This window comes from Bradyrhizobium sp. DN3 (assembly GCF_041357655.1).
GTDB lineage: Bacteria > Pseudomonadota > Alphaproteobacteria > Rhizobiales > Xanthobacteraceae > Bradyrhizobium.
This window is the reverse complement of the sequence record NZ_JAULLN010000005.1, coordinates 228687-285313: the sequence shown is the minus strand read 5'-3', so window position 1 is coordinate 285313 and position 56627 is coordinate 228687. Positions and strand designations below refer to the sequence as shown.

The following is a 56627-nucleotide window of genomic DNA, read 5'->3' as shown; positions in this document are numbered from 1 at the left end:
CGCGACGGGCCTGCCGCTGCTGCGCGAAGAGCTCAATCGCGCCGGCGATGCGCGCTTCCTGCCGCGATTTCTTCCCTTGCTCGGCGAACTCGCGGCGGCCTTCCTGGAGACCGACCAGATCGACCGCGGCCTCGACGTGATCGATGACGTCCTGACCCGTTGCAACGACCGGCAGGAGCTCTGGTATCTGCCAGAACTGACCCGCATCAAGGCAGAATTGATGCTCAGGAGCGCGCGTCACTCGGCGGATGCCGAAGCACGCTTGCGCGGGGCCATGGACATGGCCGTTGCGCAAGGCGCTCGCTTCTGGACGCTGCGCTGCGCGATCAGCCTCGCGCGATTCATGTTCGGGGCTGGCCGGAGCGCAGAAGCACTGGCGGTTCTCGACCCTGTCTGCGGGAGGTTCGCCGAGGGCGCAGACATCGCCGATATGCGCAGTGCCCGCGATCTGATCGCGCAATTGCGCGCCTGACCGCGCGCGCTGACGCCGCGACGGCCGGCCTAGCCTCCGGCAGCAGCCGCACGCTGTGGCAGCTTCCAGCCCGGCCGGATGAAGTGGCAGGTGTAGCCGTCCGGATAGCGTTCGAGATAATCCTGATGCTCGGGCTCGGCTTCCCAGAACTCGCCGGCCGGCGCGATCTCCGTCACCACCTTGCCGGGCCACAGGCCCGACGCCTCGACGTCCGCGATCGTATCCTCGGCAATGCGCTTCTGCGCCTCGCTGGTATAGAAGATCGCGGAGCGATAGCTCGTGCCCCGATCATTGCCCTGGCGATTGAGCGTGGTGGGATCGTGGATCTGGAAGAAGAACTCCAGCATGGTCCGGAAGCTGGTCTTTGCGGGATCGAACATGATCTCGATCGCTTCGGCGTGGCCCTCGTGATTGCGGTAGGTGGCATTCTTCACCTGGCCGCCGGTGTAGCCGACGCGTGTGGAGACCACGCCGGGCTGCTTGCGGATCAGATCCTGCATGCCCCAGAAGCAGCCTCCGGCCAAAACTGCGCGCTCTGTCGTCATCTGTCCGCTCCCAATTGATCGCTCTGTCCGTTCTGCGCCTGTCGTATCATATGCTTTCGGCTGCCTGGCCGAAAGGCAGGTATTTGTCCACCCGGTCCTCTCATGGGCCCAAAGCTTCGACCGCTTCAGTTTCCCAACCAGAACCGGATGGACGCGAATTGAAAGCTCGCCGCTAGCCCAGCTTGGCGTCGAGCGTGATCGCGGCGTTGAGCACCTTGGACACCGGACAGTTCTTCTCGGCCTCGCCCGCGAGGCGCGCGAAACCTGCTTCATCGAGGTTCGGCACCTTCGCGCGCAAGGTGAGCGCTGACTTGCTGATCTTGAAACCTTTGCCTTCGGGTTCGAGCGTCACGGCTGCCTCGGTCGAGAGCTCCTCCGGCGTGAAGCCTGCCATTTGAAGGCCGAAGGCCAACGCCATCGTAAAGCAGCCGGCATGGGCCGCCGCGATCAACTCCTCGGGATTGGTGCCCTTCTCGTTCTCGAAGCGGGTCTTGAACGAATAGGGCGTCTCAGCGAGCACACCGGATTCGCTTGAGAGATGGCCCGTGCCATCACGACCAGTGCCCTTCCATACTGCTTTTGCCTTGCGGATCATCCTGGTTCTCCTTGTTTGTGTGCAGATCGTTCAGCCCGATCCCGGCACTCCGTGCCGGCGTCGAGGTTCCGTCAATTGCCGATTTGTCCAATGACTGGCGCAAGATGGAAGACTGCCTTCAACTCAGGACGGCAGCGGTAGACCGGCTTGCTCGCGCACGATGTAATCGGCGTACCAGTCGGCCCAATTCTCGTCGTGTCCGCCGATCCGCGTCTCGTGCTCACCATGCGCAACCGACGCACGGCGCAACGCCGCCGCCAGATCGCTCTGCGAGGCGAACGTCGTGCCGTCTGCCGTGATGCGTCCGGGCAATCGTGTCGTGACTTCCTGGAACAGCCAGCCATTGCCGTCGGGATCGCTGAACGAGGCAAACGAGCTGTAGCTGCCGCGCTTCGGGTCAGCGCCGCTGACCCGGGCGCTGCCAAACAGATACGGCTCGTCCGGACCGGCGTGAACATCGCCGGCACCGTGGAAGGGTTCGCTGACGGCGATGCCGCGGTCGAGCAGATCTTGTCGTGCAGCCTCCAGATCGGAGACGATCAGGTAGAGGCCGCGCGCCGAACCAGGCGCGGCCGCCGTGACGTTCCTGCCGAAAATCACCGAACAGGCCGAGCCCGGCGGCGTGAACTGGATCACGCGCCACTCGCTGCCCGACGCGAAGTCGGCATCCAGTCGCCAGCCGAGGCGCGTGTAGAACGCCTTGGCGCGGTCGACATCGGAGACGGGGATGACGACGACTTCGAGCTTGAGGTCAAGGTTACGCGAAGTCGAAGGCTTGGTCGCGACGTCACGGACGATTTCGATAGTGGCCATGATAACCTCCCCGTTGGAGTAGGATTTAACTCGAAGGCCATACTGGACGCGTCGCTCGGGTTTTGCCCGTTAGACGTTGCAAGATTCTGTTATGATCGGCGGCATCGCAATCTGGTGGCGGACACTGCGACCTCGACGGTCAAGCATGCTGACGAATTGTCGCAGTCACCGTCGTAAATCGCTCGCCTTTAAGCAAAATTTGTGACGGCTATTCCCCGTGCGTTCGGTGATCGCCACGCGATTTCGCCACTTTCGGCCAGTTTACTGGACGTCTCGTTCTGATAGATCAACGTGCAGACATCAGCCTTTTTCAGCGGACCATTGCTCGTGCCGGACACTAACGACCAGGATTCGGCCATTGCTTTCGGGCCGTTCCGGCTGTTTCCCAAGTCGCGGCTGATTGAGAAGGACGGCGCGGCGCTTCACCTCGGTGGCCGCGCGCTCGACATCCTCATCTTTCTCGCCGAGCGCGCCGGCGAGGTCGTGGACAAACGGGAGCTGATGCGGCGCGTCTGGGCCGACGTGAATGTCGACGAAGGCAGCCTGCGCTTCCACATCACGAATCTGCGCAAAGCCTTGGGCGATGCCGGCGAAGGCTCCCGCTACGTCGTCAACGTCCCCGGACGTGGCTATTGCTTCGCGGCCCCGCTGCTCCGGACAGCACCATTCGAGGACCGCACCAGCCTGCCTGCCGCTTCGCCCCACGCGCTTCCCTCGCCGCTTGCGAGGATGATAGGGCGCGACGATGAGGTCGAGAGGATCTCCGCAGAGCTGACTCAGCACCGCTTCGTCACCATCGTCGGCCCCGGCGGGATCGGCAAGACCTCGGTTGCGCTCGCCGTCGCGCACCGCGAGCTCGGGGCCTTCGACGGTCGGGTGAGCTTCGTCGATTTCGGTGCGCTGACGGATGCCCGCCTCGTGCCCGGGACGATTGCGGCTGCACTCGGCCTGACCGTCAACTCCGACGATCCCATGCCGGGCCTGCTGACGTTCCTGCGCAGCCAGCGGATGCTGCTGGTGTTCGACAGTTGCGAGCATATTCTCGATGAGCTCGCCCCCCTGGCCGAACGCATCGTCCAGGAGGCGCCAGAGCTGCATATTCTCGCCACCAGCCGCGAGTCCTTTCGCACCGAAGGCGAGCGCGTCCACCGGCTGTTTCCACTGGATTGCCCGCCGCAGCGCGACGGGCTCAGCATCGCCGACATCCTTGCCTATCCCGCAAGCCAACTCTTCGTGGAACGCATTGCCGAGAGCCTGAGCGAGTTCGAGCTCAGCGAGGAGGATGCCCCGCTCGTCGCCGAGATCTGCCGGCGTCTCGACGGCATTGCGCTTGCCATCGAGCTCGCGGCCGGACGTGTGAACGCGTATGGCGTTGCCGGGACCGCCTCGCTGCTGGATAGCCGCTTCTCGCTGTTGTGGCGAGGACGACGCACTGCGATTCCGCGACACCAGACCCTGAGCGCGGCACTCGCCTGGAGCTACGACCTGCTGCCGCCGGCCGAAAGCGCGACGCTGCGCGCACTGTCGGTGTTCGTCGGCCCGTTCACGCTGGAAGCCGCAATTGCTGTCGCGTCCAGCCAGGGCATCAGCGAATCCGAAGCGGTCGAGACGATCTCGAACCTGCTCTCCAAATCTCTGGTCGCAACGTCGCCCGCGGAGCGGCGGCTGCGCTATCGCCTACTCGACACGACACGCGCCTTCGTCGCGCACAAGCTCGTCGAGAACGGAGAAGCGGCCCGCGCTGCGCGCGCCCATGCCGAATATTTCCGCGATGTCCTGCGCGACATCGCTGTCAAATCAGCGGGCATGCAGAGCGCCGGCGGCTTCCTTCCTTATGCCGACTACCTGCCCAATGTCAGGGCCGCGCTGACCTGGAGCTTTTCGGACGGCGGCGACCGGACAATCGCGGTGGATCTGGCGGCCTCGGCAGCCCAGTTCTTCCTCGAGCTGACATTGCTGACGGAATGCTACCGTTGGACCCGGCAGGCGCTGGCCTCGCTCGACACGGATTCGATCGACAGCCGCCAGGAGATGACGTTGCAGGCGGCGCTCGGCGTCTCCGTGATGTTCACGCAGGGCAATACGGAAGCGGTCCGGGCGGCGTTCACGCGCAGCCTGCAGCTTGCGCGGGGGCTGGAGGATTTGCACTGGCAGCTCTGGCTGTTGCGCGGATTGCACATCTATCTCACCAGGGTTGGAGATTTTCACGGCGCGCTCGGCACGAGCGAACAGGGCGAAAGCGTTGCGCGCAGGCTGAACGATCCCGCCGCCGCGCTGAACGTGGAATGGATGCTGGGCGTTGCGCATCATCTGATCGGCAATCAGGACAAGGCCGTGCAGTTCTGCCAGAGCGCGATGGCGCACAATCCCGGCTCGCAGCGGCTGAACATCGGGCATCTCGGTTATGACGACCGCATCGTGGCGCTGGTGGCACTGGCGCGCGGGCTTTGGCTCACCGGCCGGCCCGATCGTGCAATTGAGGCGGCCAGGTACACCGTTCGCGAGGCCGAGTTGCTGGAGCAGCCGCTGACCCTCGGTATTTCCTTGATCTGGACGATCTATGTGTTCCTCTGGGTCGGCGACTGGGCCAATGCGGAAATCCTGATCGAGCGGCTGATCGAACATTCCGCGCGCCACTTCCTCGGCCCCTATCATGCGGTCGGCATCGGCCAGAAAGGCGAGCTGCTGCTGCGCCGCGGCGACGTCGCCGCCGGCATGGAGCATCTTCGCCGCAGCCAGGCCACGCTGTACGCCACGCGGCACCGGATCATGACGACGGTGTTTGCGACGGCGCTCGCGGAGGGGCTCTTGGCCCAGAACCAGCCCGACGAGGCCCTGCGGACCATCGATGAGGCCATCGCGCAGATTCCTGATCATGGCGAGTCCTTCGACATGCCGGAGATGCTCAGGGTCAAGGGCGACATCCTCGTACGGGCGGGCCATACCGCGGAGGCCGAGAGCGTCTTGCGCAGATCGCTCGATCTGTCGCGGCGCCAATGCGCGGTCGGCTGGGAACTCCGCGGCGCGATCAGCCTCGGCCGCATCTGGGAGCGCACCGGCAAGGCCGCGGACGCGCGCGACCTGCTCACCCCGCTCGTCGCGCAGTATCAGGAGGGCCTCCAGACCCGCGATCTGGTTGCCGCAAGAGGCTTCCTTGCCGCCCTGAATTGAGAGCATCTTCAACGAGATACCGCCATCCCGCGCGCTCGCAAGTCCTAACAACTTCTAACACGCCAAGCCGCACACGCCCCGCCATGGTGGAGGCACTTCACGGTGGATATGGCGGGACATGGCGCTTCTTGACGACGTAATCGATGCCAACGGCGGCATGGCCCGTTGGAACAGCTTGAAGGGGTTCACGCTCCACCTCTCCGTCGGCGGGACGCTGTTCTCCAGCGCCGGGCACGCCCGGGAATTCAAGGACGTGACCGCAGAAGGCTCGACCCGGACGCAATCGATCCGCTTCACCGGCATCACCGGGGGCGAACATTCCGGGTCGTTTCAACCGGACGCGATCACGATCGAGAGCCTGGATGGTGAGGTCCTGCGGACCTGGCGCAACCCGAGCTTCGCGTCTGCCGAGGCTGGCTCTGCTGCGCTCGCGGACGAACTGCACCTCGTCTTCTTCTGCGGCGTGGCGATCTGGAATTATCTGACGACTCCATTCCTGCTCGCCGACCCCGATGTCGTGGTGGAAGAGCTGACGCCGTGGCGCGAGAGCACCCAGACCTGGCGGCGGCTGCGGGCGCAATTCCCCCCGCGCCTGGTCACGCTCGCTTCCGAGCAGATCTTCTATTTCGACGAGAGCGCTCTGCAACGGCGGACGGATCACGATCTCTTCGGGATGAAGATCGCACATTCCTCCTGGGCCCATGATAGTTTCGGCGGCATCGTGGTGCCGACGCTTCGACGGGCGCAGACGCTGCGGCCCGACGGAACCGTGATCGCCAAGCCCGTGCTGATAGATGTCGAGATCTTCGACGCCGTCTTCGAGTAGCGGCGCATGCGCGCGCAAACGACGTCACGTGCTCGAACCTGCGCCGACGACGTCAACCGATGCGACGAATTGGGACGTTAATAGAGTCTCCTGCGGCGAGCTGTCACAGCGCTCGCACTCACACAACAACTAACAACTCCTAATCACCACTAACGGGCGTCCTGGCGCGCACACGCGTACTCTCGGACCATAGCGAACTTGCGCATTCGCAAGCCGCCGCTGAGACGAGAGGACGAACGATGTTCACCGACATGCAGGCGCACGCCTGGGCCGATCTTCGAGCCGTCAACCGGAATCGCGAAGCCATTCGAGCGACACAGGCATTCGCCCGGGAAAGCCGATGGCGTCAGATCGACCGCGGCGCGGAGACGTCCAGCGAGGACATCACGATCTCGCGATGGGAAGACTCCCGTGACGCTTCGTCGCACGAAGCGACGACCCCCGAGGATCGCTATTTCGTGGGCATCGCCTTGAAGACCACGCGCGCAAGACTGACCCGGGACCGTCAGATCGTTTTCGACGGCACCATGCCTGCAGGCACGCTCTATGTCACCGCACCGTCGAAGCCTCTCCGCGCGCAATTCCAGTCGCCATGCGCTTTCCTCCACTTTCACATCTCCACGGATCATTTTCCGGCGCAATTCCCCACGACCCAAGGACTGAATGACCTCGTCCTGTTGCGCGACCCGCTCGCTGCGGAGCTTGCCAAGGCGCTGATCGAACGTGGTCACGCCGCGGACCACCAGTTCATGCGCTGCCTCGGCCAGACCCTTGCGATGCATCTCGCCCGGTTGGAGCCGCCGCGCGTCAGGGTCAATGCCTTGCCGAAATGGCGGCTGCGGCGGGTCGAACACTATATCGCCGATCATTTCGACCGCTGCATCAGCCTGGCCGAGCTCGCCCATGTCGCCGGCTTGTCCAGAATGCACTTTGCGGCCCAATTCCGCGCCGCGACCGGTTACCGTCCCCGCGAATATCTACTCAATCACCGGATCGAACGTGCGAAGGCGCTACTCGCGACCACCGAGCGGCCCTTGGCGGAGATCGCGCTTGCCGTCGGCTTCAGCACGCAGGCGCATTTTTCCACCGTCTTCAAGCGCATCAGCGGCCAGTCTCCGGCACGCTGGCGCCTCGCCAGCAAGGGTGAGCGAACTGAGGCAGAAGCGCCTCCGCAGCGGCGTGCTGCTCGGGAGAGGGACTGGATCGCCAGCGTGGCCGCGTAGCGACGCGCACGCGGTCTCTACTTCATCATTGCGAGAGCCGTAGCCCGGATGGAGCGAAAGCGTAATCCGGGAAGGTGCCGATGAAGAGAGCGGTCCCGGATTGCGCTACGCTCCATCCGGGCTACGATAAAAGCCCTACACCGGATCGAATGCCCGGATCGGGGGCAGATTGCCCGTGAACTTCTCTACCTCGACTGTCGTCAGCTGCCCCGTGCAGCCTTGCGCCAGGGATGAGGTGCCGACGTCGCGGGTGAGCACGTTCGGATTGCCGTGAACGCAGAGCGGCGCGTCGTCCTCGGGATCCATCGGGTCATACCACGCTCCGGTCGGAAGCTGCACGACGCCGGGCGCGATGCCGTCGGTGACGTGGACCGCAGCGAGGCAGGCGCCGCGGTCGTTGAACAGGCGGATGATGTCGCCATCCTTGATGCCGCGCGCGGCCGCATCGCGCGGGTTCATGCGCGCGACCTCGCGGCCGCGATGTTTTGCGGCAAGCGAATGGCCGCCGAAATCGAGCTGGCTGTGCAGCCGCGTCACCGGCTGGTTGGCGACGAGGAAGCACGGTGCGCCAGGCCTCGGCATATCGGTCTTGTCGAGCCAGACCGGATGGCCCGGGCAATCTGCATCGCCATGGCCGGCGATCTTCGCCGAGAAAATCTCGATGCGGCCGCTCGGCGTCGGCAGGGCGTGACCTGCGGGATCCTCACGGAAGCGGCGCAGCCGGCCGCCGTCATCGGGCTGCTGCGGCACGACCAGGCTGCCGCGCTGCCAGAATTCGTCGAAGCTGGGCGCTTCCAGGCCACGCTTGGCGAGCGAGGCGCGGGTCGGCTCATACAGATGTTCAAGCCACTCCCGTGAGGTGCGACCTTCCGTAAAGGGTTCGCGTGCGCCGACACGCTCGGCGAGATCGGCGAAGATATCATAGTCGTCGCGCGCGAGCCCGAACGGCTCGGCGATCCGGTGCATCGCGACCATCAGGGGATCGTTGGTGGAATAGCCGATGTCCTCGCGCTCCAGCGTCATGGTCGCGGGCAGCACGATATCGGCGTGCCGGGCCGTCGCGGTCCAGCCGAGCTCGTGCACGACCAGCGTGTCGACTTTCGCGAATGCCTTGCGCAGGCGGTTGATGTCCTGGTGATGATGGAAGGGATTGCCGCCGGCCCAGTAGACGAGGCGAATGTCCGGATAGGTGCGCCTCTCGCCATTATAGCGATAGGTGCTGCCAGGGTTGAGCAGCATGTCGGCGATGCGTGCCACCGGAATGAAATCGGCAACGCCGTTGCGGCCCTGCCCCAGCGTCGGCCCCGGCACGTCATTGACGCGGCGGCCGTAATAGCCGATCGCACCCAGCGAATAAGCGTAACCGCCGCCGGGAAGACCGATCTGGCCGAGCGCTGCCGCCAATACCAGGCCCATCCACACCGGCTGCTCACCATGCTCGGCGCGCTGGAGCGAATGCGAGACGGTGATCAGCGCGCGTTTTCCGGCGAGGCGACGCGCCAGCGCGCGGATCGTGTCCGCTTCGACGCCTGAGATCGCGGCGGCCCATCCGGCATGCTTTGCTTGCCCATCGCTCTCGCCGGTGAGATAGCGCAGGAAGACGGGCCAGCCTTCCGTGTAGCGATCGAGGAAGGCCTGGTCGTGCAGACCTTCGCTCACCAGCGTGTGGACGATGCCGAGCATCAGCGCGGTGTCGGTGCCGGGCATGCAGCTCATCCATTCGGCACCGGCCTCGACCGGCAGATCGTCGCGCAGCGGGCTGACCAGGACGAACTCGCAGCCGCGCCGGCGCGCCGCCGCCATGGCACCGCGCTCGACATGCTTGCTGATAGAGCCGCCAGCGACCATGGAGTTCTTCAGCGCCATGCCGCCGAACGCCAGCACGATCTCGGTGTTATCAGCGATCTGCTCCCAGGTGACGTTGCGCTTGGTGATGTCCTCGTATCCCGCCAGGATCTGCGGCAGCAGCACCGAGGACGCGCCGGAAGAATAGGTGTTGACCGAACGCACATAGCCGCCCATCGCGATGTTGAGGAAGCGATGCACCTGGCTCTGGGCGTGGTGAAATCGGCCCGCGCTCGACCAGCCATAGGAACCGCCGAACACAGCGCCGGGGCCGCGCGTGTCGCGGATGCGCGCCAGTTCGTCCCCGAGGAGATCAAGCGCCTTCTCCCAGCTCACGGAGACGAATTCGTCGCGGCCGCGGCGATCGTCCGGGCCGGGACCGCGCTCGAGCCAGCCGCGGCGGATCGCCGGCTGGGCGATGCGGGCCTGATGGCGCAGCGCCCCGGGGAAATTATCGATGATGCCGTTCGGATCGGGATCCCCTGCATACGCCCTGACCTCGAGCCCGGTCGCACCTTGGCGCGCCGAGAACACGCCCCAATGCGAGGTGTGCGGCTTGAAGCCGTCGGACAGGTCGAGGCCAGGGTCGGGAAAGCCAATCGTATCGTCCATCGCCTGATCCTTGTTCCAGCACGTGGTGGCAGTATACCGATCCACACTGCGATGTCATCGAGATCAGGGCTGACGTCTACGCTGGGCTCCCGTGCACTCTGTAGCACCCGACGCCGCCGAATAGCGAGGTCAAGACTCAAGCCGATGTCGACGGTGCCACTCGGTACGTCACAGGGCCTCGTATTGATGGTGCAGATGTGCGATACGCATCCCTCCCCTCATCAGCAACATCGGTCTCATCATGATCAAGCGCGTCTTGCCCTACGAAGGTCTGCTCCACGAAGTGGTCGAGCATAATGGCGTGCTTTACATCGGTGGGATCGTCCCTGAAGACATGAGCCTCGATATGTCGGGCCAGGCCAACGATGTCCTCCGGCAGCTGGCGCAGCTGCTGAAGACCCTCGGATCCGATTTGGCCAACGTCTTGCAGGTGACCATCTACATGACCAACCTGCAGGAGAAGGCCGCGTTCAACACGGCCTGGAAGGCGCAGTTTGCGGAAGCTCATCTGCCGGCGCGCGCCGCAATCGGCGTCGCCGATCTCGGTCCGGGCGTCAAGCTCGAGATGACCGCCATCGCTGCGCGACACTAGTGGTCGCCACGGCACCCTTGTACCGGTCTTAACTTTTTGCGCCGACATCAATGTTAACGAGCGACTTTCGTTGCGCGAAGGGAATGCCCTGATACGCTCTGCGCATATCAAACGCAGCGTGTTCAAGATGATCAGATACTCATCCTACGGCACGACGAATTCTTCAAAGCAATCGCCGACGCTCGATTCTGACGATCCGCTTCGTGCCGCATATCGCGAATTGTTAGAGCTGCGTCGGCGCGTCAGGGCCGCTGAAGCAGCCATGATGACGCGAGCTAGCGATCGCAGACGCAAGCCGACCGCGAGCCGAGCCCAGAACTGGCTGAAGCAGTCTGGATGACCCTGCTCAATGACGGGTCTGCGGCAGCTTCCAGCCCAGAACCTTGCTCGCGACGAGCGTGCGCAGCACCTGCGCCGTGCCACCGCCGATCGTGAACATGCGCACGTCGCGCGCCATGCGCTCGAGCGGGAAGTCGCGCGAATAGCCGCGGGCCCCGAACATCTGAAGTGCATCGTTGACGATCTTGATCGCCGCCTCGGACGCGAAGATCTTCGCCTGCGCCGCGAGGGTCGGATCGGGAAATGCGCTGCCGCCCGGGCCTCGCGACGCGGCGGCTGCATGCAGCATCAGGCGGGATGCGGTGAGCTGCGTTTGCATGTCGGCGAGCATCCATTGCAGCCCCTGGAATTCGCCGATCGGGCGCCCGAACTGCTCGCGCGTCTTGACCCATTCGACGGCGTGCTCCAGCGCACCTGCTGCGATCCCCATCGCGACAGTGCCTGCGCCGACACGCTGGCTGTTATAGGCATTGATGAGGTCGGCAAAGCCGCGCTTGAAGCCCGACGGAGGCAGCAGCACCATGTCCGGCGTGATCTCCAGATCCTCGAACACGAGCTCGCCCTCGGGCATGCCGCACAGTCCCATCGTCGTTTCGCGCTTGCCGATGCGCAGCCCTTTGGCCTCGCCGCGCACGGCCAGGAAGCCGCCGACGCCGAGCTCCTCACCGCTCTCATCGAAGACCCGCGCGAAGATCAGGTGCAGGCGCGACACGCCGGCGCCGGTGATCCAATGCTTGCTGCCGTTGAGCACGAAGCGATTGCCGCGCTTGTCGGCCCGGGTCTTCATGCCGCTCGCGTCGCTGCCCGCCTCGGGCTCCGTGATGCAGATGGCCGGCTTGTCGCCTGCCAGGACGAGATCGGCAGCGCGCCTGCGCTGTGCATCGGTGCCGTAGGCCATGACGGTGGAGATCGCGCCCATATTGGCCTCGACGACGATACGCGCCGAGACCGTGCACGCGCGCGCCATCTCCTCGATCACCAGCACCGTGTCGAGGAAGCTCTGGCCCTGCCCGCCATATTCCTTCGGAATGGTCATGCCAATGAAGCGCTCGGCTTTCAGCGCCTCGACAACGTCGAAGGGATACTCGCGCGATTGATCGATCTCGGCGCCGCGCTTGCGCAGCAGCCCGTTCGAGAAGGCGGCGGCTCTTTCCTTCAAAGCCAATTGACGGGATGACAGCTCCATGGCGCCGCTCCTTCTCAGCGGCCCATGGCATAGAATTCGGCATTCGGACGCATGCTCGTCACGTTCGCGAGCCGGTTCGACAGGCCGAAAAAGGCCGAGATCGCCGCGATGTCCCAGATGTCCTCTTCGGTGAATCCGTGCGCCTTCAGCTTGGCGAAGTCGCTTTCAGACGTCTTGTGCGCCTCGGTCGAGACCCGAACAGCGAAATCCAGCATCGCCTTCTGACGATCGGTGATGTCGGCCTTGCGGTAGTTGACGGCGACCTGATCGGCAATCAGCGGGTCCTTGGCGCGGATGCGCAAGATCGCGCCATGCGCCACCACGCAGTACTGGCACTGATTGAGGTTGCTGGTCGCAACGACGATCATCTCGCGCTCGGCCTTGGTCAGATTGCCGGGCTTGTCCATCAGCGCGTCGTGATAGGCAAAGAACGCGCGAAACTCCTCCGGCCGGTGGGCGAGCACGAGAAAGACATTCGGAATGAAGCCGGACTTCTCCTGCACGGCCAGGATGCGGCTGCGGATATCGTCCGGCATATCGGCGAGATCGGGGACAGGGAAGCGGCTGACGGCGCGTGTTTCGGTCATGAGCTTGGCTCCTCGTTGAAGATTGGCATGACAGTCATCGCCCCTCACCTTTCGCCCGGATCATCGCAAGAAAGCGTTCGGCGAAGACGTCGAGCGCATCCGGTCGCCGTTCGAGCTTGGCGCGCAACACCGCGCCCTCCCAGCCGATCCAGAAGAACTGCGCGAGATCCTCGCAGTCGAGCTCGCTGGACATCTCGCCCGCCTCTTGCGCCGACCGCAGGCAACGGGACGTCCGCGCTTCCCAATCCCGGAACACAGCAGCGAGGCGCTTCCGGAACGGCTCCGGGAGAACACCCATCTCTTGCCCGAGATTGCCGACGAGGCAGCCGCGCCGGTATCGATATCTCGCCATGCCCGAGCGAGCGTCCGCGATGAAATCACGCAGACGGTCGAGCGGAGCACGCTCGGTGTCGTCGAACCATCGGTCCAGCTTGCGCGCGAAATAGTCCGCATAGGCATCGATCAGTGCGAGACCAAAGGCCTCCTTGCTGTCGAAGTAATGGTAAAATGAGCCTTTTGGCACCTCCGCGGTGTCAAGGATCTCCTCGACGCCCACGGCACTGAAGCCCTTCTCGGTCAGGATCGCTACGCCGGTGCGCAGCAGCCGTGCGCGCGGCGCGTCTGGCCGTGTCTGGTCCTTAGGCGGACGGCCACGGCGACGTGGTTCGGCTGACGGCGAAATCGCTTTCATGGCGATTTATTAGACCGATCGTCTTGCAAAATCAATCCCGCGTCGTCATCGAGGCCCGGCGTCTGTCGATCGGACCTTCCAGGACGTGCGGATCACCTCGCGCTCACGGCATCTGACAGACGTCCGGATGCAGCAGAGGAGCGTCCTTCAGCCAGACGTTCGCGCCGTCCGCACCGCAGACGGCGCGCAGGGGCTGTCCGGCGGGCAAGCGGACCCAGCCTTGCGGGAGCAGCGTCTGATCACCAATCGACAGGCTCCCGGCGAGAACGAGCATTTCGAGCCCGCGTGCATTCTCGACCGCGACGGAACTGCCAGGCATCCAGCTCTCGAAACGCACGTTCTCAAATCCATCGTCGAACAGTTCGAGCGCGCTCGCCGCCCCGGATCGCGGCTCGCGCTGACGACCTTCCGCGGGCCGTCGTACGATCTGGTCGCGATCGCCATCCCGGAACTGCCAAAGGCGCACGAAGATCGTGCAGCCAGCCTCCGATGCGGGAACGTGCGAGGTCCCGGGCGGATTGCGGAAGTAGCTGCCCGCTGGGTAATCGCCATGCTCGTCCTGAAAGACGCCATCGAGAACGACGATCTCTTCGCCGCCGCCATGCGTATGGCGCGGAAACGCGCTGTGCGGCGCGTACCGCACGATCGAGGTGGCGCGCGCGACCTCGTCGCCGATGCGGAACAGCATGCGCCGGTCGACACCGGCCGCCGGGCTTTGGGTCCACGGCAGCTGCCCGGCCTGGACGATCACCGGAACCGTCAAGTTATCATTGATGCGCATGGCTCTTCTCCCTCATGGTCAACCACCATTCTGAAATTAGCCTGGCCGGACCGCATCCGTGCGACGGCCTCCGCGGCGCGCTCGAGCATATCACGACGCCGCATCGCCGCGGCGCGATCGTGGTGATGCCAGCGCCAGCGCGGCGACGGCCAAGAACAGAGGCGGAAACGAGACCCACAGGACCGTATTCCAACCGTAGGCGGAGAGCAGTCCACCCGACAGGAACGAGCCGAAGGTCATCGTGCCGAACACGATGAAGTCGTTCAGCGACTGGACGCGCGCCTTCTCCTCCGCGCGATGACACTCCAGGACCATCGCGGAAGCTCCGACGAAGCCAAAATTCCAGCCGACGCCGAGCAGGATCAGCGTCGCCCAGAAGTGCCCGACCTGAATGCCGAACAGACCGACTGCCGAAGAGGCGGCGGTGAGCAGCAGCCCTGTCGCGACCACCCTCGATGCGCCGAACCGGGTGATCAACCCGCCGGTCCAGAAGCTCGGGCCGTACATGGCGATCACATGCCATTGCAGACCAAGATTGGCAGACTCCTGCGACAGATTGCAGAACTTCATCGCGAGCGGCGCCGCCGTCATCAGGAAGTTCATCAGCAGATAGGAGACGACACCGCAGACCACCGCGGCAATGAAACGCGGCTGGCGCGCGATCACGGAAAGAGGACGGCCTCTGCCCCTGTCGGCCGCGATCGGCATCGGCAGACGTACTCCGGCGAGAACCGATAAGGAGATCGCGGCGACCGCGCCTTGTGCCAGATAGGTGGCCGCGAACAGATGGGGTGGCCACAGACCCATCGTATACGTGACGAGTTGCGGCCCGATCACGCCGGCAAAGACACCGCCTGCCATCACCGCCGATAGCGCGCGCGGCCGCCGCTCCGGCGCCGCACAATCGGCGGCAGCGAAGCGAAAGGACAGCACCACCGCGGCGTAGACACCGCCGAGAAAAGTTGCCGCACAGAACAAGCCGAACGAGGCGTATAGAATCGCGAGCGATCCGATCAGGCCGGAGAGGACACCGCAGCCGGTGCCGATCATGAAGGTCGCGCGTCGCCCGTAACGTTGCGCGACCGCTCCGGCGGGCAAGGTGCAGGCCGCCATCCCGACCACGAAGATCGAGATTGGAAGAGTTGCCAGCGCCTTGGTGGGCGCCAGCATGTCGCCGATCACGGCGCCGGTGGCGTAGACGATCGCCGAATTCGCGCCGGCTAGTGCCTGCGCGACGGCGAGCCTTGCGATATTGTTGCGCTCGAAACGGAACGCGGGCGGAGCCTCCATCCGCCCTTGCACGGCAACTTCTGACATTCAGACCTCGATTTGGCCGCGCCAGCGCGCATCGCGATGCGACGGACGGCGGTGAAGGCGGCGATCGAGCAGATCGCGTGCCTTGGCGGAATCGCCGCTTCGCATGAAAGCGAGCAACAACATGTCTTCGATGATTTCCCTCTGGGCGCCGCTGCCGCCGACCCGGGCGACGTCTGCGGCCACGGGCTCGAGAATCCGCATGCATTCGGCGTAGTCGGCGTTCGCGAACGCGAGCGCCGCCCGCCCGATGGCCGGCACGACGGGACCAGCCGGCAGCGCGCCGTCCGCGACACGTTGCGCATTCGCCTTGATGCGGTCGACGGCCGTGGCGTGTTTTCCGGTCGCGGCGGCCAACAAGGCCATGTGCACTTCGACGAATGCCAGACCGGGACTCGGATAGCGGGATCCGGCGTAGCTCTCGACCTCGCCCCACATGCCGGACGGCACCTCATGGCCATACGCCTGAAGCCTCCACAACAAGGAAACCGTGTCGCTCACGACGTTGATCGGCAGACCGAGCGAGGCCGAAGGTCGAACGTATTTGGAGTAGATCGCCAGGGCGTGTTGCGGATCGTCGCGCTCCAGCGCCGAGAGCGCCGCGTGCCAGGCCAGATGACCGTGAAGCATCCCTGCCCGATCATAATCAGGCAACCAGCCTTCGAGCAGCGTTTCGGCTTCGTCCTTGGCGCCCTGCTCGAACATCGCATGCGCGACCGCATGCGCGGCGTTCGCGTTGGCGCGGCGCCGTTCGAGACCACGTTGCGCGAGGTCGCGACCTCTCGAGACCGATCTGTTCTCGGCATGTGACCAGCCGCGATAGGTCAGGAACCACCAGTCATCCGCGTCGTAGCGGCCCGCGACGCGTTCGCAGAGATCCACGCGCGCCTGGTCGTGCCCGATCATCCCCGAGAACGCGAACAGGCCGAACGCACCGAGCGGCAGAGAGAGGATCAGGACGTCGCGCGGCCACGCGTCCAGATGCGCGAGCGCGCTCTCCAACGCCTTGGCGGACTGACCGGTCACCGCGAGCGCGAGGACCGCCACATGGCTGATCTCACGCGGCGAGCCGTTTCGCGCGACGATTTCCTGCGCAATCGCGATCCTTGCGCGCGCCTCCGCGGGCTCGGCCTTGATCGCGTGCAGACGTGCGAGGGCGGCGTGCGCCAGCGCGAAATGCGGATCGTGCTCCACGGCCTGCCGCAGCGCCTCATCTGCGCCCGGCCACGCCGACAGAAGCAGATCGATGCCGGCCCGATATTGACCGGCGGCTTGCGGCGAATCTGTCGAAATCGGCAGGCCCCGGCTGTCGCACTCGGCCATGCTCCGCTCCTGATACGAGGGACGAGACGGGTCCGGCCAACGAAGTCCGTGGTATGGCCGGCCTTGAACTGGAGCGCTAGCAGAGCGAAAAGCGGCTGTCTTTCGACGTTTTGCCAATTTATATAGAGTATCGGCCAATCGGAAACGACATGACCTGGACCCCACTATCGGCTCCGCCAGATGCCTTGCCGCCGCGCCCGATCACCATGCGCGCCCAGTCGATCCCGGCGCGGCACGAATTTCCGGAGCACGCGCACGACTGGCATCAGGTGGTCTACGCCATCGACGGCGTGCTCATGGTGACCGCGGAGAACCGTTCCTTCGTCATCTCGCCCGAACAGGCCGTCTGGCTGCCGCGCGGCGTCCGCCATCGGGTGGGCTCACTTCTCGGCGCCGAGTTTCGTAGCCTGTGGATTGCCGTCGACGCCGGGAGCAATCTGCCATCGGCTCCGACAGTGCTCGCCGTCTCCCCCTTGCTGAAGGCGTTGATCGTGGAGGCCGCCGCCATCGAAGGAAGTCAGGATGCCGACGGCTACCCCGATCGTGTCGCGACACTCATTCTCGATCAGCTCGGCAGGGCTCGCGCGCTGACGGCGGGGTTGCCGTGGCCGCGTGGCGAACGCCTGCTGCGTCTTTGCGAAGCGCTCTACGTCGATCCAGCCGATTCCCGAACTTCGGATGACTGGGCCAAGGCGCTCGGCATGTCGTCGCGCACGCTGACGCGCCAGTTCGAAGCGGAAATGGGTTCAAGCCTGCGATCATGGCGGCGGCGGGTGCGGCTGCTGCGCGCTATCGAGCTGTTGAGCAGCGGCACGGGAGTCACGGAGACCGCGATGCAACTGGGCTACGGATCCGCATCCGCGTTTGTCTACGCATTCCGGACGGAAATGGGATCCAGTCCGCACGCCTACATGCGAAGAACAACCGGCGAGCGGCGTGCCGCCGACATTCGCTGATGAGGAGGATCTGAAGCGGAGAGTTACGGCGAAGCAGCATTCGGGCTTCCTCGGAACCATCGAAGCCGAGCCCAGTTGGGGCCAGATTGGATTGGGTGGCATTCTTCGATGGCGGCACGACCGGCAGCACAGCGCGGACACCCTGAATGGAGTGACGAATGGCTACGGCGAGACTCAACGCTAAAGCGCGATGAGATTGGGATGAATCGTCATCGCGCTTTAGGTTATTGTTTTAGCATGATCTTTTCGGAAAACCGCTGCACACTTTTCCGGATCATGCTCTAGCCGGCGCTGACCCTGCCTCTACTTCGCCGTTCCGCTCTTGCTTCCGGTCGCGTCGGATCGTCGATCCGCGGCAAGGCCAAGCACCATGTCCGAGAACCGCTCACCCTGGACCAGAACATGATCGTGAAGTCGCGTTGCCGCGAGTTGCTCATCGCCGGCGCGGATCGCTTCGAGAATCCCCGCGTGCTCCTGGAGCGATTGCAGCAGGCGGTTGCGCGCACGTAGCTGGATACGGCGATAGGCGCTCAGCCGCTTGTGCAGAGCAAAGGCTTGATCGGCGAGAAAACTGTTGCGGCTCGCGCGGTAGATCGCTTCGTGAAAATTGCGGTTGTCGGCGTAGTACTGCTCGCTGTCACCTTCGCGCGCGGCAATTTCGCAGGCGCGATGAGCAGTCTCCATTGCCGCATCGTTCTCCGGGGTCAGCCGACGCGCCGCCAGGCGTCCGCAGGCGCTTTCGATCTCCGCCATCGTTTCGAACATCTCGAACAGCCTGGTCGGTGACGGGACGCTGACGATCGCGCCGCGGCGCGGGCGAATATCGATGAAGCCCTCGGCGCCGAGCTGGAGCAGCGCCTCGCGGATGGGGGTGCGCGACACTCCGAATCGCTCCGCCAGCGAGGCCTCGTCCAGGCGATCACCCGGCAGGAATTCTCCTGCAATCACAGCGTCTTCGATCGACTGCTTCAGTCTGAAGGCCTGGCTCATTGCATACACCTGATCCCACAATTCCATACCATATACTTGACAAAACGAACAGCATGCAGTTCACATATTAATTGTATGCAATATTAGAAATAAAAAATGCAATCTAGCAACGGGAGGTATGGAATGAGGATTTCAAGACGCCGTGCCCTGGCCTTGGGAATCGCAGCCCCGGCGCTGCTCCGGTTCGGGGAAGCGCGCGCGGCCACGGCCCTCAAGATCTCGCACCAGTTCCCGGGAGGCACGGCGACCGAGGGCGATTTCCGCGACCGGCTCTGCCGGCGTTTCGCGGCCCTGATCCAGGAGCGCAGCAAGGGCGCGATGACCGCCGAGATCTATCCCGGCTCGTCGCTGATGAAGACCAACGCGCAGGTCTCGGCGATGCGCAAAGGCGCGCTCGACATGAGCCTCATTCCGATCTCCTACGCCGGCGGAGATCTGCCCGAACTGAACATCGGCCTGATGCCGGGCCTCGTCACCGGTTACGACGAAGGCCTCGGCTGGAAGAACAAGCCGATCGGTCAGGAGTTCGGCAAGTTTCTCGCCGCCAAAGGCATCGTCATTGTCACCTGGATCTGGCAGGCCGGCGGCGTCGCCAGCCGTGCGCGACCGCTGGTCGAGGTCGCGGATGCCAAAGGCATGAAGATCCGCGGCGGCTCGCGCGAGATGGATCTCGTGCTCCAGGCCGCCGGCGCCTCGGTGCTGTCGCTCCCCTCCAACGAACTGTATGCGGCGATGCAGACCGGCGCGTGCGACGCCGCCCTCACCTCCTCCACCAGCCTGACCTCGTTCCGACTGGAAGAGCTCGCCAAGCATCTGACGACCGGCCGGGCCAAGAGCTACTGGTTCATGCTCGAGCCGCTCGTGATGTCGAAGGCGGTGTTCGATCGGCTATCGAGCGAGGAGCGCGACATCATCGTCTCGGTCGGCGCCGAGCTGGAAGCGTTCGGCCGCACCGCAGCGATGGAAGACGACGTCCGCGTGGCCAAGGTCTACCAGGCCGCCGGCGCAACCGTGCATGATCTCGACGACAAGACGGTTCAGGCGTGGCGGGAGCTTGCGCGCGACACGGCCTGGAAGGATTACGCCAACAAGAACGAGAACTGCGCCCGCCTGATCAAGCTCGCGATGGAGGCCGGATCATGAGCGCGCACGGCGTCGATCTCGGCCACTCCGTCGTCATGACGGCAGCGCGACCCGGCTCCACGGTGGGACGGATCAATCGCGCGATGATCCTGCTCAACAGGACGATCGTCGTCCTCTGCTCGGTCGCACTTATCGTCGCGAGCACGATCCTGAGCTATAGCGTGGCCGCGCGCTACTTCTTCAACGCGGCAACCTATTGGCAGGACGAGGCCGCGGTGTTCCTGCTGGTCGGCGCCACGTTCCTGTCGACCGCGTTCGTGCAAGCCGGACGCGGCCACATCGGCATCGAGGCTCTCACCGGCTATCTGTCGAAGCGCGGCAATGCGATCCGCATGCTCGTGGTCGACACCGTGAGCCTGCTGTTCTGCTGCTTCTTCGCCTGGAAATCCTGGACGCTGTTCCACGAGGCATGGGTCGACGGACAGGTGTCCGGATCGACCTGGGCCCCGCCGCTATGGATTCCCTACAGCATGATGTCGCTCGGGATGACGCTGATGACGGTGCAGATCGCGCTTCAGCTCGCCTCGCGCGTCGACGGATGGAGGAGCAAATGAGCACGTTTGCCGTCGGACTGATGTATGGCGGGGCCACGCTCGCCGTCATGGCCTCGGGCATGCCGATCGCGCTGGCGCTCGGTGCCGTCGCCGTCATCTTCATGTATTTCTTCATGCCCGCCGCATCGCTCGATACGGTGACGCAGAACGTGTACGAGGAGATGGCCTCGATCACGCTGCTGGCGATCCCGCTCTTCATCCTGAAGGGCGCCGCCATCGGCAAGTCGAAGGCGGGACAGGACCTCTACAGCGCGTTGCACGTCTGGATGGGCCGGATCCCGGGTGGGCTCGGCATCGCCAATGTCTTCGCCTGCGCGCTGTTCGCTGCAATGGCCGGATCATCTCCGGCGACGTGCTCGGCCATCGGTTCGGCCGGCATTCCCGAAATGCGCAAGCGCGGCTATTCCGGCGGCTTTGCTGCGGGCGTCATCGCGGCCGGCGGCACGCTGGGCATCCTGCTGCCGCCCTCGATCACCATGATCCTGTACGCGGTCGCGGCGGAGCAGTCGCTCGGTCGTCTCTTCCTCGCCGGCATCGGCCCGGGCCTTCTCCTGGTGCTACTGTTTGCGACGTATGCGGTGTTGAGATTCAAGTCCGAATACGCCGCGGCAGAGCGCGCTTATGCCGCGGACCCTGCGCAGCATCCGATCCTTTCGAATGAGCGCTTCACCATGGCGATGCGGTTCGGTGCGCTGCCGCGGGTGCTCCCCTTCGTCGTGCTGCTCAGCGGCGTCATGATCGCACTCTATGGCGGCTATGCGACGCCGTCGGAAACCGCAGGCCTCGGCGGCATCCTCGCGCTGGTCCTGATCGCCTCGATCTATGGCGTGTGGCGCCCGCGGGATCTCGGCCCGATCCTCGAATCGACGCTGAAGGAATCGACCATGCTGATGCTGATCATCGGCATGTCGCTGCTCTACTCCTACGTGATGAGCTATCTCCACATCAGTCAGGCGGCGGCGCAAGCGATCGTCGCGATGCAGCTCTCGCGCTGGGTGCTGCTGGCAGCGATCCTGGTGCTGGTGGTCGTGCTCGGCTTCTTCCTGCCGCCGGTCTCCATCATCCTGATGACTGCGCCGATCATCCTGCCGCCGCTCAAGGACGCAGGCTTCGACCTGATCTGGTTCGGCGTAGTGATGACGATCGTGATGGAGATGGGCCTCATTCATCCACCGGTCGGACTCAACATCTTCGTCATCAGGAACATCGCGCCGGACATCCCGTTGCGGGACGTGATCTGGGGAACGCTGCCCTTCGTGCTCCTGATGGCGTTCGCGGTCGTCCTGCTTTGCCTGGCGCCCTCGATCTCCACCTGGCTGCCCAACCTGGTGATGGGCGCCCCGTCGCGTTAACCGAGGAGGCATGAACGATGCTGAACGACACGAGATCCGGACGCATCACGGCGCCCGAGTTCCTGCAAGGGCTCATCGATACCTTGACGCAACGTGGTCGCGCGGTTCTGGGCATCAAGCCTGATCGCGAGCCAGGCGAGGATCGCGATCTCGCCCTTCTGGGTGAAGCGCTGCTCTCCAGGCGCGGCGAAGCCTCCGGCGTTGCGATCGCGCAATCGCTGCTTGCGGCTTTCGAGCAGGCCGGCGAGCCGCAGCGGCTGAAATTCCTCGCCTCGCTTGCAGACCGGTTCGGGCCCGACCGTCGCGCGATCGAGCTCGCGATCGCGGCCTACCAACGCAAGGAGGGCGGCGACGGCAGCAAGCTCGAGGCGCTCCATGCCGCCGCCGAGCCGCGCCGGCAGGAGTTGATCCGGCGCCTCAATCTGGCGCCCGGCGGCACCTCGTCGCTGGTTCGCATGCGGGAGGTGCTGCTCTCGCTGCTGCGCGAGCATCCCGAGCTCCAGCCGGTCGACGACGATTTCGTCCATCTGTTCTCGTCCTGGTTCAACAGGGGCTTCCTCGTGCTGCGGCCGATCGATTGGACGACGTCCGCCAACATCCTCGAGAAGATCATCAAGTATGAGGCCGTCCATGCCATCCAGGACTGGGAGGACTTACGCAACCGGCTCGAGCCGCCGGATCGCCGCTGCTACGCGTTCTTTCATCCGCAACTGGTCGACGAGCCGCTGATCTTCGTCGAGGTCGCGCTCACCAAGGAGATTCCCGGCGCGATCGGCCCATTGCTCGACAAATCGCGCCAGGCGATTGCCGCGCGTGAGGCGACAACTGCCGTGTTCTACTCGATCTCGAATACGCAGAAGGGCCTGGCCGGCGTCTCGTTCGGCAATTTCCTGATCAAGCAGGTGGTGCAGGACCTCGCCCGCGAGCTGCCGAACCTGAAGACCTTCGTCACGCTGTCGCCCGCTCCCGGCTTTGCCGGCTGGGTGCGACGCGAGCTCAAGACAGAGGCCTCTGGCGCGATCGATGAGGAGACGAGACGCGCGCTGGCCGCGCTCGATGACGGCGGCGACATCGCGCAGGCGAAAGAGGCCATCACCGCGCTTGCGGCCTACTACTTCCTGAAGGCGAAGCTGCCGTCAGGCAAGCCGGTCGATCCGGTCGCCCGCTTCCATCTCGGCAACGGCGCGCGCCTGGAGCGGCTGAATTTCCTGGGGGATGCTTCGGCCAAGGGCATGAAGCAGTCCTACGGACTGATGGTGAACTATCTTTACGCGCTCGAGCATATCGAGGCGAACCACGAAGCGTTTGCGGAAGCCGGCACCGTGGTGGCGTCCGACAAGGTGAAGAAGGCCCTTCGCGCGAAATTGTCATCGCGCGACCTCGTTCCGAGTCCCCAATCCAACTCTCAACGGAATATCTCGTCATGACCTGGAACCTGTACGACCGCCTGCTTGCCTCTGCGGAGTCCGATCAGTCCATCTGCATTGAGAAGGAGGACGGCGCGACGTTGAGCTACGCCGAACTCGCTGCGCTGAGCGGCAAGTTTGCGAACTTGCTCGCCAGGATTGGCATCGGCCCGAACCACCGTGTCGCTGCCAAGGTCGAGAAATCCGTCGAGGCCATCGCCCTCTATCTCGCAACGCTCCGCTCCGGTGCGGTCTATCTGCCGCTGAACACTGCCTATACGCCGGCCGAAACCGAGTACTTCGTCCGCGACGCGCAGCCGACATTGATCGTGTGCGATCCGAAGGAAGAAGCCGACCTGCGCGCCATTGCTGCCAAAGCAGGCGGCCGGGTCGAGACGCTCGATCACCACGGCAAGGGCTCGCTCGCCGATGCCGCGGCGGACTTCCCGATTGCATTCGACACCGTGGCCAGGGGGAATGACGACCTCGCCGCCATTCTCTACACCTCCGGCACGACCGGCCGCTCGAAGGGCGCCATGCTGACGCACGGCAATTTGGCCTCGAACGCCCTGACGCTGGTTGAAGAGTGGCGCTATTCCAGCAAGGACGTGCTGATCCACGCGCTACCGATCTACCACGTTCACGGGCTCTTCGTGGCCTGCAACGTCACGTTCGCCGCGCGCGGGCGCATCCTGTTCATGCAGAAGTTCGACGCCGGGCGCATTCTGGCGACGATGGCGCGCAGCACCGTGCTGATGGGGGTGCCGACCTTCTATGTACGCCTGCTCGAGAGCACAAACCTGAACGAGCGCACGACCGCCAACATGAGGCTGTTCGTCGCCGGCTCGGCGCCGCTCCTTGCCGAGACTCACCGCGCCTGGCAGGCGAGGACCGGACACGCGATCCTGGAGCGCTACGGCATGACCGAAACCGGCATGATCGCCTCCAATCCCTATGACGGCCAGCGCATTCCGGGCTCCGTGGGTCGCCCCCTGCCCGCGGTCGAAGTTCGTATCGCCGATCCCGAAAGCGGTGTGGCGCTGCCCACGGACGAGGTCGGCATGATCGAGGTGAAGGGACCCAACGTGTTCGCCGGCTACTGGAACATGCCGGACAAGACCGCCGCCGAATTCCGCAGCGACGGCTTCTTCATCACCGGCGACCTCGGCAAGCTCGATGCAAATGGCTATCTGCACATCGTTGGCCGCGGCAAGGATCTCATCATCACCGGCGGCTTCAACGTCTATCCGAAGGAGATCGAGACGGAGATCGACGCCGTCCCGGGGGTCTCCGAAAGTGCCGTCGTCGGCGTGCCGCATGCCGATTTCGGCGAGGGCGTCACGGCTGCCGTCGTCCGGTCGCCGGGCTCGTCCGTGGACGAACGCACCATTCTCGCAGCGCTGTCCGGACGGCTGGCGAAATTCAAGCAGCCCAAGGGCATCATCTTCGTCGAGACGCTTCCGCGCAACACCATGGGCAAGGTACAGAAAAACCTACTGCGGGAGCGCTTTGCAGAGCTCTATTCGGCCAAGGCCGGCCAGGGGAGTTGATACGGACGTCTTGAACGGTCCGCTCCGCAGAGCGAGCACGGAGCCTCGCGTCTGCCGCCATGATGCAAATCAATTGGCGGGATCGGCACCCGATCGCCTCGACGACACGAGCAGCATCGTCGGCCGCTCCAGCTCTTCCGTGAGCGCCTGACTCTCCCTGATCTGCTCAGTCGACAGGGCGAACGCGTCGACGAGTTCGATGCTAAACCCGGACCGCACCAGCGCGTTCAGGGTCGTTCCGATCGTGCAGTGCCCCAAAGCGCCTTGACAGATGGTCGGGCTTCAGTGATGTAATGTTATAACATTACATCGCGTCAGCCGAAATGCCCAGCCCCAAGCACCGCCGCCCTATCTCCTTGAAAAGGCTCTTCGATCTCCATGCAGAAACTCCCCGTCACCGTCTTGTCCGGCTTCCTCGGGGCTGGAAAAACCACTTTGCTGAACCACGTCCTGAACAATCGGCACGGCCTTAAGGTGGCGGTGATCGTCAACGACATGAGCGAGGTGAACATCGATGCGGATTTGGTTCGCGATGGCGGTGCGAATCTATCCCGGACCGATGAGAAGCTCGTCGAGATGACGAACGGCTGCATCTGCTGCACGCTGCGCGACGATCTCTTGAAGGAGGTCCGCGCACTCGCCGAACACGGTCGCTTCGATTATTTGCTGATAGAATCGACCGGCATCTCCGAGCCGCTGCCGGTCGCGGCGACTTTCGACTTTCGCTCCGAAGACGGCGAAAGCCTCTCCGACGTGGCGCGTCTCGACACCATGGTCACCGTGGTCGACACCGTGAACTTGCTCAAGGACTATTCGTCGACGGATTTTCTGGAGCAACGCGGCGAAGCGCTCGAGAACGACAAGCGCACGCTGGTCGATCTCCTCGTCGAGCAGATCGAATTTGCCGATGTGATCGTCCTGAACAAGGTTGATGACGGCTCGCCCGAGCAGCGCGAGGCGGCGCGCAAGATCATCCGCGCCCTCAATCCGGAAGCGGACCTGATCGAAGCCAACCACAGCCGCGTCGCTTTCGATCGCATTCTCGACACCGGCCGGTTCGACTTCAAAAAGGCTCAGCAGCATCCCCTCTGGTACAAGGAGCTCTACGGCTTTGCCGATCACGTGCCGGAGACGGAAGAATACGGCGTGAGGAACTTTGTCTATCGCGCGCGCCGGCCATTCGACCCCGCCAAGTTCGACAGGTTCATCAAGGAGCCTTGGCCAGGCGTCATTCGCGCCAAGGGGCACTTCTGGCTCGCGACACGGCCGCAATGGCTCGGTGAACTCAGCCAGGCGGGTTCGATCATTCGCACCCAGGCCCTTGGTTTCTGGTGGGCCAGCGTGCCGGCAGAACGATGGCCGGATGATCCCTTCTGGCGCAAGACACTTCGACAAAACTGGAGCAGCATCTACGGCGATCGCCGTCAGGAAATCGTGTTCATCGGCACCGGCATGGACGAAGACTCGATCCGCGCCCGCCTGGACGGATGTCTCGTCACGGGAAAACCTGCCATGGACGTCGCGGAATGGGCAAAGCTCGCAGACCCGTTTCCGATATGGCGGCGCGCCCACGAAGCAGCCTAGCGGGAGCGCACATGGGCGACGTCATTCGATTTGTCCCGAAATCCGAACTCGAGCGAATTCGTCTCATTCGGGAAGCTCGCGCAATATACGACAGCATATTCCCGCCAAGTGCTTTGGTCGACGAGCAGCCCTATGGTTGCCCCACACAGAGCACGCAAAGCTCATCCGATTCCCTCAGGAATGCGATCGAAGGCGAATGATTTAGATCCTTTGCGCTAAACCGTGAGGGTCGAGCGCGAATCGCGACAGTCAAGACGATTGCGGAAGGGAGCCGCAAGGATGCAGAATGGCTGCGCGCGTTGGAGATCTGTGATGTTCGACTGGAATGATCTCAAGTACCTGCTGGCGGTGGCCCATCACGGCAGCACGCTCGCGGCCGCACGCCATCTGGGAGTGAACCAGTCCACCGTCCAGCGGCGCCTGACCGAAACTGGAAGGACGCCTTGGGTTACGATTGGTCGAGCGATCGCCAAGCGGCTACAGCCTCACCGCGGCGGGCGCGCTGGTCTTCCCAAGGCCCGGAGCTGGCTATGGCTTTTTGGCAACGGGGCGAGCGCCTCTCGGGTCATTGATGGCTCTGGGAGCTTCCACGCCTGCGTTTCGCCCGAACGGCGTGAAAGCGCGCGTTCGTCTGCGGCTTGATGAACAGGGCTGCGACGCCCGGATGATGCTTGCGGATTTCACCTTCGAGCGAGATCACGCATTGCTCGATATCGTCGGCGCGCTTCTCGTCGGCGAACTCGACGCTGAGGGCGGCGACAATCTCGTCCGGGGATAGTTGGACCGTCAGGAGCCCATTGGCCTGCAGCACCCCCGGCGAGCGCCGGGCGATCTCGAGGATCCACCGCGCAAGCTCAGGGTGCGCCGGCTCGCCGATCAGCAGACTCTTGCTCTCGCGCGCGAGCCCGACGGACGTGATCCCCAAGAGAATCCCGATCAGGATCGAGCCGATGCCGTCCCACACCGGTTGCTCCAGCCACACCGCCGCCGCCGTTGCCCCGACCGCAATGACGATGCCGACCAGCGCCGCACTGTCCTCGAGCAGCACCATGAATGCAGGCGGGTCCTTGCTGCGGACAAAGGCCTGATAGTAGCCGAACCGCGCCGCGTCGAAGCGGAAACGTCGCAAGGCGACCAGCCACGATGCGCCCTCGAACAGGAACGACAGCCCGAGCACGATGAAGCTGACGATGGGATCCTCGATCCGCTCAGGCGCGGCAACATGCACGAGGCCCTGATAGAGCGAGACGCCCGAACCGAGCGCAAAGATCACCAGGACGACGATGAAGCTCCAGAAATACAGCTCGCGCCCGTAGCCGAGTGGATGGGATTCGTCCGCTGGGCGGCTGGCACGACGGTAGCCATAGAGCAGCAGCATCTCGTTGGAGGTGTCGACCACCGAGTGCACGGCCTCGCTCGTCATCGCCGAGCTTCCCGTCCAGATGGCGGCGCCAATCTTGGTGACCGCGACGAGCACATTGCCGGCAAGTGCGGCATAGACCGTGGTCTTCGATGATGATGCAGCCGCCATGTTTACCAAGACCAGTCCTCCTCTGCGGTCGGCGGGCCCGCCGTTACGCACAGAAGGTCAGCGCCATCCCAGCAGACGCCGTATCTACGGCGTGCCGCGAGAGTTGGTGCACTCTCGCGCTACGATTTCGCCGTGCCGGGCTCGGCCAACTTCCGATGCTGCTTGGCCAGCATCTCGTTCGGCGTGATGGAGGCGACCGTCGCCTGGATCTTGTTCTTCAGCCCGGTGACGACGTCGGCCTCACCGCGCAGCATTGCATCGAAGCCGGCCTTGGCGACCTCGTAGGCGCCATCCTTCTGCTCGGTGCCAACCTTGGTGTCCATCATGTCGGCGCGGCGGAAGAATTCGGTGTCGGTGGCGCCGGGCATCAGGCAAGTGACGGTGACGCCGCTATCGCGCAGCTCTTCGCGCAGAGCGAAAGAGAACGAGTCGAGAAAAGCTTTGGAGGCGTTGTATACCGCCTCGAAGCTGCCGGGCATGAAGCCGGCGATCGAGCCCGTGATGAGAATGCGCCCGGAGTTGCGTCGCAGCATCGCATTGCCGACGCGATGGATCAGGTAGAGCGTGCCGGTGATGTTGGTATCGACGACGTGCCTGATGCGTTGGAAATCCTGGTCAAGGAAGGCCTTGCCGAGGCCGATGCCGGCATTGGCCAGCAGCGCGTCGACCGGCCGGTCGGCGACCGCCGCGCAGAGCTTGTCGACGCCCTCAATGGTGGCGAGATCGGTCTCGACCGGCTCCACGCTGCCGCCGAACCTACGCAGGTCGACGGCCACCCCCTCGATCGCGGCCTCGTCCGCGGCGATGACAAGATTGAAACCTGCTTGGGCGCAGCACCTGGCAAGTTCCAGGCCGATACCGGTTGAGGCGCCGGTGACGACGGCGAGTTGATTGGCGGCCATAGGGCGTATCCTCGCGGGTTGGGATGATGATGCCCAATCGCTCGACCGGCCAGCTGTTCCTATTCCCGTACGGGTCCGGTGCAGTGCGGAGAATTTGCGCGTTGCATAGCAACCATCGTTCATGCCTGAACTTAGATGCCACATGATTGATGGCGGAGGACCGAGATAAAGGCGCTCGTTTGGCAAGGCGGACATCCGGTGCGACACCGTCACCGACCCGGAAATCCAGGACCCGCGCGACGCCATCATCAAGCTCACGAGCTGCGCCATCGCTGTCCGTTTCCTGAGAGAGGCCACCTGCAACGAGGTGAAATCGAGGCAATGACCAAATCCCGTGACGAACGCGCGTGGTGGCAATCCGCGGTCATCTATGAAATCGCGCCGATCTCGTTCCAGGATTCCAATGGCGACGGCAAAGGCGACCTCGCCGGCTTGATGTCGCGGCTAGACTATCTGAGATGGCTCGGCATCGATGCGGTGTGGCTCACGCCGATCTACCGCAGTCCCTTTCGCGATCTCGGCTATGATATCTCCGATTATTGTTCAATCGACCCAGGCTTCGGCACGCTCGACGAGTTTGACGGCCTCCTCAGCGCCCTGCACGCGGAAGGGATCCGGCTCATTCTCGACCTCGTCCCCAATCACACTGCCGACGACCACGCCTGGTTCGTCGAGAGCAGCAGTTCGCGCCACAGCGCAAAGTCCGATTGGTACATCTGGGCCGATCCGGCCGAGAATGGCGGGCCGCCGAACAATTGGCTGAGTCGTTTCGGCGGCAGCGCCTGGGAGTGGTGTGACGCGCGGCGGCAATATTACTACCATTCCTTCCTGGTCGAGCAGCCCGACTTGAACTGGCGCAATCCGGACGTGAGGGCTGCGATCGCCGACGTCATGCATTTCTGGCTCGACCGCGGAGTCGACGGCTTTCGTGTCGATGCTAGCGCCGTGCTGATCAAGGACGATCTGTTGCGCGACAATCCACCAAACCCGCAAGCCAAGGACAAGCCGCCGCCGCAACGCCATACGTCCGTGTTTACCGACGACCGTCCGGAGACGATGTCGTGCATCGAATTCATCCGCGAGGTGATCGATGGCTATCCGGACCGGCTGTTGTGCGGCGAAGTTCAGGGCAAGACCGACCGGATCGGGCACTTCTACGGCAACGATCGACCGCGCCTGCACCTGCCGCTGAATTTCGCGCTGCTGGACTCGCAATGGGACGCGCTGTCGCTCCAGGCGACCATCGACGCCTATCTCAACGCCATTCCCAAGGACGCTTGGCCGGTATGGGTGATCGGCGGGCACGACAAGCAGCGGATCGCGAGCAAGATCGGTGCGGCGCAGATGCGCGTGCTCGCGATGCTGTTGATGACGCTGCGGGGAACGCCGTTTTTCTTCATGGGCGACGAGATCGGCCGCAAACGGGTCCCCATTCCAGCCGATCGCGTTCGCGATCCCTTCGAGAAGCTCGTGCCGGGATATGAACTTTGCCGCGATCCCGAGCGCGCGCCGATGCGCTGGGATGACAGCGAGAGCGGTGGATTCACCACAGGCAGCCCATGGCTACCGCTGGGGCCGCGCGATGCGCCCAACGTGGCGCAGCAGACACGGGACGAACATTCCATCCTGGCGTTGTTTCGCGCGCTGATCGCGCTGCGGCGCGAGCATGCCTGTCTTCGCGAAGGCAGCCACGCGCCGCTGCGATCGCAAAACGACGTCCTCGCCTTCAAGCGCGTGACAGACGCAGGCGAAGTGCTGGTCGCCCTCAACATCGCCGCCGAGCCGCGGAATTGGCACTGGCACGGCCGTGGCCGCCTGCTGATGTCAACACATCTGGACCGGCCGCGCGAGCCATTGCCGGACGCATCGATCCTGCTTCGGGGCAATGAAGGCGTGATCATCGAGCTCGCACGGCGATGATCGGAGGAACCATCGGCGCGCCAAGGAGTCTGACCCACGCCTCCGGCATCTGCCCCCTGCTGTCGGACGCACTTTGGACGAAACCGCAGGCCCCGGCGCTTATTTCCCCGTTTGGCGCCGGGGCAGCGGCGTGAGCTTGGAGGCTGCCATGGGCAAGGTGAAAGGTCTTAAGCGGCGGATCGCCGGTAAGGCGAAACAGGCGGTCGGCGAGATCGTCGGGGATCAGGAGCTCCACGAAGACGGCAGGGCCGAGGCGGAGCGCGGCCGCGAGGAACAGGGCCAGCCGAGCGAACTCAATCCGCTGAAGAAGCTCCAGCAGCTGACGTGAACGCGCCGTCGCAACCGGCGCTTTAGCAATCAGGTGAAGCGGCGTTCTCCTGGGTTTTGCAACCGCTTTGGAGCGGATGCATTTCGCGCTTGGCAAGGCCTACGAGGTGCCAATCCGCTCGCCGTTGCTTCATGCGACCTTCAAGGCAGCGGTGCTGTCGGCATCCAGGAATCCCGTAAGCCTGCCCCTGATCAGTCGCTCGGCATCCGCCATGATGCGGTCGACCAGTTCCTTCACCGTCGGAATGTCGCGGATGAGCCCCACGACCATGCCGCAGCTCCAAGCGCCCGCGTCCATATCGCCGTCGATCATCACCTTCGGATAGACGCCCGCCACTTGGTCATGGATGTCGTCGATCTTGAGGCTTTTACCTTTCTCTCGCTCGATCTCGAGCAAGTTTTCGACGCCCTTGTTGTTGAGGACCCGCTCGGTGTTGCGGAGCGCGCGCATGACGAGCCGGGTATCGAGCTCCGAGGCCTGGACCAGCGCATTCTTGACGTTCTCATGCACCGGTGCCTCCTTGGTGGCGATAAAGCGCGTGCCCATGTTCATGCCGGCGGCCCCCATCGCCAGCGCTGCAACCAGGCTGCGCGCATCTGCCATGCCGCCGGATGCAACAAACGGGATCTTCAGTTCCTCGGCCGCACGCGGCAACAGGATCATGTTTGGCATGTCATCCTCGCCCGGATGGCCGCCGCATTCAAATCCGTCGACGCTGACGGCATCGCAGCCGATCTGCTCGGCCTTCAGCGAATGCCGGACGGAGGTGCATTTGTGGATCACCTTGATGTCGCCTGCCTTCAGGGCCGGCATGTACTGCTCGGGGCTGCGCCCGGCGGTCTCGACGATCTTGACGCCGCCCTCTCTGATTGCTGCGATGTACTCCGGATAGGGCGGCGCGCTGAAGGTGGGCAGAAAGGTCAGGTTCACCCCGAATGGTTTATCCGTCATGTCGCGGCAGCGCGCGATCTCCTTGGCCAGCAGTTCCGGCGTCCGCTGCGTCAGGCCCGTGATGATCCCCAGGCCGCCGGCATTCGACACCGCGGCGGCGAGTTCGGCGAACCCCACATAGTGCATCCCACCCTGGATGATCGGATGCTCGATGCCGAACAGTTCAGTGATCGCTGTCTTCACGAATGATCTCCCGCGTTTCCGCTCAGTGGATGATTTCAAACAATCCCGCCGCGCCCATGCCACCACCGATGCACATGGTCACCACGCCGTATTTCGCCTTGCGCCGCCGCCCCTCGATCAGGAGGTGACCGGTGAGCCGCGCCCCGGTCATGCCGTAGGGATGGCCGATCGCAATCGAGCCGCCATTGACGTTGAGCTTGTCCGGGTCAATACCGAGCTTATCGCGGCAATAGATCACCTGGACCGCATAGGCCTCGTTCAGCTCCCAGAGATCGATGTCGTCGATCTTCAGGCCATGGCGCTTGAGCAGCCGCGGGATCGCGGCGATCGGACCGACGCCCATCTCGTCGGGTTCGACGCCAGCGGCGACGAAGCCGCGGAAGATGCCGAGCGGCTTGAGACCCTTCCTGGCTGCAATCTTGTCGCTCATGATCACACAGGCCGAAGCACCGTCGGAAAACTGGCTGGCGTTGCCCGCGCTGATCGTCTTGCCCTCGAACACCGGCTTGATCCTGGCCAGGCCCTCGGCGGTGGTTTCCGGGCGCGGGCCTTCGTCCTTTGTCAGCGTCACCTGCTCGTAGGTGACCTCGTTCGTGTCCTTGTTGACGAGCGCCATCCTGGTCGTGAATGGCACGATCTCGTCGTTGAAGCGGCCGGCCTGCATGGCAGCGCCGACGCGGCGTTGGCATTCGAGACTGTATTCGTCCTGCTTGTCGCGACCGATCTTGTAGCGTTCGGCGACGATCTCGGCCGTCTCGAGCATCGACATGTACATTTCAGGCTTCATCGTCATCAATTCATCGTCGACGGCATGAAACTTGTTCATGTGGTCGTTCTGCACGAGGCTGATGGACTCGATTCCGCCGCCGATCGCAATCTCAACGCCGTCAAGCATCACCGAGCGCGCGGCAACGGCGATGGCCTGCAGGCCGGAGGCACATTGGCGGTCGATGGTGGTGCCGGCCACGGTGACCGGCAGGCCAGCGCGGATCGCGCCCTTGCGCGCGACGTTCATCACCATGGTGCCTTGCTGCATCGCGCAGCCCATCACCACGTCCTCGACCTCGCCGGGCGCGATGCCGGCCCGCTTCACTGCTTCGGCCATCACATGCCCGGCCATGGTTGGGCCGTCCGTGTTGTTGAGCGCGCCGCGATAGGCCTTGCCGACGGCGGTCCTTGCGGTGGAAACGATGACTGCTTCGGTCGTCATGTTGGCCTCTTCTCTTTACGCGGCCGCGTCCAGCTGCGCGTAGCGCAGCAGGTGGAACGCGGGATCGCCGAACTGGATGTTGATGGAGGAGATTCGCTTGAAATAGTGTCCGACGTTGAGCTCGTCGGTCATTCCCATGCCGCCATGAAGCTGCACCGCCTGGTCGGCGACGAACTTGCCGGCATAACCAATCTTCGACTTGGCGCCCGAGGCGAGCCGCGGAAGTCCCGCATCGCCCGCCGCGAGGCTGAGGTTGAGATGCTGCATCAGGGAGAGCGCCTCCTGATGCGCGATGAACATGTCGACCATCCGATGTTGCAGCACCTGGAAGGAGCCAATGGTGGCGCCGAACTGCTTGCGGGTCTTGGAATATTCCAGTGTGGCGGAATTCAGCTCTCCGATGGCGCCGACGGCCTCCGCGCAGAGGGCGCCGATGGCACGCTCGCGGCAGGCCTCCAGCGCGGCGACGCCCTCGCCTTCCCTCCCCAGCAATTGCGCGTGGACCTCACGCAGGCCGACCTCGGCGGCCCGGCGCCCGTCGATCGTCTTGAAGCTCCGAAGATCGACGCCGACGGCGCGGCGGTCGACGACGAACAGGCTGACGCCGCAGCCGTCGCGGTCGTCGCCGGAGGTCCGTGCCGAGACGATCAGATGATCCGCCCAGGGCGCGGCGATCACCATGGTCTTCTGACCGCTCAGAACGTAGTCGTTTCCCTCGCGCCGCGCCCTGGTTGCGACGTTGGCGAAATCGAACCGGGATGCTTTCTCCGCCCAGGCCAGCGCCCAGATCTTGCTGCCGTCGATGATGCCGGGAATGAAGCCCTGCTTCTGCTCGGACGTGCCCGCCTGCTCGATCAGGCCACCGGCCAGCACGACCGTCTCGACGAAGGGCTCGACGACGAGGTGCCGGCCGAACTCCTGCATGATGATCATGGTCGACAGCGCGCCGCCGCCGAGACCGCCGGCGTCCTCGGAGAACGGCGCAGCGAACAGGCCGAGCTCCGCGAAGGCCCCCCACTGCTTCCGGCTGAAGCCTTGCTCGCTCGCCACGATCTTTCGGCGCGTGTCGAAATCGTATTGATCGCGCAGCAGGCGCTGGACGCTGGATCGCAGCATGTCCTGCTCTTCCGTGAACTGGATGTCCATCCGATCCTCCCGATGCGCTGCGCCTAAAGGCCGAGCACTGCTTTGGCGATGATGTTTCGCTGGATCTCGTTCGATCCGCCGTAGATGCTGAGCTTGCGCGCGTTCAGGTATTTCTCCGACGCGGTATGTCCGTAGTCGGGGCCCGGCATGAAGCGGTTGGCGCTGGCCGGATGCTCGCGGATCGCAAGGCCGTAATTGCCCATCGCGCGGTGAGTAAGTTCGGTGATGTTCTGGAAGATCTCGGTGCCGCGAATCTTGAACAGCGACGCCGCCGGCCCCGGATCGATGCCGCGCGCCATCTGGGCGACGACGCGCAGCTCTGTCGCCTCCAGAGCCAGCACATCGAGCTCAATGCGGGCAATGTCCCGCAGAAACTCGAGATGTGCCGGATCGTCCGCCGGTATCTCGGCCTTCACGATCTGCTTCAGCTTCCCGATGTAACGGGTCGACCGGCCGATGCCCGCCATGCTGGTCCGCTCGTTGCCGAGCAGGAACTTGGCGTAAGTCCAGCCCTTGTTCTCCTCGCCGACAAGATTCTCCACCGGCACGCGGACGTTCTCGAGGAAGACGTCGTTGACTTCATGGCTGCCGTCGATCGTGATGATCGGCCGCACCGTCACCCCGGGCGACTTCATGTCGATCAGCAGGAAGGAGATCCCGGATTGCGGCTTCGCATTCGGATCGGTGCGGACCAGGCAGAAGATCCAGTCTGCGTGCTGCGCCAGCGTGGTCCAGGTCTTGTGCCCGTTGACGATGTAGTGGTCACCCTCGCGCACCGCCTTGGTTCTGACGGTCGCGAGGTCCGAGCCGGAGCCCGGCTCCGAATAGCCCTGGCACCACCAATCTTCGCCGGATAGAATCCGCGGCAGAAACTTCTTCTTCTGCGCCTCGTTGCCGAACGTGTAGATCACCGGTCCGACCATGGTCACGCTGAACGCGAGCGGCGGCAGCGTTCCGGCCCGAGAGGTTTCCTGCTCAAAGATGAAGCGTTGCGTGATCGACCAGCCCGGACCGCCGTACTCCTTGGGCCAGAGCGGCGCGATCCAGCCCTTCTTGTAGAGAATTCGATGCCAGAGCAGCGACTGCTCCTTGGTCAAATCCGTCTCGGGATTCGGAACGCGCATTCCCTGCGGATAGTTTTCCGCAATGAATGTGCGTACCTCATCGCGAAAGGCAGCATCCTCGCTGGAAAGATTGAGCTCCATCGCAACAGTCTCCGCTACCACTTCTCACCGAAGGGGCGGATCTCCAGTTCGAAGGTCCAGGCGCTGCGCGGCTGCTGATACAGCAGCCAATAGGATTCCGCGACCGACGACGGCGGCATCAACAGATCAGGATTATCGAGGGCGTTCGGACCGAGCGCCTCGATCCGCCGCTGCCGCACCCATTCGGTGTCGACCCCGGAGTCGATGATGAGATGCGCCACGTGAATGTTCTTCGGCCCCAGCTCGCGCGCCGCGGCCTGGGCAACGGCCCGCAGACCGAACTTGGCACTGGCGAAGGCTGCATAGCCAATTCCGCCGCGCAGGCTCGCCGTTGCACCTGTGAAGAAGATGTTGCCCTTGCCGCGAGGCAGCATCAGCCGCGCGGCTTCGCGGCCAGCGAGAAAGCCGGAATAGCAGGCCATCTCCCAGACCTTGCGGAAGACGCGCTCGGTCGTTTCCAGAATCGGGAAATTGACGTTGGCGCCGATGTTGAAAATGCAGACCTCGAGCGGCGCGTGCTTGTCGGCGTCTCCCAGGAAGGAGATGATCTCCTCCTCCTTGCGCGCATCGAGCGAACGCGCGTGAATCTCGCCGCCGGCCGCCTCGATGTCCTTGACGAGCGGCTCGAGCTTGGCGCCGTTCCGGCGCCCGGCAAACACCGTGAAGCCCTCCGAGGCAAACTTCTTTGCGATCTCGCCGCCGATATAGTCGCCGGCACCGATCACGGCCACGGTTGCGTTTCTCTTTTGCAAGGGTCGTCTCCCGGTTAAATTAGACCTGTTGAAGCTGTTCTGCCGGTGCCGGAGCATCCAGCCCATTGCGCTGTTCGCGCATCGTGATCACCCGGTCGCCTGCGATATCGGCCGCGCCTGAAAAACCCCGCCACCGCCAACCTCCCGAAACGATGAGCCTCGGTCCTTGGCCGAGGCTTATTCGAATTGGAGTTAACGTTCTTTTTTAGAACTCGTCAATTGCTAAATGGGCCATCTGGCAACTTACTGCCAGAGTGGCAGAGTAGCTGTCGCTTTATTTAGCTTTGCAGAACGTCGTTTACAACGCTGCGGCGAACGGTTAGCTATAAGTACCAAATAAGAACTTATAGGGAGAAAAGCGATCATGATGGAAGGTCTGGGCGTGGCAATCCTGGTGGGCGCGGGCGATGCGATCGGGGCCGCCGTCGCCCGGCGCTTTGCCAAAGGCGGATACACGGTTTGCATCTGCCGGCGCGACGCAACCAAATCCCAGGGGCTCGTGGACGAGCTGACGGCTGCCGGCTGTCGTATCCACGCCTTCAGCGTCGATGCGCGGCAGGAAGCCGAGGTGCAGAAGCTCTTTTCCGACGTTGAACGCGATATCGGGCCGATCGAGGTCTGCCTTTTCAATGCCGGATCGAACGTCAACAAGCCGCTCGTGGACACCACGGAGAAGCTCTTCTTCAAGGCCTGGGAGCTGGCCTGCTACGCCGGATTCCTCGTGGGCCGCGAAGCCGCGCGCGTCATGCTGCCGCGCGGGCACGGCACCATCTTCTTTACCGGAGCGACCGCCAGCCTTCGCGGCGGCCAGGGCTTTGCCGCGTTTTCATCGGCAAAATTCGGCCTTCGCGCAGTGGCCCAGGCCATGGCGCGCGAGCTTGGGCCGAAGAATATCCATGTCGTCCACCTCATCATCGATGCCGGCGTCGATAGCGAAGCCATCCACCAGCGCATGAAAGCGGCAAAGGGGATCGGGGCAGGCGCGATCCCGCCGGACAGCCTGACGAAGACCTCCTCTATCGCAGAAGCCTATTGGTTCACGCACCAGCAGAGCCGCGACGGCTGGACCCATGAACTCGATCTTCGTCCGTCGGTGGAGAAGTGGTGATGAACGCGACACCCGATCTCACGCTGTGGGGCGCCGGCACAAGCCGCACCATTCGTGCACACTGGGCGATGCACGAACTTGGCCTATCCTATAAGGTCAAGCCGATCGGACCTCGGACAGGCGAAACCAAAACCGCTGAATATACCAGGCTCAATCCCCGCCAGAAGATCCCACTGTTGCAGGATGGCGACTTCTGCATCGGCGAGAGCGCCGCGATCGTTGCCTATTTGTCGCGCATGTATTCGACGCCGGAACGCTCGCTGATTCCGGAGTCCACCCACGACTATGCCGCGTGGCTCGAATGGTGCTTCTTTGTCGTGGCCGAGCTCGATTCCACGAGCCTTTACGTCATGCGCCGCCACCGGGCGGACGCGCTGGGACACATCTATGGCGTCGCACCTGAAGTCGTCGCTCAAGCCGCGGAGTACTTTCGCGGCCAGCTGCGCCACGTTGAAGTCGCCTTGGCTGACGGCCGGCCGTTTCTCATGGGCGAGCGCTTCAGCAGCGCAGATATCCTCCTTACGACGTGCCTTGACTGGGCCATCGCTTATGGCGTCGGCATTTGCGAGAATGCGCTGCCCTACCTCGAACGCATCCAGCGACGGGAGGCCTATCAGCGAGCGGTCGCGGCTAATGTTCCTGTGGCCCCGTTGCGGTAGGGCCGGCAAAGCTCCAAGCGATCGCCGGCAGCGCTAACGCTTCTGCCTACACAGCCACGCGCAGGGCGCGCTCGGCAATCATTTTGTCGATGGCGCCGTCGTCGTATCCGAGATCGCGCAGCACCTCGCGCGAATGCTCGCCGACCCGGGGGGCCGGCCCGCCGATCGCAGCCTGGTTGATCTCGAAGCGGGCTGCCGGTTTCGGCTGCCGGACACGGCCGACTTTCGGCTGATCGAATTCAGCGATGATGCCGCGCGCTACCACCTGTTCGTTATGAATGATCTCACTCCGGCGCAGGATTGGTGCGCAGGGCACGTCCGCGGCGTCGAGACGCTCCAGCCACTCGGCTGTCGTATGCTGGCCGATATATTCCGCCATCTTGTTGATCCGCGCGGTGGCATTGACCGAGCGCGCCGCCGGGGTCGCGAACCGAGGATCCTTGGCAAGCTCCGGATCGCCGGAGGCGCGGCAAAAGCCCTGCCATTCGGAGTCGGAGATGGTGCCGGCGGTGATGTAGCCGTCGCTGGTCTTGAACACCAGGTCCGGCCGATCATTCGGATCGACAGTGGCGGCCTCGGCGCCGACCACCGTGTACTGCATCATGCCTTCCGGCCAGAGGTAGGAGATCATCGCATCCAGCATCGCCACTTGGATGTGGTCGCCCTGCCCCGTCTTCTCACGCGCATAGAGCGCCGCCGCCACCGCCTGAGCGGTGAACACCGCGGTGGTCTTGTCACATACGATGGTGCGGATCATCTGCGGCCGGTTCGTGACCGGCTGCGACTGGATATCGGCGAAGCCCGACAATCCCTGAACGATCGGATCATAGACGCGCTTCTTTACATAGGGTCCGGTATCGCCGACCCCGCTGATGGAGACGTAGATCAGGCGCGGATGGCGCTGGCGCAATTCCTCAACGCCGAGACCGAGACGTTCCATGGTGCCTGGCCGGAAATTCTGCACCAGGACATCGGCCTGCGCGACCAGCCGGGTGAGCACCTCGCGCCCCGACATGCTCTTGACGTCGATCGACAGCGAGCGCTTGCCGCGGTTTGAAGAGATGAATAGCGCGGAGAACTCGCCCTCCTTGTCGATGGTGGCGCGGCTGCGGCGGGTAATGTCGCCGCCGATCGGCTCGATCTTCAGCACGTCGGCGCCCTGATCCGCCAGAAACATGGTCGCGAACGGGCCCGACACCACGCCGGTCAAATCGAGCACTCGAACGCCGTGAAGTGGGCCGGGCATGGGCATTCTCCCTGAATTTACGTTTGCTTTGGGTCCGAGAGCGGCTTCGCCACGCAGCCCGGACAGTCGCCGCCGTCAGGCCGTCTTGGGAACAGGTTGCCTGGTCTGCTCGACGATCGATTCCTCGACGTCTCGGATCTGGTCCTTGCCGAAGAACATTTCCTTTCCGACGAAAAAGGTCGGAGAGCCGAATGCTCCCCGGCTGACGGCATCGTTGGTCAGATCAATCAGCCTCTTCTTGACGTCATCCTGCTGCGCGCGCGCCAACAGCCGATCGACATCGATGCCCGAGGAGACAAACGCGCGACGGAAGATTTCGAGGTCGTCCATTTTCTTCGGCTCTTCCCACATATGATGATAGGCGGCGCGGAAATAGGGCTCGAACATGCCCTCGAACTGGGCAGCGACAGCACCGCGCATCAGCATCAGCGTGTTGACGGGAAAGAAGGGATTCTGGCGAAACTTCGTGATGTTGTGGCGTCGGATAAACCGCTGGGTCTCCAGCGCCTGATATTCCGGCTTGTTCTTGATGCCGCGCAGCGAGTCGAACGGCGACATGTTGCCGGTCGCCTTGTAGATGCCGCCGAGCAGAACTGGGACGTACGCGAATTTCACGCCGGTCCGCTGCTCAATGCCAGGGATGGCCACTTCCGCCAGGTAGGCGTTCGGGCTACCGAAATCGAACTGGAATTCAACCTTCAGGGTCATCTCGGCCTTCTCCGGGAGAGCGAATGGCAGTCACTGGCGGTCCGATCGCCAGCGCGACTTTCGGCAACCATATAGTTCTTAAATAGAACTGTCAAATCTGCCTGTAATCCGCTGATTTTGGCTACTGGGAAGGGTATTGTTTGAAATCTAGTACCTATCTAGAATGCAAGAGTCGGTGCCGATCTCCGCGACGATTGGAGACGGCCTGTGCCGGGACGATTGGAGTGGGTGAATGAAGTGGAAAGAACTCGAGGAAGAGCCATGTTCGATGGCCCGAACCATCGGCGTGATCGGCGATCGCTGGACTCTTCTGATCCTGCGTGAATGCTTCCTGCGCACGCGCCGTTTCGAGGGATTTCAGTCGGCGCTCGGAATCACACGACACTTGCTCGCCGAACGGCTGAAAAAGCTGGTTCGGCAGGGCATCCTGCGCCGTATTCCCTACCAGGAATCCCCCAAGCGTCACGAATATATCCTGACCCAGAAGGGCCTCGACCTCTATCCGATCATGATGGCGATCGTGCATTGGGGCGATACCCACATGGTCGACGAGCGCGGCCGACCGTTGCTGCACCAGCACCGCAAGTGCGGAAAGGACTTCGATCCGGTCATGGTGTGCTCTGAATGCGGCGAGCCGCTGTCGGCCAAGGAGGTTCATACTCATCCGGGACCAGGTGCCCGCGGCACCCCCGCGACGGCGGCGCCGGAGGTCCGGAAGACAAAGACGCGCTCGCGCGCCGCTTGAGATGGCCGCCCACGGAATGCTGCTCGAGGGTCCGCGCATCGGATAGCAACGCAAGGGAGCGCATGCGGGCGCCGTCAGGCCGACACGCGATGTCGCTCAACTCGCCCTTACACTCGGACCACATCGCGGCCCGGTTCGCTGGTATAGAGGCGTTCAACCTGTTCGGAGCGAACCTTCAGCACGGCGCGTTGGTTGACATAGGCCTTGTCCGTGATCTCTCCGGCAGCCATTGATGGCGGATCCTTCAGCAGAGAGAAGGAACAAACTCTTTCGCTGCTTCCGACGGTCTCGTTATATTTCTGAAAACAATCCCTTAGAAATTGAATCACGAAGGGATCGCAGGTCAGATCTGCGGCTGGGTTCGTTGAAACTCGCGTCGCCTCGGTCGGATTCAACCAGCAGAGCAGCGCGCACGCCTCGCGATTTTCGCCCGCAACGACGATGTCGAGCAAGACGCCGCGCGTCGCGGCCAGGATTGCCGCGCGCATGTTTCCGATCGAGACCCAGGTGCCATTCGCAAGCTTGAAGTTCTCGGAAATTCTTCCCGTAAAGCGCAGCCCAAGCTCCGGCTTCCCTGGATCCAGAAACGAGACAGTGTCGCCGATGCGGTAGAATCCTTCCTCATCGAAGGCCCTTTCCGTCAAATCCGGCCTTTCGAGATAGCCGGGCGTGACGTTAGGGCCCTTGACCCTGGCCTCGTAGGTATCGGAGACCGGGATGAGCTTGAGCTGCAACCCCGGCGCGGGAAGACCGATCTCTCCGGGCTGGTCCGTTGCCCAATGCGTCGAACTGATTGTCGGCGCCGTTTCGGTCGTGCCATAGCCCGACATGACAGGAATTCGTCGGCCGGTGACCGCGAATGTCAATCGATAGAGTTTTTCCAGGGTGCCCTGCGAAATTGCGGCGCCGGCATAACTCAATCGGTCCATCCGCTTGAACACGGTGGCGCCAAGGTCGAGGTCGTTCTCGATCGCATCACATAAGAGGTTATAGCCGGCAGGCACGTTGAACATGGCGGTCGGTGAAATCTCCCTGAGATTGGCGACTGTCTTGTGAAAGAGCTGCGGCAGCGGCCGGCCATCATCGATATAGAGCGTCCCGCCATTCTTCAGGATGCCGTGAAGGATGACATTACTGCCCATCGTATGGTGCCAGGGCAGCCATTCAACCTGCACCGGCACGGCCGGAGGTGACACGAGCAGGCTGCCCATTTGCAGGGAGCTTGCCATCATGCGATGGGTGTTGAGCACCCCTTTGGGGAAGCCGGTCGAACCTGACGTGAAGAGAATCTTTGCGACGGCGTCGCAAGGCACCTCACGCGATGCGCGATCGAATCCTTCGCTCCCGGTTCGAGCCGCCAGAGCCTGAAAAGGCACCGTATCCGGCGCGCCATCGACGCTGAACCAGGTCGCGGCCGCCAATTCGGGAATCGCGCGGCTGGCGGAAAAGTCGCGTCCGCTTTGAACGAATACGAAGCTCGGGCGCAGCACTTCCGCGATGTCCTTGAGGCGTGCGAGGCCCCCCGGCATCAGCGTGTAGTTCGGCGAGATCGGCGCCAAGATGACCCCGATCGACATCGCCGCAAACGAGATCACCGCGTTCTCGATGGAGTTTCCGGAAAGCACCGCAAGCTTGTCGGCAGGCTTAGCGCCCAAATCGATCAGGCCTTGGCCGACCGCCTGAACCTGCGACCATGCCTCACCATAGGTGATCTCGTCCCATCCTCCCTTGGCATTGCGCTGCGCAAGGAAAACCCGATCCGGAACGGCATTGGCCCAGCGCGGCAGAAAATCGGTGATGCGCCAGTCGCACGGCGTCCATTCGAGTGGTGAGCTCAAGATAAGCGTGCCGTCGGTTCGACGCTCGATGGAAACCTCGCGGGGTGCAAACGTCAGTGCGGTCGTCGACATCGAAAATGATCTCCCGAATTGCTGAAAGGCGACCGCAGGCGGTGCAGTCCTGTCTTGCCCAGCGGCGGCCTGCCGGCGCAGAGCAAGCTCGGACGCAACTGATGCCGCGTCCGTCACTCTGGCTGGGGCGAAATCATTCGGACCTGGCGTCCAACACCTCGCCGAAGGCTTCCCAGGTCGATCCGGTCCATCGTTGCAAACGCATCTGCGTCCAGATCATGTTCTCGGATTCGCTGGTGTTCACCTTGATCCCGGGCAGCGCGGTCGGGACGACGAAATCCCTGAGGTTCTTGGCCTGCGCCAGAATGTTCTTGCGGGACAGGTCATTGCCGCATTGCTTCAGGATCTGCTCGAGCAGGACGCCTTGCTGATAGCCGGTCAGGTAGCTGCCGTTGGTGATATCGACGCCGGCCAGGTACTTGTCGAGAAACGCCCGATAAGCCTGCATGGCGGGATCGTCTTTCCATGTCGGATCCACGACGTCCTTGTTGATCGTCCCGACGATCACACCGACTGATTTGTCGAGGCCAGCCGGCGCGAGCGTGCCTCCGACCGAACCGGACGGAAAGTTGATGATCACGGTTGCTTTCCAGCCGATCACAGAAGCTTGCCGGATCGCCTGCGCTGCGAATTTCGGCGTTCCCGCGATCATCAGGGCGTCGGCACCAGAGCTTTTCAGGGTTGTGATCTGCGAATCGACGGTCGGCTCCGTGACCTCATAGGACGCGCTGACGACCTTTCGGTCGTAGTCCTTGCCGAGAAAGCTCTTGAAGGCATTGACGTAATCTTTGCCGAGATCGTCGTTCTGATAGAGGATGGCGTATTTGGCGTTCGGCAGCGTCCTGATCAGATATTTGGCGTAGATTTTTCCTTCGGTGTCGTAGCTGACAAGGCCTGTCGTCGTCAGCGGATAACTGCCAACGTCCGTGAATTTCGACGAGCCGCTGATGATTGCGATGCTGGGCACCGCTTTCGCCCTCAGGTATTTTGCTGTGGCCGAAAGGCCAGGCGTGCCGAGCTGGCCGAACATGAACGCCACTTCATCGCTCTCGACGAGCTTGCGGACGTGCTCCACCGCTTTCGGAGGACTGTAGGCGTCGTCATATGCGATGTAGTTGATCTTGCGGCCATTGATGCCGCCGCGGTCATTCACCGATTGAACGTAGGCGATGAGGCCCTTGCCCACGAGACCGATCGATGACGCAGGTCCGCTGAACGGAAACACCCCGCCAATCTTGATCTCGGTCGCGGTAACTCCCGGCTCGTCGGCTGCGAAGGCTGGACTGCTCAAAAGCAAAGCCAGAGCCGCAAGACTCTTCCATTTCGCCAACATGACCCGTCCTCCCTGATGCGCACCCATCCGGGCACGCCATTGTGTTTTGCTGACCGCCCGCCCGGCACCGCGCCGAGCGAATTGCGCGCCTCGCCGTCCAAGCGTGGTTGGCCAGCGCGGTAGGCCCTGCGGCCGTTCAGCTCGGCCATCTTGTCACAAAATCTACAGTTCTTTTTTTGAACTCGTCAAGCGATTTGATGACCATCGCTTTGGGACGGACCGCACATGCTGCGTCCGGTGAGACGTGCCAGTCTCCACGCAAATAGCAGCGAAGCGCCTTCAATCGGAATGCCGCGTGGGGAAGCGGAGCGCCTCGTCGTCGAGATCATCAGTTCTATTATTGTACTTATTTGGGCACGCTTGCGATCTTGCTGCGCGGCTCTATCGGGCCCTCGAGTCGGACAACGCCAGGTATCGCGGGGCGCAGTCATGGGAGAGCGAACAATCACGCTCCTGCTGAAGCCAGATCTCCCATGTCAGATCATCGTGCCCCGCATGAAGCAGCGGACCCGCGGATGACCGTCAATATAGTATTTCCAGACCATAGTCCGCCCAGTCTTGTTTGGCTGTGCGACCACGGCGCCGTCCGGCACCATCACCCATTCGCCATCGATGCGCACCCGGTAGTGGCCGTGATCGGATTCCCAATCGATATCGGCGACAAAATATCCATCGGCGTCCGAGCAACATGGTCCGAGCTCGCTGGACAGGCTCTCGAACCATTCCTTCAGCGGTGAATTGGCGTAGCGACCATCGTCACGCGCCGGCGCAGACGTTGCCAGCATGATGAGGGCCAGTGACCACACGATGCGCTTCATAGCGGGTAGCCCTGGTTTCTAGCCGTGTACACATCGGCCTATCGCAGGACGACGTCGTAAATGACCAACGGTTCCTGCGCCACCCGTGATCAAGACTGGAGATTCCATGTCTTCCTCCTCCGGCTGCGCCCGGCGCGCCGAGCGAACGCGCTGAGAGTCCGATCGCCGTCAAAATAGGGGCATATCAAACTATATTTGGATATACAGCAGGAAGCGTCAGCGCGCAACGCTCTCGCGCGCGCGTGCGGTTCTGGAACTATCGACAACAAATAGGAGCCGTGTGATATGTTGGACGCTGAGAGGGGTATTGATGCCGAGAGCAGCAGCAAAAGCATCCAATCTGGTCGATGACCCGGCGCGCTGTAACTGCAATCAAGTCCGCCGCGCAGCCAGACGTCTCTCCCGGTACTATGACCTCGCGCTAGCCTCGAGCGGGCTCAAATCGACGCAATACAGTTTGTTGGGTTATCTCGTAACGTCAGGGCCGATGACCATGGCCCAGCTCGCCAAGCTGATGTCCATGGATCGTGCGACCACGGGGCATAACCTGAGGCCGCTCGTGCGTGACGGCTTCGTCGAGATTTCAGTCGGCAAGAATGACCGACGGGAGCGTATCGTTACGATCACAAGGCAGGGTCATAAGACGCATGGGCGAGCCCTGGCTGCATGGCGGCTCGCGCAGACAGCCTTTGAAGAGGCCATGGGCGAACAGGAAGCCGCCGATCTGCGCGATTTGATGAAGCGGATCGTTGACCTCCCTCTCCCTCGCCCTGAGTAGATCATACGATTCAATTCGGCGCTCTCGTCATTGCACCAGTGTTGGTCCGGGTCAGAACATTCTTGCGGGAATTAGTTCGACCCCGAATAATCTCAGAGCGCGCTTGCAGTCCGCACCTTGCGCGTCACTGATCGCGGCCGACGTGCTTGTTCGGAGAGTGGTCGCTGGCACAACCCTCTTTCGGCTCCCGCGTAGGCCTGGTGAGCACAAGGTTGATGCGATCAGTTGTGCGGCGGCGCTGCCGGACGCCACTGGAGCCGCGACAGGATCTCGGCCGCAGGGGGCGGCTGTCCGGCATGCCCATTCATCGCTGGAACCATATCTGAGGTGGCCGGTTGGCTTGCTGTTGAGCTGTCACTCTGCAGAGCAGCTCGGCACGACCGGCACGAGTCCCAGCGCCGGTTATCCGTCGGGGGTGAATCCCGTGATGGACCACGCGACCAGAGTTGGTAATCGTTTGTTAGCAGCGTTGCCGCCGGCGGATTTTGCTTTGCTTGCACCTCATTTGCGGAAAGTCGCGCTCGAGCGCGACGCCGTACTGGTCCGATCAGGCGATCGGATCGAACACCTTCACTTCCCCTGCGGCGGCGCGATCGCCTTTATCGTGGACTTGCCGAACGGGCAGACGGCCGCCACGGGGGTAATCGGTCATGAGGGTGCCGTCGGTCTGACGTCGGCGCTTGGCGCATCCCGCTCACCCGTGACGGCGGTCGTCCGCGTCCCAGGGTCAGTGCTGCAGATTCCGGCGGCGCAATTCATGCCGGCTCTGCGTCGCAGCCCTGCGATCACATCCATGGTGCAGATTTTCACGAGATCGCTGTTGACGCAATTCCAGTACGTCGCGGCTTGCAATGCCCTGCACTCCGTCGAGGCCCGGATGGCGCGCTGGCTGCTTCACATTCACGACCGGGCGGATGCCGGCAATCTCCTCCCTTTGACGCAAGAGACCATGTCGGAGTTACTGGGAGTCCGCCGCACCACCGTCACGCACGTCGTGAGCGCGTTGCGCGCGTCAAGAGCGTTGAAATCGAACCGGCGCGGTCAGCTCGAGATTGATCGGCCGCGGCTCGAAGCCGTGGCATGCGAGTGCTACAAGGTGATGAGCCGCAGGATCGATCGGATCGTTTCGCAGGGCGCAGCCGAGGTTCTTCACGCCGCTCCGGCGCGAGCCTGCCAGCCGACCGGTAACCGACTATCCAAGGCAGGTTCGTAGACCCAGGCCTCCCTCGCGAACCACTCGTGTGTGGCGGCGCAAATCCGGCAATAGGTGCGCGAGAAGAATACTGCGCTGCACCGGAATCTTTCGCGATCGGTCTCGATCCCCGTCGAAATGGCGCTCCCCGTTTCCGGGCACTTAATCATTACTATACCCATCTTGATTTCCTGCAATCTATTGCCGGCTCTGAGCACACTCGCCCGCCATCGGCTGGACCGCGCCTCTCCTTGTCGGGGAGAGGCTTGTCCAGCCGATCCGCGCGGCCGGTAGCCTCGATTCAGACGGTCTTATGCGACGGTCCTTTGCAATACCCGGTTGAAGCCAGTCTTGATGGGCTCGGTCGTATCGATCGCGACTTTCTGCGCGAGCGCCCAAAGCTCCCGGTTCTGTGCGGAAGCGGCTTCGAAAGCCTCGCGGCTTTGGGCGGTCGAAAGATGTACGATATCCAGCAGCGATCTGGTCTCAGCGAGCCGGGAAAAAAATTCCAGGGTGGCACTGGTATTGTTTTTGGAGATCTCGATCACCCTGGCGCCGTAGTCAATGGTTCCCTTGACGTTCATAGAACAGGCTTCACGGAGAACGTCGCTGATCTCCTCGGAAGTGGATTTCATGCTCTCAATATTTTTCCTCGCCTGCGCGGCGCCCTGCTCGGCAAAGCCGCGGAAGAGTTCCTGGAAATTTAAAAGCGGCAACTCGAACCTTGGCTTTGCCCCGTTCGAGCTCTCATTCGCGGCATGCGTTTCGACTTTCACATTGGCATCATTCACGAGCATTCATCCTTTCAAGCGAAACTAGGTATGGATTGAAGACCCCAAAGCGCCCGGCACGTGCTGCGCCAGAAGACTAGCGCCCCTATTCTCGGCATGGTGGGATGCTGCTGCGAATGAACTGCCTCCCCCCGGCCGAAGCCAACTATGATCGATCAAAGCCGAACCATCCGTTCGCTTTCGGACACTCGTTGCAATAATTCGACGAATTGCGACCAGGCGGCGCAGGGATGAAATTTAAATCTGCCAGGTTGCAACGACTGCTTGCTTGCCTTCTGAGCTCGCTCGCTTTCCCAGGACAGCCCGGTTGCGCAGGTGGCGCTGACGGCGCTCTGCCCGATCTACCCGGCCTCTGAGACTCTCAAGTTCTGCGAGTTCGGAGGCAAGCGCTTCGAGACGCTGGCGAAGAACGGCAGCAGGGTCGTCCGCCCGAGCGCGGATAGGCATGGCAGGTCTCCTGCTCGATAGACCAAGCTGCATGCACTAATGCTCAGATCCCGTTGCAGTCGAAACTCGAGTGGCGGGTCGCTCGCAATCGGGATTGCGTCTCCGCGCCTCGTCATCTTCATCTGCACAATCGACGCCGCCAGCTGCGATCGGGTTTTCGGAGCTCCCACCGGTCGCGAACGGCCCTTTACCACCGGCTCCCCCTCCACCGGATCCGCCACCGCCGGAGGTCCCTCCGGCACTTGATGACGCACCACGGCGACCGCCAGATGCTCCGCCACCTCCGGGGGCCCCACCACCGCCACCGCCACCGCCTGATGCTCCACCACCTCCAGCTGACCCGCTGCCAGAGGCTCTCGACCCTGCCCCGGACGGACGATCGTCGTCGAAGAATGACCTGCCCCCGTCGTCGTCTCGGGTTACACCGGTCTGTCCGCCCGAACGTGCGATCGCGGTCGAGGTCAGGGAGGTCGATAGAAGCAGCGTCATGACGGGGGGTGTCACGGCCGCGAATCTTCCGCAGGTTTTGAGGAATGCCCGCCGATCGTCGTCTTCAGTGCAGTCACGGGACACAATGCGCTCTCCTCGAGTTAAATATTTATTCCCCATATTATATATTAAATCCGCATTCAACCAAGACTTTTGTTTGAAAATGGGCAGCTGTTAAGCGTGTGTCGAGCCGGCAGCTCTTCGCCATTTTCCGCATCCTCTTGAACTTGCGGTTCTCCGCGGCGGCGGCCGTCGAATTTCGGGCTTGCAAATTGAGGATTTAATGTATTTATTTCTGATTTATATTAATCGAGCGACCACCAAGACACCGCAGGATTTGCCATGCCACTGCAGTTTCATCGATCCCTTGAGCGCATGGAGATATGGAGCGCGAGCAACGATGGCTTCTCGTTTGTGATCAGCTTTGGAAGCCCCACGGGTGCAGGCTTTCACGGACGTTCCGGCTATCTGGCGAGTTGGCGACCGCTCTACCAGAACAACGGCGCGGTCAAGATCAGCGGCTCACCCTTCCGAACGCTGGCCGAGGCCGAGGGGGCCTGCCGCAACATGGCTGAGCATCTGGCTGCGACAACCGACCTCCCCCACTTAACGTAATGAACGACGCATCTCGGACAGGATGCACGAAAACAATCGACGATTGTTCGCAGGTCTCTGAGAGCGCCGCCAGCTGCGGCGTCAAACTCCCTCTTTAGTGCTGCTGGGGCCGGCAGGCCGCGGGTAAAATCGTCCTGTCCTGCCTGCGTGCACCGGCCCCATTGCACGCCCGCGACAGCAAAGGCCTACACCGAAGGTGCAGCGAGGTTAACGGCAACAATATCCAATCAAGTGCGATTTGCAGCTAACGCGTACGTTCCGGAAGGACACCGTTGCGCTTGGCGTCCTCGTCATCTCGAACCACCGGATCCGGCTGGAGCAGCCCGGAGGGGGCGAATTCACGCGGAGCTGCATGCTGCTCGTTTTGCGAAATCGCCAATGCCGCGAGAACTGTACGATTGCTGATATCCAGCTTCTGGAAGATGTGGTGAAGGTGGACCTTGATCGTACCGTCGGCAATGTTCAGGCGGCGCCCAATCTCCTTGTTCGACAACCCCTCCGATACGAGCCTCATGATCTGCCGCTCCCGGTCGGTCAGTTGTGTCAGGGACTTCTCCTCACCTGCGCGAGGCTCCTCACTGATCTCCCCACCAGGGCCCGTCGACCCCGACGCAAGTCCTTGGTTCTGTGCAACTTTCCGCAGGGTCGTGACCAGCATCTCCGGCTGCGCATCCTTCGTGAGAACGACGCACGCGCCGTCTGCGGCCAGCCTTTGCAACTCGCGATCGCCAGCCTTACCGGCGAAGAAAATGACCCGGGCTCCTCGGCCAGCGATGTTTGCCAGAGCAAGAAGATCCGGTCGACTGACGTTGGGCATTGCGTTATCGACCAGCACAATGTCCGGCACGAGGAGTCGGATCGCCTCGATGCAGCTCGCAGCATCGCCGCAGGAGGCCACGATCGCAAAATCGTGCTGCGTCGCAAGGACGCTGCTGATGCCCTGCAAAACGATCGGGTGCCGATCCGCGATGACGACTTTGATGCGGCGCATGCTTCCCTTGCCTATCGCTAACAACTCCGCATGCAGCCGTTTAATCCACCATTCCCTCTATAGAGACGCGCAGGAGGCATAACCAATCCGTTCTGCCAAAACGTCGCACTGCCGACTTCGCCACGGCACGTATCGGCAACGCTTGATGGCCGCATCAACGTAACTCGCTTAGAGAATGCGTGCAGCACCGTAAGAATGCGGGGCCTCCTCAAGGAAATCCGAAACCGCATATTCATCGACTAAACTGCGGTTTCTACTGCAATTATGAGTTGTAGTTGCATAAAAATCCTCCCACAGAATGTATTGATGCAGTAATTTGGCCGCTTCGTCAGTGTTGGTTAACATCATCTAACTCGTCACCGGCCACTTATTACGAACGATATATAGGGACATTCACGATTCAAATCTAACATTCGACAAAGTTTCACCGGAGCGAAGCAAAAAGCCTCGTCCCAGACAGGAGGCCCCAGAAGGAGGAGGAGGAGGAGGAGGAGGAGGAGGAGGCGCAAAAAAGTAATACTATTCAAAGATAATGCGAGGACTGGTCATCAAGCGCGACAGCGGCTGGAATCCTTCCGATCTCAGTCGTGTGCCAGCCGGGAGGCTCAAATGAGGGGCACGAATTTATTTCCAACCATTGATCAGGGATCTCGAACGATAACTGTACTGCTTCAGTAGTAGCACCGATGAAAACCTTGTCAGCAAAGTTGGGGCGGCATTTCGTCAACCCGCAACATTCAATCTGCAGTCACGGGCTCATCGCTGGTCATGAGTAGGTGGTCACATGTATTCTTCGGCTATTTTGCGTCAAACGCATAAGGCGCTGATCGTTCAATTCACCGAATTGCAGAATTTACGTAGTCGCGTGTTGATGGCCGAGCAGCGCTTGCTTGGTCCAATGCGAAGGGTCCGTCGGCGGAGAGCAGCCGAGAGGCGGCCGGTCGGTCGGAGGCACGGACCCGGCCGGTAGCGTCAAGAAGAACCGCGTTGCACACTGGGCTGCGCGCGAGCCGATCGTGCTTGCCCGACCCGGGTTCGACCTGATAAGTCCCCCTCCTATTTCAAATCGGAAGTAGTGGGGACGGCTTCCATGGAGAAGGACGACTGGGCATCCGCGACCACGGCCGAGCTGTGGCGGCTTTACGATGAGGTGACGACTGTTCTTAGTCGGAGAATGATCGCGGAAAAAGCCAAGCTCGAAGAACGGCTTCGCAGGATTGAGGGAACTGCCGGGGCCCCGAACGCGGAGCGTGCGCGCCGTCCCTACCCCCCAGTGCTGCCGAAGTACCGGAACCCGAAGGACCCATCCGAAACGTGGTCCGGTCGCGGTAAGCAGCCCCGATGGCTGAAAGCGCAGCTTCGAGCCGGCAAGAAGCTGACCGATCTACTGATCAACCGCCCATCCGGACAAAGCCGGCGCCGGACCGGCTGAGCACCACGGCCCTATCCCGACGCCGCGCGCCGAGACGATGCCCTTTGCCGTGGGCGGCTTACTCCGCGGTTGGGGCCATCCTTGCCGCCAGGAGGCCGCAGCCCATTGACCACAATGCCGAACTGCACGGGGCCGGCAACGACGGCCATGGTGGGGATCTCGCCGCTGCCGGTCCACCGATGAGCAGTAAGCCCGATCCACGGGAGCGCGGCGCCAAGGGAAAGGAAATGGCGATCCACATCGCGCTCGCCCGGTAACGATTACGCCCCTTTCCCGTCGATCGTCGCCCACAGCTGATGACTGCTCGGCATTTGTACGCGAAGCCAACGATAGGGGACTCGCGACCAGAGCTTGATCTCTGGGGCGAGATTGTCGAGCACGAGATCCCCGCTCCGGGTGCGGACGAGCAGCACCAAATGATGTTCTCCGGAACTGACGATCACCTCGCTCAGTAGCAAAGCCCGCGCCGGCCAGCCACGCCGAAGCAGTTCGTGACGTTTGCTTACAGCGTAGTCGTTGCAATCCCCGCGATCGGGATTGACGCTCCACGCCTCGCCGGCCAAGCCGAGGTCGTTGGGCACCGGCACAATGGCCAGATTGACCGCGCGGTTGACCTCCAAGAGATCCGCCCACCGCTCCTCGGTCAGCCGGACCGGGCCGCCCCGGAAGCCTCGCCGCGAGCGGCATTCGGCCTCATAGCGCAGGCAGAACATCGTGTACGTCAGAGGCGGGAGCGTGGGCCGTCCGAGTTCGATGCGCCCTAGCGCTGCTTGAGAAGTCATGGGCATTGCCAGGCGTCCTGCGCCCGCCCATGGAGTACCTCCGGCCATCAAGGCGACCGCTACAACCAACACAGAGCCGGAGACTCGATACATCTGCCGATCCCCTTGCGAACACCACTGAGGTTCGGATCCAGCCGCAGCCAGCCATGGCCAGAACTGCGCGATTAATCGCTCCATTTAAATGTATTAAATTTTATATAATTATCAAGCAAAATAGCAGCGAGATTAAATAATCCAATTTCGGAAGAAAAGTTGGGCCTGCCAGTGGATAAGCAGGTTCAAATGCGCGTCGGTTACTTCTCTCCGAGAGCGCTGCTGCCCTTCGGCTATGCCGTCTGTCAGCGACGGTGGCGTTCGTGTCGCGAGCGTCGCGCTGTTATCGGGCGGGCGGCGCCGAAGGAGCGCTGGCTCCAACTTCGTCCCCTCATAGTTCAGGCGACAATCGTAGCGATGACTTCGCTCGCCAAGCGAATGGCTGCAATGAGCAGACATTTTTTTTGCGACAGGCAAACGCCGCACTCGGTCCGCGGTTATGCGCCGAATTTGTGCGCAGGGCGCGGACGCGAGTCGAAATCACCAGCACCATTGCTTCTCGCGCAGGACGTCGCCTGACAGAAGCCTGCGATGGAGCCTTGGAATCGGGGGCAATCCGAACGCGCGGATTGGACGTTCAAGTCCTTTTTCTTCCAGAAACTTAGTGAACCGTACTTCGGCATCACAGAATCAACCGCTTCAGGCTCTCGCGATGATCGACGCACTCTATTTTTGAAAGGATGATGGCGCGTCACCAGCCATCAGGGCCGGATTGTCACCCTCCAATACGAATGCGACTTTGCAGCGAATTCCCCCAGGCAGCGCCAAACGCGGGTTCGGCAAGGCCAGACGCACCCCGAACGTTCCGCTGGCAGCGTCGAGGACGCGGTCGACAACGGTGACAGAGGCAATATAGACGCCCCCGATGGGCAGCTCCGGTCGCACCTTGGCTCTGCTGTCGGCACGGATTTGACCAAAATATGCGGTGGGCACGAACACTTCGACCCTCAGCGGATCAATCTGTGCGAGGGTGAGGACTGGGCTCTGGTCATTTCGATATTCACCCGGAACGAGAAGCCGCTCGACCACCACACCGTCGATCGGGCTACGCAGCGCGCGTTGATTCAGAACCTCTTCGGCGTGCGCGACTTCCAAGCGTGCAAGCTCCTTGTTGAGTTGCGCCTCCTTGAGCTGCTGTTCGGCAACCTGCACCTCCGCTTCGGCTTCCTGGAGTGAAGCGAGTGGGCTGACGGACCTTGTATGAAGCTCTTTCAGACGCTCATGTTTTTGACGTAGGAACTGCGCGCGGGCTTCGGCTGACCTCACGGGGGCATCATTGGTCGCGCGGGCCCGCGCGAGCGCCAGCGTTGCGGCCTCGACTCCATCTTCGATCTTGCCAATGATTTGGCCCTGCCGAACGATGTCGCCGCGATCAACATCGAGGCGCGCGATCATGCCGACTGCCGGGCTCGCCAGCTTGACGGTTTGTTGCGGCTCGATCACGCAATTGAATTCTCGCTCCCCCGCCGAGATTTCTGGGGTCTCTGCCCTTGCACCGGAACCGGCAAGCAAGATCCCCACAGGCAGGGATAAGCACAACACGATGTAGTTCATCCGCCGAGCTCTGCCGGCAATTCCCTCAATCGGACGCATCATGCGAGTTCCCATCGAATTCCGCTGTCGCCCTGTTGTATATAATATTAATTGGATTTAATAAGCTTAAAATGACATAACTTGAAAATAATATTGTCCAATGAATTGGTGCAAGATGGCGGGCCCCCTCCGACAGCACCACCAAGTCATTGGTCGGCGCTTTTTTTGGACGGCACATGTCTGAGCCCGACTTGACAGCAAGCGGGGGCCCCGCCCCACAATTGCGGCGGGTGCCCGCAGATGCCACGACGTCGCCGCACTGGCAAGGATTGCTCAACGCGGGAAACGAAGCGACATTTGTTTCGGCATGGTTGGCGTTGCAATGCAGCCGTATTGCCGGCGTGTCAGCGGGCCTGTTGCTCATGCGGCGGGTTGATTCCACTGCGCCGTCATTATCGGTAACGTGGCCGCCTCGGGATGTGGACACCAGCGATCTCAAGCGCCTGGCCGAAACCGCCTACGCGGAGCGCCGATTGATCGTTGCTCCCGGTCGCGTCGGTCCTGATTCCAGGCCCGCGCAACCTGTGGCCCTGATAGTCGCCCTGCCGCTGGGCACTGCGAACGAGCCGATTGCGGCTGTGGCCATCGCATTGACGACGACGGCCGCCAAGCCCCAGGTCACCCCGGCCGTCGTCGCTGAGCAATTGCGCTGGGGTGCGGGCTGGCTCGAGGCATTGCCCTGGGCCAGGCACACTAAGGATCTCTCGTCTGATGTAACGCGAGCCGCATCGTGCCTCGACCTCCTCGTCACAGTGAACGCGCAGCCGCGGCTGAGCGGTATGGCAATCGCGGTGGTCAATGAGCTGGCAACCCGACTGCGGTGCGAGCGCGCATCGCTGGGCATTATCGGTCGGAATGGCACAATCCGCCTGCGCGCGGTTTCGTTCTCGGCCAGCTTCAAACGCGAGAGCCGCCTCGTCAATGCGATCGAGAGCGCAATGGAAGAGGCGATCGAGCAGCGTGGGTGCGTCGCTTATCCGCCATTGCCGAGGATCGGACGTGTCGTGAGCATCGCCCATCGGGCACTGGCGGAGGAAGCAAAAGCGTCCGGCTCGTCGACGATGTCAGCTGTACTGGTCGGCCCCCATGGAGAACCGACCGGCGCTCTCACCTTCGAACGTCACCGCGCCGAGCCCTTTACGGACGACGCGCTGAAGTTGGTGGAGGGGATCGCGGCGCTGCTGGGACCTCAGATCGGATTGCATCTGCGGGCGAACCGGCTGTTGGGCGGACGTGTGGTTGACGGTATCGGTGACGGATGCGCGGCACTGTTCGGCGCACGGCGGCCGACCCTCAAGCTCTGCGTCGGCGGTGTCATGGTGCTTGCGCTGACCCTGGTCTTTGCGAAAGGCGAGCACCGCGTCACCGCGAAATCGGTGCTTGAGGCCGAAGTGCAGCGCGCAGCTGTGGCTCCGTTCGACGGATTTGTTCGAGCGGCCCCGACACGGGCTGGCGACACGGTGCGGCAGGGCGACCTTCTCGCCCAGCTTGAGGACCGGGATTTCGTTCTCGATCGGTTGAAGTGGCGAGCCGAACTCGACAAGCTGCTTCAGCGCGATCGCGAGGCGCTCGCCAAGCACAATCGCAACGGCCTCGTGGTGCTGGAACCGCAGATCCGGCAGGCGGAGGCGCAGTTGGCACTCGCCGAAGAGAAGCTGGCGCGCACCCGGATCCTCGCTCCATTCGACGGTGTCGTCGTCTCCGGCGACCTGAGCCAGATGCTCGGCTCTCCCGTGGAGAAGGGAAAGGCGCTGTTCGAGGTGGCGCCACTCAATTCCTATCGCTTGATCGTTCAGGTCGACGAACGTGACGTTCGCTTCGTGGCGGTCGGGCAAAGCGGCACCGTCGCGCTCGCAGGCAGGCCCGGCGAACCGGTGCCGATGACCCTGAGCAAGATCACGCCGGTTACGCTCGCCGAGGAAGGACGCAATGCTTTTCGGATCGAGGCCCGCCTCTCGGAAGCGGGCCTTGCATTGCGTCCCGGGATGGAAGGCGTTGCAAAGATCAATTCCGGACGACGCTCGCTTGCGTGGATATGGATGCATCCTGTCATCGATTGGCTGCGCCTCGCCGCGTGGAAGTACCTGCCGTGAGAGGGGCGATATGACCGCGGCCCCGTTTCTAAGCTCTTCCTGGTATCGCGTCGCGCAACGCAGGCCGAAGCTTCGCGACCACACCTCGGTCTACCGACATCGGTATCGGGGCTGCATTTGGTACGTCGTGCAGGATCATGCGACCGGCCGCATGCACCGCTTGTCGCCTGCCGGCTACATGATCGTGGCGGCGATGGACGGCGTGCGAACGGTTGACCAGATCTGG

General features: G+C 62.7%; 53 protein-coding genes and 2 pseudogenes (2 of these 55 cut by a window edge). 26 read left to right on the top strand and 29 right to left on the bottom strand.

Features of this window, described 5'->3' with window-relative positions; translation table 11 throughout:
* Positions 1–472: the 3' portion of an ATP-binding protein gene (locus tag AAE027_RS10565; protein WP_370987712.1), read on the top strand. Its footprint begins 2372 nt before the window's first position; 472 of the gene's 2844 nt are visible here — the last part of the coding sequence; the start codon falls outside the window, past its left edge; the stop codon is at positions 470–472.
* 29 nt (positions 473–501) lie between these two features.
* Here AAE027_RS10565 and msrA read toward each other — a convergent pair whose 3' ends face one another.
* From msrA to AAE027_RS10550, 3 genes are all read right to left on the bottom strand, one after another.
* The gene (gene msrA / locus AAE027_RS10560; RefSeq protein WP_091878174.1) at positions 502–1017 is read right to left on the bottom strand and encodes a peptide-methionine (S)-S-oxide reductase MsrA; all 516 of its coding nucleotides are present in this window, start codon (positions 1015–1017) and stop codon (positions 502–504) included.
* Between the two features lie 172 nt (positions 1018–1189).
* Positions 1190–1612 (bottom strand): OsmC family protein, encoded by a 423-nt coding sequence (locus AAE027_RS10555; protein WP_128932423.1) that lies wholly within the window; start codon positions 1610–1612, stop codon positions 1190–1192.
* A gap of 123 nt (positions 1613–1735) precedes the next feature.
* Entirely contained in the window at positions 1736–2425 is a 690-nt protein-coding gene (locus tag AAE027_RS10550) for a VOC family protein (RefSeq protein WP_370987711.1), read from the bottom strand.
* A 327-nt stretch (positions 2426–2752) separates the two neighbouring features.
* Between AAE027_RS10550 and AAE027_RS10545 the strand changes: the two genes are divergently transcribed.
* From AAE027_RS10545 to AAE027_RS10535, 3 genes are all read left to right on the top strand, one after another.
* Positions 2753–5596, top strand: coding sequence for an ATP-binding protein (locus tag AAE027_RS10545; RefSeq protein WP_370987709.1), 2844 nt, complete (start codon positions 2753–2755; stop codon positions 5594–5596).
* 118 nt (positions 5597–5714) lie between these two features.
* Entirely contained in the window at positions 5715–6422 is a 708-nt protein-coding gene (locus AAE027_RS10540; protein ID WP_370987708.1) for a hypothetical protein, read from the top strand.
* A gap of 239 nt (positions 6423–6661) precedes the next feature.
* Positions 6662–7645, top strand: a complete 984-nt coding sequence (locus AAE027_RS10535) for a helix-turn-helix domain-containing protein (RefSeq protein ID WP_370987707.1) — start codon at positions 6662–6664, stop codon at positions 7643–7645.
* A gap of 135 nt (positions 7646–7780) precedes the next feature.
* Here the strand turns inward: AAE027_RS10535 and AAE027_RS10530 are convergent, their stop codons facing one another.
* The gene (locus AAE027_RS10530; protein WP_370987706.1) at positions 7781–10102 is read right to left on the bottom strand and encodes a molybdopterin guanine dinucleotide-containing S/N-oxide reductase; all 2322 of its coding nucleotides are present in this window, start codon (positions 10100–10102) and stop codon (positions 7781–7783) included.
* A 241-nt stretch (positions 10103–10343) separates the two neighbouring features.
* Between AAE027_RS10530 and AAE027_RS10525 the strand changes: the two genes are divergently transcribed.
* Complete coding sequence (locus AAE027_RS10525; protein ID WP_370987705.1) at positions 10344–10694, top strand: RidA family protein; 351 nt, start codon at positions 10344–10346, stop codon at positions 10692–10694.
* Between the two features lie 346 nt (positions 10695–11040).
* Here the strand turns inward: AAE027_RS10525 and acdA are convergent, their stop codons facing one another.
* From acdA to AAE027_RS10495, 6 genes are all read right to left on the bottom strand, one after another.
* A complete protein-coding gene (acdA, locus tag AAE027_RS10520; protein ID WP_370987704.1) occupies positions 11041–12219 on the bottom strand; it encodes a 3-sulfinopropanoyl-CoA desulfinase in 1179 nt (392 codons plus the stop codon).
* 14 nt (positions 12220–12233) lie between these two features.
* Positions 12234–12806: a peroxidase-related enzyme gene (locus AAE027_RS10515; RefSeq protein WP_370987703.1), complete on the bottom strand. Its 573-nt coding sequence runs from the start codon at positions 12804–12806 to the stop codon at positions 12234–12236.
* Between the two features lie 34 nt (positions 12807–12840).
* Complete coding sequence (gene acuR / locus AAE027_RS10510) at positions 12841–13497, bottom strand: acrylate utilization transcriptional regulator AcuR (protein ID WP_370987702.1); 657 nt, start codon at positions 13495–13497, stop codon at positions 12841–12843.
* 103 nt (positions 13498–13600) lie between these two features.
* A complete protein-coding gene (locus AAE027_RS10505; protein WP_370987701.1) occupies positions 13601–14278 on the bottom strand; it encodes a cupin domain-containing protein in 678 nt (225 codons plus the stop codon).
* Positions 14279–14368: 90 nt separating this feature from the next.
* Positions 14369–15595 carry an MFS transporter gene (locus AAE027_RS10500; protein ID WP_370987700.1) on the bottom strand — a complete coding sequence of 409 codons (1227 nt, stop codon included), beginning with the start codon at positions 15593–15595 and terminating at the stop codon, positions 14369–14371.
* The gene (locus AAE027_RS10495; protein WP_370987699.1) at positions 15596–16915 is read right to left on the bottom strand and encodes a tetratricopeptide repeat protein; all 1320 of its coding nucleotides are present in this window, start codon (positions 16913–16915) and stop codon (positions 15596–15598) included. It lies immediately after the preceding gene.
* Positions 16916–17064: 149 nt separating this feature from the next.
* Here AAE027_RS10495 and AAE027_RS10490 point away from each other — a divergent pair, with 149 nt between their 5' ends.
* Complete coding sequence (locus AAE027_RS10490) at positions 17065–17871, top strand: AraC family transcriptional regulator (protein WP_370987698.1); 807 nt, start codon at positions 17065–17067, stop codon at positions 17869–17871.
* Between the two features lie 303 nt (positions 17872–18174).
* Here the strand turns inward: AAE027_RS10490 and AAE027_RS10485 are convergent, their stop codons facing one another.
* On the bottom strand, positions 18175–18861 hold the full coding sequence (locus AAE027_RS10485; RefSeq protein ID WP_370987697.1) for a GntR family transcriptional regulator: 687 nt from the start codon (positions 18859–18861) through the stop codon (positions 18175–18177).
* Between the two features lie 123 nt (positions 18862–18984).
* Here AAE027_RS10485 and dctP point away from each other — a divergent pair, with 123 nt between their 5' ends.
* The 5 genes from dctP to AAE027_RS10460 are packed head-to-tail and all read left to right on the top strand — an operon-like array spanning position 18985 to position 24866.
* Positions 18985–20004, top strand: coding sequence for a TRAP transporter substrate-binding protein DctP (gene dctP, locus AAE027_RS10480; RefSeq protein ID WP_370987696.1), 1020 nt, complete (start codon positions 18985–18987; stop codon positions 20002–20004).
* Complete coding sequence (locus AAE027_RS10475; RefSeq protein ID WP_370987695.1) at positions 20001–20558, top strand: TRAP transporter small permease; 558 nt, start codon at positions 20001–20003, stop codon at positions 20556–20558. The genes dctP and AAE027_RS10475 overlap by 4 nt, the downstream gene beginning before the upstream one ends.
* The gene (locus tag AAE027_RS10470; protein ID WP_249756934.1) at positions 20555–21910 is read left to right on the top strand and encodes a TRAP transporter large permease; all 1356 of its coding nucleotides are present in this window, start codon (positions 20555–20557) and stop codon (positions 21908–21910) included. Before AAE027_RS10475 ends, AAE027_RS10470 begins: the two co-directional genes overlap by 4 nt.
* Positions 21911–21927: 17 nt before the next feature.
* A complete protein-coding gene (locus tag AAE027_RS10465; protein WP_370987694.1) occupies positions 21928–23337 on the top strand; it encodes a malonyl-CoA decarboxylase in 1410 nt (469 codons plus the stop codon).
* Positions 23334–24866, top strand: coding sequence for a malonate--CoA ligase (locus AAE027_RS10460; protein WP_370987693.1), 1533 nt, complete (start codon positions 23334–23336; stop codon positions 24864–24866). The genes AAE027_RS10465 and AAE027_RS10460 overlap by 4 nt, the downstream gene beginning before the upstream one ends.
* Before the next feature lie 69 nt (positions 24867–24935).
* On the opposite strand, the gene AAE027_RS10455 is transcribed toward AAE027_RS10460, so the two are convergent.
* Positions 24936–25085 (bottom strand): hypothetical protein, encoded by a 150-nt coding sequence (locus AAE027_RS10455; RefSeq protein ID WP_370987692.1) that lies wholly within the window; start codon positions 25083–25085, stop codon positions 24936–24938.
* Between the two features lie 159 nt (positions 25086–25244).
* On the opposite strand from AAE027_RS10455, the gene zigA reads away from it, so the two are divergent.
* From zigA to AAE027_RS10440, 3 genes are all read left to right on the top strand, one after another.
* The gene (gene zigA, locus AAE027_RS10450; protein ID WP_370987691.1) at positions 25245–26450 is read left to right on the top strand and encodes a zinc metallochaperone GTPase ZigA; all 1206 of its coding nucleotides are present in this window, start codon (positions 25245–25247) and stop codon (positions 26448–26450) included.
* An 11-nt stretch (positions 26451–26461) separates the two neighbouring features.
* Positions 26462–26650 (top strand): hypothetical protein, encoded by a 189-nt coding sequence (locus tag AAE027_RS10445; protein ID WP_370987690.1) that lies wholly within the window; start codon positions 26462–26464, stop codon positions 26648–26650.
* Between the two features lie 79 nt (positions 26651–26729).
* Positions 26730–27092 carry a LysR family transcriptional regulator gene (locus AAE027_RS10440; protein ID WP_370987689.1) on the top strand — a complete coding sequence of 121 codons (363 nt, stop codon included), beginning with the start codon at positions 26730–26732 and terminating at the stop codon, positions 27090–27092.
* Here AAE027_RS10440 and AAE027_RS10435 read toward each other — a convergent pair.
* A complete protein-coding gene (locus AAE027_RS10435; protein ID WP_370987773.1) occupies positions 27016–27981 on the bottom strand; it encodes a cation diffusion facilitator family transporter in 966 nt (321 codons plus the stop codon). The two genes, AAE027_RS10440 and AAE027_RS10435, sit on opposite strands and share 77 nt — an antisense overlap.
* 119 nt (positions 27982–28100) lie before the next feature.
* A complete protein-coding gene (locus AAE027_RS10430; protein ID WP_370987688.1) occupies positions 28101–28883 on the bottom strand; it encodes an SDR family NAD(P)-dependent oxidoreductase in 783 nt (260 codons plus the stop codon).
* Between the two features lie 193 nt (positions 28884–29076).
* Here AAE027_RS10430 and AAE027_RS10425 point away from each other — a divergent pair.
* The 3 genes and pseudogenes from AAE027_RS10425 to AAE027_RS10415 all read left to right on the top strand — a co-directional run.
* A pseudogene (locus tag AAE027_RS10425) lies at positions 29077–29154 on the top strand (alcohol dehydrogenase catalytic domain-containing protein); the annotation flags it as partial.
* A gap of 50 nt (positions 29155–29204) precedes the next feature.
* Positions 29205–30803, top strand: a complete 1599-nt coding sequence (locus AAE027_RS10420) for an alpha-amylase family glycosyl hydrolase (RefSeq protein ID WP_370987687.1) — start codon at positions 29205–29207, stop codon at positions 30801–30803.
* A gap of 148 nt (positions 30804–30951) precedes the next feature.
* Positions 30952–31131 carry a CsbD family protein gene (locus AAE027_RS10415; protein ID WP_370987686.1) on the top strand — a complete coding sequence of 60 codons (180 nt, stop codon included), beginning with the start codon at positions 30952–30954 and terminating at the stop codon, positions 31129–31131.
* 129 nt (positions 31132–31260) lie between these two features.
* Here the strand turns inward: AAE027_RS10415 and AAE027_RS10410 are convergent, their stop codons facing one another.
* From AAE027_RS10410 to AAE027_RS10390, 5 genes are read right to left on the bottom strand one after another with little or no spacing between them, the layout of a single operon-like run.
* A complete protein-coding gene (locus AAE027_RS10410; protein ID WP_370987685.1) occupies positions 31261–32265 on the bottom strand; it encodes an NAD(P)H-dependent flavin oxidoreductase in 1005 nt (334 codons plus the stop codon).
* A 22-nt stretch (positions 32266–32287) separates the two neighbouring features.
* Positions 32288–33475 carry an acetyl-CoA C-acyltransferase gene (locus AAE027_RS10405; protein ID WP_370987684.1) on the bottom strand — a complete coding sequence of 396 codons (1188 nt, stop codon included), beginning with the start codon at positions 33473–33475 and terminating at the stop codon, positions 32288–32290.
* A 15-nt stretch (positions 33476–33490) separates the two neighbouring features.
* Positions 33491–34621 carry an acyl-CoA dehydrogenase family protein gene (locus tag AAE027_RS10400; RefSeq protein ID WP_370987683.1) on the bottom strand — a complete coding sequence of 377 codons (1131 nt, stop codon included), beginning with the start codon at positions 34619–34621 and terminating at the stop codon, positions 33491–33493.
* A 23-nt stretch (positions 34622–34644) separates the two neighbouring features.
* Positions 34645–35826 (bottom strand): acyl-CoA dehydrogenase family protein, encoded by a 1182-nt coding sequence (locus tag AAE027_RS10395; protein WP_370987682.1) that lies wholly within the window; start codon positions 35824–35826, stop codon positions 34645–34647.
* Positions 35827–35840: 14 nt separating this feature from the next.
* Positions 35841–36578 (bottom strand): SDR family oxidoreductase, encoded by a 738-nt coding sequence (locus tag AAE027_RS10390; protein WP_370987681.1) that lies wholly within the window; start codon positions 36576–36578, stop codon positions 35841–35843.
* 364 nt (positions 36579–36942) lie between these two features.
* Here AAE027_RS10390 and AAE027_RS10385 point away from each other — a divergent pair, with 364 nt between their 5' ends.
* Both AAE027_RS10385 and AAE027_RS10380 read left to right on the top strand, forming a co-directional pair.
* Complete coding sequence (locus AAE027_RS10385; protein ID WP_370987679.1) at positions 36943–37686, top strand: SDR family NAD(P)-dependent oxidoreductase; 744 nt, start codon at positions 36943–36945, stop codon at positions 37684–37686.
* A complete protein-coding gene (locus AAE027_RS10380; protein WP_091878239.1) occupies positions 37686–38345 on the top strand; it encodes a glutathione S-transferase family protein in 660 nt (219 codons plus the stop codon). The genes AAE027_RS10385 and AAE027_RS10380 overlap by 1 nt, the downstream gene beginning before the upstream one ends.
* Positions 38346–38391: 46 nt before the next feature.
* Here the strand turns inward: AAE027_RS10380 and AAE027_RS10375 are convergent, their stop codons facing one another.
* Entirely contained in the window at positions 38392–39591 is a 1200-nt protein-coding gene (locus tag AAE027_RS10375; RefSeq protein WP_370987678.1) for a CaiB/BaiF CoA transferase family protein, read from the bottom strand.
* A 75-nt stretch (positions 39592–39666) separates the two neighbouring features.
* Complete coding sequence (locus tag AAE027_RS10370) at positions 39667–40299, bottom strand: 2-hydroxychromene-2-carboxylate isomerase (protein ID WP_370987677.1); 633 nt, start codon at positions 40297–40299, stop codon at positions 39667–39669.
* Between the two features lie 232 nt (positions 40300–40531).
* Here AAE027_RS10370 and AAE027_RS10365 point away from each other — a divergent pair, with 232 nt between their 5' ends.
* Positions 40532–41044 carry a winged helix-turn-helix transcriptional regulator gene (locus AAE027_RS10365; protein WP_091878246.1) on the top strand — a complete coding sequence of 171 codons (513 nt, stop codon included), beginning with the start codon at positions 40532–40534 and terminating at the stop codon, positions 41042–41044.
* Positions 41045–41151: 107 nt separating this feature from the next.
* Here the strand turns inward: AAE027_RS10365 and AAE027_RS10360 are convergent, their stop codons facing one another.
* The 3 genes from AAE027_RS10360 to AAE027_RS10350 all read right to left on the bottom strand — a co-directional run bounded on the left by AAE027_RS10360 (position 41152) and on the right by AAE027_RS10350 (position 45105).
* Positions 41152–42954 (bottom strand): AMP-binding protein, encoded by a 1803-nt coding sequence (locus AAE027_RS10360; protein ID WP_370987676.1) that lies wholly within the window; start codon positions 42952–42954, stop codon positions 41152–41154.
* Between the two features lie 133 nt (positions 42955–43087).
* A complete protein-coding gene (locus tag AAE027_RS10355) occupies positions 43088–44287 on the bottom strand; it encodes an ABC transporter substrate-binding protein (RefSeq protein ID WP_370987675.1) in 1200 nt (399 codons plus the stop codon).
* Between the two features lie 476 nt (positions 44288–44763).
* Positions 44764–45105 (bottom strand): hypothetical protein, encoded by a 342-nt coding sequence (locus AAE027_RS10350; RefSeq protein WP_091878253.1) that lies wholly within the window; start codon positions 45103–45105, stop codon positions 44764–44766.
* Positions 45106–45415: 310 nt separating this feature from the next.
* Here AAE027_RS10350 and AAE027_RS10345 point away from each other — a divergent pair, with 310 nt between their 5' ends.
* Both AAE027_RS10345 and AAE027_RS10340 read left to right on the top strand, forming a co-directional pair.
* A complete protein-coding gene (locus tag AAE027_RS10345; RefSeq protein ID WP_370987674.1) occupies positions 45416–45883 on the top strand; it encodes a MarR family winged helix-turn-helix transcriptional regulator in 468 nt (155 codons plus the stop codon).
* Between the two features lie 427 nt (positions 45884–46310).
* Positions 46311–47096, top strand: coding sequence for a Crp/Fnr family transcriptional regulator (locus AAE027_RS10340; protein WP_370987673.1), 786 nt, complete (start codon positions 46311–46313; stop codon positions 47094–47096).
* 290 nt (positions 47097–47386) lie between these two features.
* On the opposite strand, the gene AAE027_RS10335 is transcribed toward AAE027_RS10340, so the two are convergent.
* Together AAE027_RS10335 and AAE027_RS10330 are read right to left on the bottom strand one after the other, a co-directional pair.
* Entirely contained in the window at positions 47387–47872 is a 486-nt protein-coding gene (locus AAE027_RS10335; RefSeq protein WP_244550920.1) for a phasin family protein, read from the bottom strand.
* Between the two features lie 863 nt (positions 47873–48735).
* Positions 48736–48922, bottom strand: a pseudogene (locus AAE027_RS10330) (hypothetical protein); the annotation flags it as partial.
* A 222-nt stretch (positions 48923–49144) separates the two neighbouring features.
* Between AAE027_RS10330 and AAE027_RS10325 the strand changes: the two are divergent.
* The gene (locus tag AAE027_RS10325) at positions 49145–49417 is read left to right on the top strand and encodes a hypothetical protein (protein ID WP_370987672.1); all 273 of its coding nucleotides are present in this window, start codon (positions 49145–49147) and stop codon (positions 49415–49417) included.
* Between the two features lie 244 nt (positions 49418–49661).
* Here AAE027_RS10325 and AAE027_RS10320 read toward each other — a convergent pair whose 3' ends face one another.
* Positions 49662–50408 carry a LuxR C-terminal-related transcriptional regulator gene (locus AAE027_RS10320; protein WP_370987671.1) on the bottom strand — a complete coding sequence of 249 codons (747 nt, stop codon included), beginning with the start codon at positions 50406–50408 and terminating at the stop codon, positions 49662–49664.
* 1090 nt (positions 50409–51498) lie between these two features.
* Between AAE027_RS10320 and AAE027_RS10315 the strand changes: the two genes are divergently transcribed.
* Entirely contained in the window at positions 51499–51840 is a 342-nt protein-coding gene (locus AAE027_RS10315) for an H-NS histone family protein (RefSeq protein ID WP_091878262.1), read from the top strand.
* A gap of 260 nt (positions 51841–52100) precedes the next feature.
* Here AAE027_RS10315 and AAE027_RS10310 read toward each other — a convergent pair whose 3' ends face one another.
* A complete protein-coding gene (locus AAE027_RS10310; RefSeq protein WP_370987669.1) occupies positions 52101–52628 on the bottom strand; it encodes a transglutaminase-like cysteine peptidase in 528 nt (175 codons plus the stop codon).
* Between the two features lie 753 nt (positions 52629–53381).
* A complete protein-coding gene (locus AAE027_RS10305; protein WP_370987668.1) occupies positions 53382–54269 on the bottom strand; it encodes an efflux RND transporter periplasmic adaptor subunit in 888 nt (295 codons plus the stop codon).
* A 215-nt stretch (positions 54270–54484) separates the two neighbouring features.
* Between AAE027_RS10305 and AAE027_RS10300 the strand changes: the two genes are divergently transcribed.
* Positions 54485–56401: an efflux RND transporter periplasmic adaptor subunit gene (locus AAE027_RS10300; protein ID WP_370987667.1), complete on the top strand. Its 1917-nt coding sequence runs from the start codon at positions 54485–54487 to the stop codon at positions 56399–56401.
* Positions 56402–56411: 10 nt separating this feature from the next.
* On the top strand, positions 56412–56627 hold the start of the coding sequence (locus AAE027_RS10295) for a PqqD family peptide modification chaperone (RefSeq protein WP_370987666.1). It continues 1938 nt past the right edge of the window; the window shows 216 of its 2154 coding nt (coding positions 1–216); the start codon lies at positions 56412–56414; the stop codon falls past the right edge of the window.

Coding starts and splice junctions, on each gene's coding strand:
- AAE027_RS10370 (WP_370987677.1), bottom strand. CDS start 40,299: ATGACCCTGAAGGTTGAATTCCAGTTCGATTTCGGTAGCCCGAACGCC.
- AAE027_RS10315 (WP_091878262.1), top strand. CDS start 51,499: ATGGAGAAGGACGACTGGGCATCCGCGACCACGGCCGAGCTGTGGCGG.
- AAE027_RS10415 (WP_370987686.1), top strand. CDS start 30,952: ATGGGCAAGGTGAAAGGTCTTAAGCGGCGGATCGCCGGTAAGGCGAAA.
- AAE027_RS10300 (WP_370987667.1), top strand. CDS start 54,485: ATGTCTGAGCCCGACTTGACAGCAAGCGGGGGCCCCGCCCCACAATTG.
- AAE027_RS10505 (WP_370987701.1), bottom strand. CDS start 14,278: ATGCGCATCAATGATAACTTGACGGTTCCGGTGATCGTCCAGGCCGGG.
- AAE027_RS10375 (WP_370987678.1), bottom strand. CDS start 39,591: ATGCCCGGCCCACTTCACGGCGTTCGAGTGCTCGATTTGACCGGCGTG.
- AAE027_RS10380 (WP_091878239.1), top strand. CDS start 37,686: ATGAACGCGACACCCGATCTCACGCTGTGGGGCGCCGGCACAAGCCGC.
- dctP (WP_370987696.1), top strand. CDS start 18,985: ATGAGGATTTCAAGACGCCGTGCCCTGGCCTTGGGAATCGCAGCCCCG.
- AAE027_RS10305 (WP_370987668.1), bottom strand. CDS start 54,269: ATGAACTACATCGTGTTGTGCTTATCCCTGCCTGTGGGGATCTTGCTT.
- AAE027_RS10515 (WP_370987703.1), bottom strand. CDS start 12,806: ATGACCGAAACACGCGCCGTCAGCCGCTTCCCTGTCCCCGATCTCGCC.
- AAE027_RS10435 (WP_370987773.1), bottom strand. CDS start 27,981: ATGGCGGCTGCATCATCATCGAAGACCACGGTCTATGCCGCACTTGCC.
- zigA (WP_370987691.1), top strand. CDS start 25,245: ATGCAGAAACTCCCCGTCACCGTCTTGTCCGGCTTCCTCGGGGCTGGA.
- AAE027_RS10465 (WP_370987694.1), top strand. CDS start 21,928: ATGCTGAACGACACGAGATCCGGACGCATCACGGCGCCCGAGTTCCTG.
- AAE027_RS10310 (WP_370987669.1), bottom strand. CDS start 52,628: ATGCCCATGACTTCTCAAGCAGCGCTAGGGCGCATCGAACTCGGACGG.
- AAE027_RS10445 (WP_370987690.1), top strand. CDS start 26,462: ATGGGCGACGTCATTCGATTTGTCCCGAAATCCGAACTCGAGCGAATT.
- AAE027_RS10325 (WP_370987672.1), top strand. CDS start 49,145: ATGCCACTGCAGTTTCATCGATCCCTTGAGCGCATGGAGATATGGAGC.
- AAE027_RS10405 (WP_370987684.1), bottom strand. CDS start 33,475: ATGACGACCGAAGCAGTCATCGTTTCCACCGCAAGGACCGCCGTCGGC.
- AAE027_RS10355 (WP_370987675.1), bottom strand. CDS start 44,287: ATGTTGGCGAAATGGAAGAGTCTTGCGGCTCTGGCTTTGCTTTTGAGC.
- AAE027_RS10350 (WP_091878253.1), bottom strand. CDS start 45,105: ATGAAGCGCATCGTGTGGTCACTGGCCCTCATCATGCTGGCAACGTCT.
- AAE027_RS10340 (WP_370987673.1), top strand. CDS start 46,311: ATGGACCACGCGACCAGAGTTGGTAATCGTTTGTTAGCAGCGTTGCCG.
- msrA (WP_091878174.1), bottom strand. CDS start 1,017: ATGACGACAGAGCGCGCAGTTTTGGCCGGAGGCTGCTTCTGGGGCATG.
- AAE027_RS10430 (WP_370987688.1), bottom strand. CDS start 28,883: ATGGCCGCCAATCAACTCGCCGTCGTCACCGGCGCCTCAACCGGTATC.
- AAE027_RS10540 (WP_370987708.1), top strand. CDS start 5,715: ATGGCGCTTCTTGACGACGTAATCGATGCCAACGGCGGCATGGCCCGT.
- AAE027_RS10440 (WP_370987689.1), top strand. CDS start 26,730: ATGCAGAATGGCTGCGCGCGTTGGAGATCTGTGATGTTCGACTGGAAT.
- AAE027_RS10490 (WP_370987698.1), top strand. CDS start 17,065: ATGACCTGGACCCCACTATCGGCTCCGCCAGATGCCTTGCCGCCGCGC.
- AAE027_RS10485 (WP_370987697.1), bottom strand. CDS start 18,861: ATGAGCCAGGCCTTCAGACTGAAGCAGTCGATCGAAGACGCTGTGATT.
- AAE027_RS10555 (WP_128932423.1), bottom strand. CDS start 1,612: ATGATCCGCAAGGCAAAAGCAGTATGGAAGGGCACTGGTCGTGATGGC.
- AAE027_RS10400 (WP_370987683.1), bottom strand. CDS start 34,621: ATGGACATCCAGTTCACGGAAGAGCAGGACATGCTGCGATCCAGCGTC.
- AAE027_RS10535 (WP_370987707.1), top strand. CDS start 6,662: ATGTTCACCGACATGCAGGCGCACGCCTGGGCCGATCTTCGAGCCGTC.
- AAE027_RS10495 (WP_370987699.1), bottom strand. CDS start 16,915: ATGGCCGAGTGCGACAGCCGGGGCCTGCCGATTTCGACAGATTCGCCG.
- AAE027_RS10365 (WP_091878246.1), top strand. CDS start 40,532: ATGAAGTGGAAAGAACTCGAGGAAGAGCCATGTTCGATGGCCCGAACC.
- AAE027_RS10470 (WP_249756934.1), top strand. CDS start 20,555: ATGAGCACGTTTGCCGTCGGACTGATGTATGGCGGGGCCACGCTCGCC.
- AAE027_RS10530 (WP_370987706.1), bottom strand. CDS start 10,102: ATGGACGATACGATTGGCTTTCCCGACCCTGGCCTCGACCTGTCCGAC.
- AAE027_RS10500 (WP_370987700.1), bottom strand. CDS start 15,595: ATGTCAGAAGTTGCCGTGCAAGGGCGGATGGAGGCTCCGCCCGCGTTC.
- AAE027_RS10460 (WP_370987693.1), top strand. CDS start 23,334: ATGACCTGGAACCTGTACGACCGCCTGCTTGCCTCTGCGGAGTCCGAT.
- AAE027_RS10385 (WP_370987679.1), top strand. CDS start 36,943: ATGATGGAAGGTCTGGGCGTGGCAATCCTGGTGGGCGCGGGCGATGCG.
- AAE027_RS10320 (WP_370987671.1), bottom strand. CDS start 50,408: ATGCGCCGCATCAAAGTCGTCATCGCGGATCGGCACCCGATCGTTTTG.
- AAE027_RS10475 (WP_370987695.1), top strand. CDS start 20,001: ATGAGCGCGCACGGCGTCGATCTCGGCCACTCCGTCGTCATGACGGCA.
- AAE027_RS10360 (WP_370987676.1), bottom strand. CDS start 42,954: ATGTCGACGACCGCACTGACGTTTGCACCCCGCGAGGTTTCCATCGAG.
- AAE027_RS10395 (WP_370987682.1), bottom strand. CDS start 35,826: ATGGAGCTCAATCTTTCCAGCGAGGATGCTGCCTTTCGCGATGAGGTA.
- AAE027_RS10345 (WP_370987674.1), top strand. CDS start 45,416: ATGCCGAGAGCAGCAGCAAAAGCATCCAATCTGGTCGATGACCCGGCG.
- acdA (WP_370987704.1), bottom strand. CDS start 12,219: ATGGAGCTGTCATCCCGTCAATTGGCTTTGAAGGAAAGAGCCGCCGCC.
- acuR (WP_370987702.1), bottom strand. CDS start 13,497: ATGAAAGCGATTTCGCCGTCAGCCGAACCACGTCGCCGTGGCCGTCCG.
- AAE027_RS10335 (WP_244550920.1), bottom strand. CDS start 47,872: ATGCTCGTGAATGATGCCAATGTGAAAGTCGAAACGCATGCCGCGAAT.
- AAE027_RS10525 (WP_370987705.1), top strand. CDS start 10,344: ATGATCAAGCGCGTCTTGCCCTACGAAGGTCTGCTCCACGAAGTGGTC.
- AAE027_RS10420 (WP_370987687.1), top strand. CDS start 29,205: ATGACCAAATCCCGTGACGAACGCGCGTGGTGGCAATCCGCGGTCATC.
- AAE027_RS10550 (WP_370987711.1), bottom strand. CDS start 2,425: ATGGCCACTATCGAAATCGTCCGTGACGTCGCGACCAAGCCTTCGACT.